Below are 55,114 nucleotides of genomic sequence, written 5' to 3'. Positions count from 1 at the left end.
TCGCCGCAGCAGGGGCAAGAAGCCTTGATCGTGGTCATGGTTCGCACCTTCCGTTCGTGGTGTGGGCGGCTGTCCCGCCGTCCGACACCACTGCTTCGGCACGGACCTGGAAATCCTTGAACGCCCTTCTCGCGCCAGATTGGCACACTCCGTGAGCAGGCGTGCACGAAAGGCAGGGGTGGCGGGGTCAGGCCCCCGGGCCCGGCCCCGGCTCCCCCGCTGGCCCCCCGGCGCTGCCCGCGTCCAGCAGCTCGTAGCGGGCCAGGGCCGCCAGGGCGGCCTCGCGCACCTCGACCGCCAGTTCCGGCGGGTCCACCGCGCGGGCACCGGCGCCCAGCCGCAGCAGCAGCCGGCGCACCCACCGGGTGTCCGCCGCGCGCAGCCGCACCCGCAGCGAGGCGCGCTCCCACGCGTCTTCGGGGGCCGGCTGCACCGACTCCACCGGGTAGTAGTCGACCACCCACGCCGCCTGCGGGGCCAGGTCGAGGGTGACGACGAGGTCGTCCGGGCTGGGGCGGAACAGGTCCGAGTGCACGTCGCGCGAGACCGCGCCGGCCGGCGGGGTGCCGTCGGCGTCGAGGACCCGCGCGGCCTCGATGCGGTCCAGGCGGAACAGCCGCACCCCCTCCACACGGTGGCACCACGCCTCCAGGTACCAGCGGCCGGCGACGGTGACCAGGCGCATGGGGTCCACGTCGCGCTCGGTGCGCTCGTCGCGACTGGGCACCAGGTACGCCAGGTGCAGGCGGCGGTGCCCGGCCAGGCCCCGCCGGCACGTGGCCAGGACGTCCGCGAGCGCCGCGTCGTCGCCGGTGCGCACGTCCACGCGCACGGCGCCGGCGGCCTCGGCGGCGCGGCCGGCGGCTTCCCCGGCGGCCTCGGTGAGCTTGGCGGTGGCGCCGGCGAGGGCGTCGCGGTCGTGCAGGCCGGGGACCTCGGCGAGGGTGCGCAGGCCCACCAGGAGGGCGACGGCCTCGTCGACGGCGAGGCGGGCGGGCCGGGCGATGGGGTCGGCGTTGGAGAGGTAGACGCGGCCGGAGTCCCAGCGGGCGTCGATGAGGTCGTCGGGCAGGTGGCCGGGGGTGCCGCAGACGAAGAGGAGCTCGAGGTCGTGCACGAGGTCGTCGGTGGTGATGCCGAAGTGCTCGGCGGCCTCCTCCAGCGGCAGGCCCTGGTGGCGCAGGAGGTAGGGCACCATCGCGAGCAGGCGGGAGAGGCGTTCGGTGGAGGCGCTGCCGCTCACGGGGCGGCTCCCGCGGGGGCGGGGTCGGGGCTGGTGCCGGCGGCTCCGCGCAGGCGTCGCAGGACGGCGTCGCGCAGCGGTGCGGGGTCGAGGACGAGCACGGCGTCGCCGTAGGCGGCCAGCTCGTCGGCGGCGACCTCCACGTCGGCGACGTCGACCTCGACGAGGTCCGCGCCCGGGGCGTCGTCCCCGGGCGGGTCGGCTGCCGGGGCCGGTGCGGGGGTGACGGAGACGGCGCGGCGGCGCACGGCCAGGGCGCTGCCGGTGCGCACGAGGAGCCGGGCGCGGCGGGTGGCGCGCTCGCCGACGGTGCCGGCGACGACCTCGCGGGGGTCGACGTCGGTGGGCACGTCGTAGGAGCCGGGGCGGCCGATGCGCTTGACGGCGGAGGAGACGCGCGAGAGGCGGAAGACGCGGGTGGCGTCGCGGTCGCGGTCGTGGCCGACGAGGTACCAGCGGCCGTGCCAGCTGACGATGGCCCAGGGCTCGACGTGGCGGGTGGAGGGTTCGGCGCCGGCGCGGCGGTAGGCGAAGGAGACGGGGGCGCGGTCGCGGGTGGCGGCGTAGAGGGGGTCGAAGGCGGGTTCGCTGGTGCGCACGCGCGGTTCGAGGCCGACGAGGGAGGACTCGTCGGGTTCGACGCCGAGGCTGCGCAGCTTCACGAGGGCGCGGGTGGCGGGGCCGGCGAGGCTGGCCTGCTGCCACACGCGGCTGGCCAGGGAGAGCACGGCCAGCTCGGCGGGGGTGAAGTCGATCTCGGGGAGCGCGTAGGCGTCGCGGTCGATGCGGTAGCCGGCCTCGTCGCCGAAGAGGGGGTCCTCGCCGCCGGCCTCCAGGGGCACGCCGAGCTCGCGCAGGTCCTCCTTGTCGCGCTCGAACATGCGCTCGAAGGCGACGGTGGTGGCGCAGTCGGCGTACTGCGGGACGGCGGCGCGGATCTGCTCCTTGGTGAGCCACCGGCGGGTGGCGGACAGGGCGATGACGAGGTTGAGCAGGCGCTCGGTGCGCCGTGCGCCGCGGGCGGCGGCGGCCGCGCCGCTGCTGGTTCCGGAGCTGGCCATGGTGGACTGGACGCTACCGGACCCCGGGGTCGGCGCACCCGGCGGCGGCCGCGCGTTCCGGCGCGCGTCCCGCCGCGCCTGCTCCGCCGTGCGGCCCGTCCCAGCTCGTCCCGTCTCGTCCCCTGCCACCGGGAGGCCGTCCGCCGTGCGTCCCCCTCCCCTGCGCGCGGGGCCCGCCGGGCGGCTGCCCGCCCTGGACGTGGCGCGCGGCGTGGCGATCGCGCTGGTGGTGCTGCACCACGCCGTGCTGCACCTGGACGCGGCGGGGCTGCTGCCGGCGTGGTGGCGGGCGGTGAACGGTGAGCTGGTGCTGCTGCGGATGCCGTTGTTCTTCTGCGTGTCCGGGGTGCTGGCCTCGTCGGCGGCCGGCCGGTCGTGGGGTGCGCTGGTGCGCGGGCGGCTGGTGACGCTGCTGTGGGTGTTCGTGCTGTGGTCGCTGGTGCGCTTTGCGGTGTTCAGCGCGGTGACGCCGCGGTTCCAGCCGTGGGAGACGGACAGCCTGGTGCCGCTGCTGCTGGCACCGGTGCGGCCGACGACGGGCCTGTGGTACCTGTACGCGCTCGCGGTGTTCACGGTGGCGGCGCGGGCGCTGGGGCGGCGTGCGCCGTGGCTGCTGGTGCCGGCGGCGCTGCTGTCGGTGGCTGCCAGTGAGCTGTGGGTGCGCGCGCCGTACTACGTGTGGCACCAGATGGCGCGGTGCTTCGTGTTCTTCCTGCTGGGCTGGTGCCTGAGGGGTCTGCTGCTGCGGCTGCTGACGTCGCTGGGGACGGTGCCGGCGGCGGTGCTGAGCGCGGTGGGGGCCGCTGCGCTGGTGGCGCACGGGGCCGGGGGGCTGCGGGCGCCGGGGGCGGCCAGCGCCCTGAGCGTGCTGGCGGTGGTGTGCGGGCTGGCGTTCGCGGTGCTGCTGGCGCGGGCGCCGGGGGTGGTCGGTGCTGGCGCGGGGTGGCTGGGGCGGCGGACCCTGCCGGTGTACCTGGCGCACGAGCTGGTGGTGGGGGTGGCCACGAGCGCCGTGGTGGCCGCCGCAGCGGCGACGGGCGTGGCGCCGGGCGTGGCGACGGGGGTGGCGGTGGGTGCGGCCGGTGGTGCTCGCCCGTGGTGGGCGCCGCTGCTGTGGACGGTGCTGGGCGTGGTGGTGCCCCTGGTGCTGCACGCGCTGGCGCTGCGGGTGGGGGCGCGCTGGCTGTACGAGGCTCCGTCCGCGGTGCGCGGTGCGGGCGCGTCCGCACGTCGGGGCGCGGGTGGGGCCGGGTGGGAGCCGCGGGGTGCGCCGGGCGCGCCGGGCCCGTCGGGCAGGGGTACCCCCTAGCCTCGTCGGCGTGCTGCGGTGGCGAGCGGGGACGGTGACGGGGGTGCGCCGGCGGTGGCCCGGTGCGGTGGAGTGCGAGGTGCGGGTGGACACCGCGCCGCGGGGGTCTGCCGGGCCCGAGGCGGACGGCGGTGCCGCGGACGCGCCGGGGGCGGTGGTGCGGGCGCTGGCGTACGTGGAGCTGGTGGGGTGCCCGGTCGCCGGGGACCGGGTGCTGCTGAACACCGCGGCGCTGGCGCGCGGGCTGGGCACGGGCGGGTACGCGATGGTGGTGGCGCTGCCCGAGGCGCTGCCGGCGGACCCGCCGGCGGGTCCGGGGCACCTGGTGAAGGCGCGGTACACGCCGCTGCAGGCGATGGTGCTGGGGGTGGACGAGCAGGAGTCCGAGCACCACGACGCGCTGGCCGGGGCGGACGACCTGGGCGGCGCCCCGGTGGTGGTGGCGGACCTGCACTCGGCGCTGCCGGCGGTGCTGGCCGGGGTGCGCTCGCACGAGCCGGGGGCGCGGGTGGTGTACGTGCTCACCGACGGCGGCGCGCTGCCGGCGGCGTTCTCGCGGGCGGTGGCGGGGCTGCGGGAGGCGGGGTGGCTGGCGGCGTGCGTGAGCACGGGGCAGAGCTTCGGCGGTGACCTGGAGGCGGCCACCGTGCACACCGGGATGCTGGCGGCGCGGCTGGTGGCCGGTGCGGACGTGCTCGTGGTGGCGCAGGGTCCGGGGAACCTGGGCACCGGTTCGCGGTGGGGGTTCTCGGGCGTGGCGGCCGGGGAGGCGCTGAACGCGGCGACGGTGCTGGGCGGGCGGGCGGTGGCGGCGCTGCGGGTCTCGCAGGCGGACGCGCGCGAGCGGCACCGGGGGCTGTCGCACCACTCGGCGACCGCGGTGGGGCGGGTGGCGCTGGCGCCGGTGGACGTGGCGGTGCCCGCCGCGGGTGACGAGGCGGGCGGGTTCTGGGACGGGGTGCGCGAGCAGGCGCGGGCGTTGTGCGCGCCGGTGGGCCGGCACCGCCTGGTCGAGGTGGGCACCGCGGGGCTGGACGAGGCGCTGGGGGCGTGCCCGGTGCCGCTGTCGACGATGGGGCGCGGGCCGCAGCAGGACCGGGCGGCGTTCGTGGCGGCCGCGGTCGCCGGCCGGCACGCCGCCGCGCTGCTCGGCTGAGCGGGCCGTCCGCGGGGTGCGCGGGTCGGGCGGGAGGACGGGGCGGACGCGCGACGCCCCGGACCGCCGGTGGGCGCCCCGGACCGCCGGTGGGCGGCCCGGGGCGTCGCGGGCGGGGTGGGGCAGGTCAGCTGACGCCGACGAGGTCCACCACGAAGATCAGCGTCTCGCCGGGCTTGATGACCGCACCGGCGCCGCGGTCGCCGTAACCCAGGTGCGGCGGGATGACGAGGGTGCGGCGCCCGCCCACCCGCATGCCGGCGATGCCCTGGTCCCAGCCGGCGATGACCATGCCGCGCCCCAGGGGGAAGTCCAGCGGCTGACCGCGGTTCCAGGAGGCGTCGAACTCCTCGCCGGTGCTGAAGGCCACACCGACGTAGTGGGCGCTGACGGTGCTGCCGGGGACGGCCTCGGGGCCGTCGCCGACGATGTCGTCGGTGATCTGCAGCTCCGTGGGCGGCTCGCCGCCGGGGAAGTCGACCTCGGGCTTGGTGCGCTCGGTCAAGGGTGCAGCTCCTGTCGGTGGGGGTGGGCCTCAGTACGCGTCGAGGATGTCCACGACGAACACCAGCGCGCCCGCGGGCTGGCCGCCGGTGGGGTTCTCACCGTACGCGTCGGCCGCGGGGATCACGAGCAGCACCCGGCTGCCGACGGTCTGCCCGACGATGCCCTCGTCCCAGCCGGCGATGACCTGGCCGGTGCCGATGGTGGTCTCGAACGCCTGGCCGGCGTCCCAGGAGCTCTCGAAGACCTCCCCGTCGGCCAGGGTGGCGCCCACGTACTGCATCTTCACGCGCATGCCGCTGGTGACCTCGGGGCCGGTGCCCCTGATGAGGGTCTGCGCGACGGTGTCGGCGGGCGGGGTGGAGTCGGAGACGGTGACGCCGGTGGGCACGCCCTGCTCGTCGACGTCCACGGAGGGCAGGTTCGCCGGCGCGTCCACGCGCTCGCCGGTGGCCTGGTCGGGGATCAGGCGCACGACGTCGGCGACGAGCACGAAGGTGGTCTCGGCGTCCACGCCCTCCTTGCCGAACTGGGTGGCGGCCTCGCCGAAGCCGTCCTCGGGGGCGATGGCGATGGCCAGGCGGTCGCCGACGTGGGCGCCGACCAGGCCACGGGCGATGCCCTTGGTGACGTCGGCCAGCTCGAAGCGGGCGTCGGTGCCGCCGTAGCTGGAGTCCAGCAGCTCACCGGTGGAGCCGGCGTACAGGGCGTAGGCGAACTGGACCTCGTCCTGGGCGGTGACCTCCTCGCCGTTGCCCTGCACGACGACTTCGCGGGTGGTCTCCTCCACCGTCAGCGGCGTGGTGATCTGCACCTCGGGGGCGACGGCGGGGTTCGCCTCGCCGGTGACCGTGACCGGCAGGTCGGCGACGGCGGCCGGCTCGACGGTGGTGGCCTGCTCGGTGGCCGAGGCGCTCTGCTCCGCGGGCGTAGGCGCTTCCGGCTCCGAGGCGCAGCCGCCCAGGACGACGGCGAGCGCCACGGCGGCGGTGGGCAGGGCGGCGATGCGGCGGGGCACGGCGGGGGTCCTCACGGTCGTGGGATCGGTCTTCAGCACCCTAGCCGCGGTCCCTGGGCGGTGGCTGACAGGTCGCTCGGTGCCGGCTGACGGGGCGTGAGGGGGTGCCGCGGGTGTGCCTGGGTCGTGCGGTGGGGTCACATGCTGGCGATGAGGCGCTCGACGCGGTCGTCGACGGAGCGGAAGGGGTCCTTGCACAGCACGGTGCGCTGGGCCTGGTCGTTGAGCTTCAGGTGCACCCAGTCGACGGTGAAGTCGCGGCGCTTGTCCTGGGCTGCGCGCACGAAGTCGCCGCGCAGCTTGGCGCGGGTGGTCTGCGGGGGCACGGAGAGGGCTTCGAAGACCTCGATGTCGGAGCAGACGCGCTCGGCCATGCCGCGGGCGGCGAGCAGGTAGTGCAGGCCGCGGCCGCGGTGGATGTCGTGGTAGGCCAGGTCCAGGCGGGCGATGCGCGGGCTGGTCAGGTCCAGGTCGTGCTTGGCCATGTAGCGGTCCAGCAGCTTCTTCTTGATGACCCAGTCGACCTCGCGGTCGACGAGGCCGAGGTCGCCGGTGGCCACGGCGCGCAGGGCGCGCTCCCACAGGTCCAGGACGCGCTTGATCGTGGGGGTGTGCAGGCCGCGGGACTCGACGAAGTCCTTGGCCTTGGTGAGGTACTCCTCCTGGATCTGCAGGGCGCTGGCCTCGCGGCCGTTGGCCAGGCGCACGGGGCGGCGGCCGGTGGGGTCGTGGCTGATCTCGCGGATGGCGCGGATGGGGTTCTCCAGCGTCATCTCCCGCAGCGGCACGCCCTCCTCGACCATGCGCAGCACCAGGTCGGTGGAGCCGAGCTTGAGCATGGTGGTGGTCTCGGACATGTTGGAGTCGCCGACGATGACGTGCAGGCGACGGTACTTCTCGGCGTCGGCGTGGGGTTCGTCGCGGGTGTTGATGATGGGGCGGGAGCGGGTGGTGGCGCTGGAGACGCCTTCCCAGATGTGGTCGGCGCGCTGGGACAGGGAGTAGGTGGCCCCGCGGGGGGTCTGCACGACCTTGCCGGCGCCGACGACGAGCTGGCGGGAGACCAGGAACGGGATGAGGACGTCGGACAGGCGCCCGAACTCGCCGTGGCGGGAGACGAGGTAGTTCTCGTGGCAGCCGTAGGAGTTGCCGGCGGAGTCGGTGTTGTTCTTGAAGAGGAACACCTCCCCGGCGATGCCCTCCTCCTCCAGGCGGCGCTCGGCGTCGACGAGCAGGCCCTCGAGGGTGCGTTCGCCGGCGCGGTCGTGCACGACGAGCTGGCGCACGTCGTCGCACTCCGGTGAGGCGTACTCGGGGTGCGAGCCGACGTCGAGGTACAGGCGGGCGCCGTTGCGCAGGAAGACGTTGCTCGAGCGTCCCCACGAGACGACCTTGCGGAACAAGTACCGGGCCACCTCGTCCGGGGACAGCTTGCGCTGGCCCTCGAAGGCACAGGTGACGCCGAACTCGGTCTCCAACCCGAAGATCCGGCGGTCCATCTGCCCACCATAGGTGCGGAACGGCCCGGTAGCGCTGTGAAACGCGCTACCGGGCCGACGGGGTGCCGGTGGGTGTTCCGGCGGCTGGTGCGCCGGCCCCTCAGGCGGGGGTTCAGGCGGGGGGTTCGGGCGGGGTGTCGGGGCCGGGCACGGCGGTGCCGCCGTCGGGTGCGCCGGTGCTCTCCCCCGCCCCGGGCTCCGTGCCGGAGCCGGTCCCGGCGTCCGTGCCGCCGGTGCCCAGCAGGTCCGCCAGCGCGGGCGCGCCCAGGCGGCGGAAGGTGCGGCGGGTGCGGGCGCGTTCGAGGACGGCGACCTCGAGCTGGTCGGTGGCGATGGCGCGCGGACCGGAGCCGGCGGCGGCCGCGGCGGCGTCGGAGCCGAGGGCCCGCACGGCCAGGCGCAGGGCGGCGGGCAGGTCCATGCCCGGCTGCCAGCGCTCGGCGAGGTGAGCGGTGATCTGCTCGGCGGAACCGCCCATGGCGACGTAGCCGTGCTCGTCGGCCACGGAGCCGTCGTAGGTGAGCCGGTACACCTGGTCCTGGTCGGCGGTGGCGCCGACCTCGGCGACGACGAGCTCGACCTCGTACGGCTTGGACTCGGTGGTGAAGATGGTGCCCAGGGTCTGCGCGTAGGCGTTGGCCAGACCGCGGGCGGTGACGTCGCTGCGGTCGTAGGAGTAGCCGCGCAGGTCGGCGTAGCGCACCCCGGCCACGCGCAGGTTCTCGAACTCGTTGTACTTGCCGACGGCGGCGAAGGCGACGCGGTCGTAGACCTCGGAGATCTTGTGCAGGGCCCTGGAGGCGTTCTCGGAGGCGAAGACGATGCCGTCGGCGCAGGCGACGACGACGACCGCCCGCCCGCGGGCGATGCCCTTGCGCGCGAAGTCGGCCTTGTCCTTCATCACCTGCTCGGGCGAGACGTAGAACGGCACGCTCATGCGGTGGCACCTCCCTGCTGCGCGGACGTCCGTGTCGTGCCGGCCAGCGGGTTGCCGCCGGGGTTGCCGGTGCGGCCGGCCACGACGTCCTGGACGACCTCGGCGAGCTCGTCCTCGCCCAGGCGGCGGAAACCGTCGGCGGTGACCTGGGCCACGACGGGCCAGATGCGGCGCAGCAGGTCCGGGCCGCCGGTGGCGGAGTCGTCGTCGGCGGCGTCCCACAGCGCCTCCACGGCCACCCGCACGGCCTCGTCACCGCTCATGCCGGGGCGGAACAGCTTCTTCAGCGCGCCGCGGGCGAAGACGGAGCCGGAGCCGACGGCGTGGTGGTCGACCTCCTCGTAGCGGCCGCCGGTGACGTCGTAGCTGACGATGCGCCCGCGGCCCTCGGCCAGGTCGTAGCCGGCGAACACCGGGACCACGGCCAGGCCCTGCATCGCCAGGCCGAGGTTCCCGCGGATCATCGCGGAGAGGCGGTTCGCCTTGCCCTCGAAGGACATCAGGGCGCCCTCGAGCTTCTCGAAGTGCTCGAGCTCGACCTGGAACAGGCGCACCATCTCGATCGCGAGCCCGGCGGTGCCGGCGATGCCCACGCAGGAGTGGTCGTCGGCGGGGAAGACCTTCTCGATGTCGCGCTGGGCGATGACGTTGCCGGCGGTGGCGCGCCGGTCGCCGGCCACGACGACGCCGTCGGCGGACACGATCGCCACAATGGTGGTGGCGTGCGGCGGCTGGCCCGCGCCGGGGCCGCCGGTCAGCGCACCGGTGCCGGCGGCGGGCAGGCGCCGGGCGCCGGGCAGCACCTCGGGGGCGTGGTCTCGCACGAAGTCGGTGAAGGACGAGGAGCCCGGCACGAGGAACGCCGCCGGGAGCCGTCCGCTGGGGTCCTGGCTCACCCGCTCGACCCTACCCGGCGGCTCCCGGGCGCGCCGGGGAGCCGCCGGCGGGGCGGCGCGCCCGCCCCGCCGGCCGTCCGGTCCGACTCCCCGGTCCGGCCTACTGGCCGCCCTTCTGCACGAAGCCGCGCACGAACTCCTCGGAGTTGGACTCCAGGACGTCGTCGATCTCGTCCAGGAGGGCGTCGACCTCGGCGTCGCTCTCCTTGACCTGGGCCGTGGCCTGCGCGGGCACGGCGGGGGTCTCCTCCGGCTCGTCCTCGCGGCGGCTCGGGCGCTGCTGCTCTTGTCCAGGCATCGGCTGGCTCCCCCTGACGTCTCGGTCAGCACCGGCCGCACGGCCGGAGTGCTGACGACACTAACCCGGCCGGGCCGCGCGCGCCCCGGTGTCCGGGCGGCGGGTCGGGCCGTGGCCGGGCCGTGGTCGGGCCGTGGTCGGGCCGTGGTCGGATCGCGGTCGGGTCGTGGTCAGGAGCCGGTGAGGGCGGCGACGAGCTCCTCGGCCGTGGCGCAGCGGTCCAGCAGAGCCCCGACGTGCTCGCGGGTGCCGCGCAGCGGCTCCAGGGTGGGCACCCGCTGCAGGGCACCGCGACCGGGCACGTCGAAGATCACCGAGTCCCAGCTGGCCGCGGCCACCCGGGCGCCGTAGCGGGCCAGGCACTCGCCGCGGAAGTACGCGCGGGTGTCCTCCGGGGGGTGGGCCACGGCGTGCTCGACGGCCTCGTCGGTGACGAGGCGGTCGACCTGACCGCGCGCGGCCAGGCGGTGGTACAGGCCCTTCTCGGGTCGCACGTCGGACCACTGCAGGTCCACCGCCTGCAGCCGGTGGCTGTCCCAGCCCAGCCCGTCGCGGGAGCGGTAGCCCTCCAGCAGGCGCAGCTTGGCGACCCAGTCGACCTGGCGGGCGGCGGAGAAGACGTCGCGCTCGAGCTTGCCGAGCACGTCGTCCCACAGCGCGAGGACCTCGCGGGTGTCGGCGTCGGTGTCGGGGCCGGAGCGGTCCTCCACGAAGGCGGCGGCGGCCTCGAAGTAGGCGCGCTGCAGCTGCAGGGCGCTCATGCGCCGGCCGTCGCGCAGGCGCACCAGGTGCGTCAGGCCCGGGTCGTGGGAGACCTCGTGCAGGGCGCGCACCGGCTCGCTCAGCTGCAGGTCGCCGGCCGGGCCGCCCGCGAGCGCCCCGGCCTCCAGCATCTCCAGCACCAGGGAGGTGGTGCCGACCTTCAGCAGGGTGGCGACCTCGCACATGGTGGCGTCGCCGACGATGACGTGCAGGCGCCGGTACTTCTCGGCGGTGGCGTGCGGTTCGTCGCGGGTGTTGATGATGGGCCGCTTCATCGTGGTCTCCAGGCCGACCTCGACCTCGAAGAAGTCCGCGCGCTGGCTGATCTGGAAGCCGGGCCGGGCGGAGTCCTGCCCGATGCCGACGCGTCCGGCGCCGGCGATCACCTGCCGGGAGACGAAGAACGGGACGAGGTGGCGCACCACGTCGGTGAAGGGGGTGGTGCGGTCCATCAGGTAGTTCTCGTGGGTGCCGTAGGAGGCGCCCTTGCCGTCGGTGTTGTTCTTGTAGATCGTCACCGGTGTCAGGCCCGGGGTGGCTGCCACGCGGCGCAGCGCCTCCAGCAGGACCCGTTCGCCGGCGCGGTCGTAGCGCACCGCGTCGCGGGGGGTGAGCACCTCCGGGGAGGAGTACTCCGGGTGGGCGTGGTCGACGTAGAAGCGCGCGCCGTTGGTGAGGACGACGTTGGCCGTCGTGGGGTCCTCGGCCTCGGCGCCGGCCACGTCGGGGGTGCTGGGCGCGGTGCGGCGCTCGCCCCGCTCCCCCGCGCCGCCGCGCCGGCGGCCGTGGGCGTCGCCGCGGGCGGGGGCGTCGGTCAGCTGGGAGGGGTGCGCGGCGGTGCGCTGCAGCTCGAAGCCGCGCGCGTCGCGCAGCGGTGCCTCGTCCTCGTAGTCCCAGCGGGTGCGCAGCGCCGCGCCCATCGAGCCGGTGGCGGGCGCCGCGTAGGCGTTGACGACCTGCGCCGACAGCAGCATCGGGTTGGCGCCGGGGTCCCCGGGCACCGAGATGCCGTACTCGGTCTCCAGGCCGGTCACCCTGCGCACGCTCACTCCTCGACCCTACGGGGCGGGTGCGCGCGCCGCCGGTCCGGTCACCACCGGCCGCCTCGGGGCCGGTGCTGGTGCGGGGTTCCGCGGCTCAGTCGGCGCGCAGGGCGACCACCGGGTCCAGCCGGCCGGCGCGGCGGGCGGGGAAGACGCCGAAGAAGACGCCGACGGCGGCGGAGACGGCGAACGCGACCACCGGGCTCCACCACTCCACGCTGGCCGGCAACGGGGAGAAGCGGTCCACCAGCAGGGAGCCGGACAGGCCGATGACGATGCCGATGACGCCGCCGACGCTGGTCAGCAGCACCGCCTCGACGAGGAACTGCACGAGCACGTCGCGCTGGCGCGCGCCCAGGGCCTTGCGCAGGCCGATCTCGCGGGTCCGCTCGCGCACCGAGACGAGCATGATGTTGGACACCCCGACGCCGCCGACGAGCAGGGAGATGGCGGCGATCGCGGCGAGCACGGCGGTGAGCAGGCCGAGGATCTCGCCGACGACGCCGAGGACCTGCGTCTGGGTGACGGCGCTGAAGGCCTGGTCGGGGTACTCGGCCTCCAGCGCGGCCCGCAGGTCGCGCGCCAGTTCCGGCACGGCGTCCGCGCCGGGGGCCTTCACCGCGAAGGCGTCCACCCGCTGCAGGCCCAGCAGGCGCTGGGCCACCGTGAGGGGCACGTGGACCTCGTTGTCCTGGGAGACGCCGAAGGACTCGCCCTGCTCGGCGAGCACGCCGACGACGCGGAAGCGGGTGCCGGACACGGTGATCTGCCGCCCCACCGCCTCGGCGCCGGGGAAGAGGTCCTCGGCGGCGCGCGAGCCGAGCACGGCCACCCGGCGGCGGGCGTCGACGTCGGTGCCGGTGAAGTACTGCCCGGAGGCGACCGGGCGGGTGAACACCTCGGGCAGGTTCTCGTCGGTGCCCTGGACGGTGACGAACCGCTCGACGCCGCCGGCGCGCACCTGGGCACCGGAGGTGAGGCGGGCGGTGACGGCGCCCGGGTCGCCGGTGACCTCGGCGAGGACCTCAGCGTCCTCGCGCTGCAGGGTGGAGGCGGCCGCGGCGCCGGCGGCGAGGTTGTTCGGGTCGAACTCGCCGGGCACGACGAGCACGAGGTTGGAACCCAGGCCCTCGACCTGGGACTCGATGCGCTCGCGGGCGCCGGCGCCGATGGAGACGACGACGATGACCGCGGCGATGCCGATGACGATGCCAAGGGTGGTCAGCAGGCTGCGCAGGCGGTTGCCGCGCAGGGCGTCCAGCGCGACGCGGAACGCCTCCACGCCGTTCACGCGGCGCTCCCGCGGGCGGGTGCGCCGGTGGCGCTGTCGGACTCCACGAGGCCGTCGCGCACCCGCACCTGGCGGCGGGCGCGGGCGGCGACCTCGTCGTCGTGGGTGACGAGCACGACGGCCACGCCGCGCTCGGAGTTGAGGTCCTCCAGGATGCGCATGACCTCGGCGCCGTTGCGGGTGTCGAGGTTGCCGGTGGGTTCGTCGGCCAGGAGGATGCGCGGCTCGCCGACCAGGGCGCGGGCGATGGCCACGCGCTGCTGCTCGCCGCCGGACATCTGGGTGGGGCGGTGGGTCAGGCGGTGCCCGAGGTTCACCGCGCGCAGCGCCGCGGCGGCGCGCTCGCGGCGCTCGGCGACCTTCACGCCCCGGTACAGCAGCGGCAGGGCGACGTTGTCCAGGGCGCTGGAGCGCGGCAGCAGCTGGAAGGACTGGAAGACGAACCCGATCTGGCGGTTGCGCAGCTCGGCCAGCTCGGCGTCGGACAGCTCGCGCAGGTCGCGCCCGCCGACGCGCAGGGTGCCGGAGGTCGGCCGGTCCAGGCAGCCCAGCAGGTGCATGAGGGTGGACTTGCCCGAGCCGCTGGGGCCGACGATCGCGGCGTACTCGCCGTCGGCGACGGTGAAGCTGACGCCGCGCAGCGCCTGCACGGCGCCGCCGCCGAAGGAGTAGCTGCGGGTGACGTCGACGGCCTCGATCGCCGCGGAGGCGTGCTCCCCGGTGGGCTCCCCGGTGGGCTCCCCGGTGGGCTCCCCGGTGGGCTCCCCGGTGCGTTCCGCCGTGTGCCGGCCGGCGGGTCCGACGGGTGCCGGGTGCGGGGCGCGGGTCACGGCAGCTGCTGACCGGCGCGCACGTCGGCGGCGCCCTCGGTGACGATGCGCTCCCCCGCCCGCAGACCCTCGGTGATCTGCACGGCCCGCTGACCGCGCACCCCGACGGTGACGTCGCGGCGCTCGGCGACGCCGTCGCGCACCACCCACACCGCGTCGGCGGTCGCGGCCCCGCCGGCGCCGGCCGCGTCGGGGGCCTCCCCGGGGACTTCGTCGGGGGCTTCGTCGGGAGTGCCGCGCACGACGGCGGCGGCGGGCACGCGCACCGCGTCGTCCGCCTCGGCGACCACGAGCGAGACGACCGCGGACATGCCCGGCAGCGGGGTGGGTGCCTGGCCGCCGCCGGTGGCGCTGCCGCCGTCGTAGCTCAGGCGCACCGTGTAGGTGACGGCGCCGCCGGAACCGGTGGCGCTGGGGTCCACGCCGGTGACGGTGCCGCGGTAGGTGGCGCCCTCGACGGCGTCGACGACGACCTCGGCGACCTGGCCGGGCTGCACGCGCAGCACGTCGGACTCGTCGACGTCGGCGGTCAGGGTGAGCACGGAGGCGTCGATGACGCTGAGCAGCGGGGCACCGGCGTTCACGGCCGCCCCGGCGGCCAGCACCGGGGAACCGGGTGCGCCGGCGGCGCCGAGGTCCTGCCCGTTGGTGGCGCCGGCCAGGGCGCCCTCGGGCAGCGCACCGGCGCCGCCCTGCAGGAGCGCGGCGGCTCCGGCGGGCAGACCGGCACCGGTCGAGCCCGTGGCGGCCAGCGAGACGGTGCCGGCGATGGGGGCGCGCACGGTCAGCGCGTCCACGGTGGCCTGCGCGGCGGCCACCGCCGCGCGGGTCTGCACCCGTTGCGCCTGCCCGAGGGCCGCGACGGCGGCGTCGACGTCGCCGAGGCCGGCGGCGACCTGCTCCACCAGGGCCTGCGTCTGGCCGGCCAGCAGCTCGTACTGGGTGCGCGAGGAGCGGACCGCCGCCAGCGCGGCCTCGCGGGCCACCGCGTCGGGCAGGGCCGCGGCCTGCTCCTCGGCCTGCGCGAAGCGCGCCTGCGCGTCGGCGCGGGCACGGCGCTGCTGGGCCGCGATCTCGTCGGGGTCGGACGAGGACGAGGACGAGGAGCCGGCGGCGGCCGCGCGGCGGTCCGCCTCGCGGGCCTGCTCCAGCGCGTCGTGCGCCTGCGGGGAGTCGATGGTGGCCAGCACCTGACCGGCCTGGACCTGCTGGCCGTCGGTGACCTCCAGGGTGGCCACCGTGCCGGTCGCGGGCGCCGCCACGGTGGAGGACGCGCGCGGCTGCACGGTGCCGGAGGCCTCCACGACCTCCCGCACCGCGCCGGTCTGCACGGCGGCGGTGCTCACGGCCGCCTCCTCATCCTCGCCGCACCCGGCCAGCAGCAGGGCCGCGACGGCGGCGGTGGCCGTGGCCGGCAGCAGCCGGCGCGCGGCGCGCGGGTGGGCGGGGCGCAGCAGGGGGGATCGCACGCGCGTCACCCTAGGCCGTTCGCCCGGGGGTCGTGCGTCGGTCGTGGGGAGTTCCCCGGCCCGTCGGCATCCCCCGATCGGCGGACCCGCCGGTCGACGTCGGGACCCCGCGCAGCGCAGCGGGCACGATCGGTCACGCCGCGTGGGTGCGCCGGTAGCGTCGGGGCGCGTGCACGAGGTGAGCGACCAGCCGGGTGACGAGCAGGGCGGGGAGCCGGCCCCGGGACGGGGCGGGGAGCCGGGCGGGCTGGACACCGGCGGGGAGCGGGTGGCGCTGTACGACCCGTCCGAGCCCGCCGGGCGGGTCACCGGCAGCGCACCGCGCCGGCGGGTGCGCTCGCGGAACCTCCCGCACGCGGCCACCGGGGTGCTGCTGCGCGACGGGCACGGGCGGGTGTTCGTGCACCGGCGCACCGGCACCAAGGACGTCCACCCCGGGGCGCACGACTGCCTGGCCGGTGGCGTGGTCGGCGCCGGCGAGGACGTCGAGGAGGCCGCTCGCCGCGAACTGGCCGAGGAGCTGGGGGTGGGGTCGGTCGCGCTGCGGCCGGTGCTGCGGCGCTGGTACCGCGACGAGGTGACCCACTACCTGGCGCACGTGTACGAGGCGTGGTGGGACGGGCGACCGCTGGTGCTGCAGGCCAGCGAGGTCGCCGCGGGGTGGTGGGAGCCGGCGCGGTCCCTGCGCGAGCGCCTGGCCGACCCGTCCTGGCCGTTCGTGCCGGACTCGCGGGCCCTGCTGGCGGCGTGGCCGCGCTGGTGGGAGGACCCCGGTGCGCCGCCCGGGCCGTGACGCACCGCGGGCCCGCACCCGGTCCGGGTGCGGGCCCGCGGTGACCCGGGGCGCCGGGGTGACCCGGTCACCGCCGGTGGGCGCTACAGGTACTGGCCGGTGTTGGCGACCGTGTCGATGGAGCGGCCCGCCTCGGTGCCCTTCTTGCCCTGCATCAGGGTGCGGATGAAGACGATCCGCTCGCCCTTCTTGCCGGAGATGCGGGCCCAGTCGTCGGGGTTGGTGGTGTTGGGCAGGTCCTCGTTCTCCTTGAACTCGTCCACGCACGCGCTCATCAGGTGCTCCACCCTCAGACCCCGCTGCCCGGAGGTCAGCAGGTCCTTGATGGCCATCTTCTTGGCGCGGTCGACGATGTTCTGGATCATCGCGCCGGAGTTGAAGTCCTTGAAGTACAGGACCTCCTTGTCACCACCGGCGTACGTGACCTCCAGGAACTCGTTCTCCGGGCCCTCGGTGTACATGCGCTCCACCGTGGCGCGGATCATCGCCTCCACCGCCGCGCGGGCGTCGCCGCCGTTGGCCGCGACGTCCTCGGGGTGCAGCGGGAGCTCCGGCGTCAGGTACTTGCCGAAGATCTCGCCGGCGCTCTCGGCGTCCGGGCGCTCGATCTTGATCTTCACGTCGAGGCGACCGGGCCGCAGGATGGCGGGGTCGATCATGTCCTCGCGGTTGGAGGCGCCGATGACGATGACGTTCTCCAGGCGCTCCACGCCGTCCAGCTCGCTGAGCAGCTGCGGCACGATCGTGGTCTCCACGTCGGAGGAGACGCCGGAGCCGCGGGTGCGGAACAGCGACTCCATCTCGTCGAAGAACACCACCACGGGCGTGCCCTGGCTCGCCTTCTCCCGGGCGCGGGCGAAGATGAGCCGGATGTGCCGCTCGGTCTCGCCGACGTACTTGTTGAGCAGCTCCGGGCCCTTGATGTTCAGGAAGTAGCTCTTGGCCTGGGTCTCGCCGCGCAGCTCGGCGGCCTTCCTCGCCAGCGAGTTCGCGACCGCCTTGGCGATGAGGGTCTTGCCGCAGCCGGGCGGGCCGTACAGCAGGATGCCCTTGGGCGGGCGCAGGCCGTGCTCGCGGAAGAGGTCCGCGTGCAGGAACGGCAGCTCGACCGCGTCGCGGATCGCCTCGATCTGCGAGCCCAGTCCCCCGATGTCCTCGTAGTGGATGTCGGGGACCTCCTCGAGGACCAGCTCCTCGACCTCGGCCTTGGGGATGCGCTCGAAGGCGAAGCCGGAGCGGGTGTCGATGGTCAGGGAGTCGCCGACCCGCAGCGGGCCGTCCACCAGCGGACCCGCCAGGCGCACCACGCGCTCCTCGTCGGCGCGCGCCAGCACCAGCGCGCGCCCGTCGTCGAGGACCTCCTTGACGGTGGCCAGCTCACCGGTGCGCTCGTAGTCGCAGGCGGCGACCACGTTCATCGCCTCGTTGACCATGACGTCCTGGCCGGGGCGCAGCGCCGACAGCTCCACGGCGGGGCTGACGGCCACCCGCAGGCGCCGGCCGGCGCTGACCACGTCGGCGGTGCCGTCCCCGACGGCGGCGAGGAAGGTGGCGAACTGCGCGGGCGGCTGGCCGAGGCGGTCGACCTCGGCCTTGAGCGAGACGATCTGGTCGCGCGCGTCGCGCAGGGTCGCCGCGAGGCGGTCGTTCTGGGCGCTGACCTGGGCCAGGCGCGAGCGCGCTGCTCCGAGCTGCTCCTCCAGCAGCGCGGTGTGGCGGGCGTCCCGCTCACCTCCGCCGCCGAAGCGGCGCTGGGGTTCCGTCATGGCGCGTCCTCCCCCTCGTGGCCCTCCCGGTTCCCCGGGCGGGCGGTGGATGCGCTCGACCCTAACCCGCTCCGGCGCGGTGCGCGCCGTGTCGGAACCCCCACCCGGCGCGACTGACGGTAACGAACTAGTCACGTTCCGGTCTCGACCGTGAGGGTCGGGGCGCCGGACCTGCGGGCGCGGGCGGCTGCCCCCAGGATGTGCGCGTGCCCGACGCACCCGTGCCCGAGATCGAGCGGCGCAGCGGTGCCGTGCACCGGCTGGACGTCTTCCAGCGCCGGCACCCGGCCGTCGGCTACCCGCTGGCGGTGGTCTACAAGTTCTTCGAGGACCAGGGCGCCTACCTGGCCGCGCTGATCGCCTACTACGGCCTGCTGGCGCTGGTGCCGCTGCTGCTGCTGCTGTCCACGATCCTCGGCTACGTGCTCTCCGGGGACCCGGACGCGCAGCAGGCGGTGCTGAACTCCGCGGTGGCGCAGGTGCCCGTCATCGGCGACGAGCTGGGCAGCCCCGAGCGCCTCGGCGGTGGCGCGGTCGGCCTCGTCATCGGTGTCGCCGGTGCCCTGTACGGGGCGACCGGGCTGGGCCTGGCGCTGCAGAACGCGGTCAACGTGGCGTGGGCGGTGCCGCGCAACGAGCGCCCCAACCCGTTCCTGGCGCGGGGACGGGCGCTGCTGCTGCTGGTCACGGCCGGGATGTTCGTGGTGGGCACCGCGGTGCTCAGCGCGGTCATCAGCGCCCACGTGCCGCCGGGCCTGGCCGAGTGGGCCTCGCACGCCGGGGCTGCGGCGCTGGCCGCGGTCGGTTTCGGCGTGGCGTTCCGGCTGGCGGCCGCGCACCGGCCGGACGTGCGGACGGTCCTGCCGGGCGCCGTGGCCATGGGGGTGCTGTGGCAGGTGCTGCAGCACTTCGGCCGCGGGATCGTCTCCTCGGTGGCCGAGCGTTCCAGCGTGTCCAACCAGGTCTTCACGGTGGTCCTGGGTGGCATCGTGTTCCTCTTCGTCGCCGCCTGCTGCGTGGTGCTGTGCGTGGAGGCCGACGTGGTGCGGGTGCGGCGGCTGTACCCGCGGGCGCTGCTGACCCCGCTGACCGACGCCGTGGTGCTGACCGACGCCGATCAGCGCGCCTACACCCGCCTGGCGCAGGCGCAGCGGCACAAGGGTTTCGAGCAGGTGCACGTGCGCTTCGGCCGCTCCCCGCTGGAGCGGGACGGCGAGCGCCGGGGCTCACAGGAGGGGCAGCAGCAGGTGCCGGGCGAGCAGGACCGCGGTGAGCGCGACCGCGAGCGCGGCGATGGCGTGCTCGACGCGCGCCCCGGTGCGGAACAGCCCTAGGGCGGTGCGCCGGCGCCGCCCGCCCAGCAGCGCGAGCGGCACGGCCAGCGGGCGCGGCACGCCGCCGACGGTCAGCCAGTCGCCGACCACGTGGACGAGCACGCCGCCGGCCACCGCCCACGGCAGCCACGGCACCCCGGCGGGGTGGCGATCGAGCACCCACCAGGCCAGCCCGAAGGACAGGGCGAGGTTGCCGAGCACGGTGGTCTCCACCTGGCCGGGGATGACGAAGTGGCACCCGCGCAGGGCGGCGCCGGTGACGAACGCGAGCACCGCCAGGGAGGTGACCGGGTGCAGCGCCGCCGCCCACGCGAGGGCGCCGAAGAGGACCGGTGCCAGCAGCGGGTCGTGGGTGCCCCAGCGGTGCCCGCCGGCCAGGCGGCCGACGAGGGAGGCGGCGGTGGTGGTCAGCGGGCCCCACATCTGCGCCACGGTGGAGCCGGTGGGTCGCGGCAGGGCCCGCTTCCAGGAGATGCCGCCCTGGTCGAAGTCGGGCAGCAGCGCGGCGCCGCCCCAGGCCGCCACCCACGCGGCGGTGGCCACCGGGCCGTGCACGGGGGCCAGCGGGAGGGTGGCGGCGCCGGCGGCCAGGCCGGTGCAGGCGTGGCTGTGGGCCATCACGGGTGCGCGGCCACCTCAGCCCTCGTCCGGGGCACCGGCGGTGCCCACGTCGGCGGGGTCCTCGCCGGTGGTGCTCACGTCGGCGGGGGTGGCGCCGTGGGTGGCCTCGTGCGAGGCGGTGGCCCCGGCGGCGGCCTCCCGGGCCGCCTTGCGGGCCTTGCGGTCGGAGACGGGGCGCTCGCCGTAGCCCTCGCCGTCGGAGAGGGCGTCGGGGCCGGCGCCGGTGTCCGCGCCGGTGTCCTCGCTGTACGCGCCGGGGGCGGGGCGGCGCTTGCGCAGCGGCGGGGTGACGCCGTCGGCCAAGCGGCGGGTCGTGATCAGGAAGCCGGTGTGCCCGACCATGCGGTGCTGCGGGCGCACCGCCAGGCCCTCCAGGTGCCAGCCGCGCACCATGGACTCCCACGCCTCCGGCTCGGTCCAGCGGCCGGAGGCGCGGGCGGCCTCGGCCACGCGGGAGAGCTGGGTGGCGGTGGCGACGTAGCAGATGAGGACCCCGCCGGGGGCCATCGCGTCGGCGACGGCGTCCAGGCACTCCCAAGGGGCCAGCATGTCCAGCACCGCGCGGTCGGCGCCGGTGCCGGCGGCGGAGTCCAGCCCGGAGGCGGGCAGGGACTCCACGAGGTCGCCGACGGTCAGCCGCCAGGCGGGGTGGGAGCCGCCGAAGAAGGTCTCCACGTTGCCGCGGGCGATGTCGGCGAAGTCGGCGCGCCGCTCGAAGGAGTGCACGCGGCCGGCGTCGCCGACGGCGCGCAGCAGCGACATCGTCAGCGCCCCGGAGCCCACGCCGGCCTCGATGACGGTGGCGCCGGGGAAGACGTCGGCCATCTGCACGACCTGCCCGGCGTCCTTGGGGTAGACCACCGCGGCGCCGCGCGGCATGGACAGCACGAAGTCGGCCAGCAGGGGCCGCAGCACGAGGTACTCCACGCCCGCGGAGTTGGTGATCGTGGTGCCGTCGGGGCGGCCGATGAGCTCGTCGTGCCGGAAGCGGCCGCGGTGGGTGTGGAACTCCTTGCCGGCGGTCAGGGTGATGGTGTGCAGGCGCCCGCGCGGGTCGGTCAGCTGCACCCGCTCCCCCTCCCGCAGCGGCCCGCGGCGGGTGGCGGCGCCGGTGGGCCCGCCGTCGGGCCCGTGGGCGGGCCCACCGGCGGGGTCCGCGGGCGGGTTCGCGGGCTGGCTGGTGGGGGCGTCGTTCAACGCGGGGTCCTTCCCTGGTGGTGCGTGCTCGTGCGGGGTGGTCGTGCGGGGTGGTCGTGCGGGGGTGGTCGTGCGGGGTGGTCGTGCGGGGGTGGTCGTGCGGGGGTGCTCGTGCGGGGGTGCTCGTGCGGGGGTGCTCGTGCGGGGGTGCTCGTGCGGGGGTGCTCGTGCGGGGGTGCTCGTGCGGGTGGTGGGGCGCGCGGTTCAGCGCGCGGTGACGGCGGCGACGACGTCGCCGGTGTGCAGCAGGCCCTCCACGCGCCCGCCGGCGCCGAGGACGACGTGCTCGCCGGGGCGGGCGGCGACCGCGTCCAGCAGCGCCTCGCCGGTCAGGTCGCCCGGCAGCCAGCAGCGGGGCGGCAGCGCGCGGGCGGTGGCCCCGGCGCCGAGCGCGCCGCGCCGCTCCAGCGGCACCCGGCTCAGGGCGGCGGTGTCCACGACGGCCACCGGCACGCCGTCGTCGGTGACGAGCACGACCTCCAGGTCGCGGGTGCTGCCGGCGGTGGCGCCGGCGTCGATGGCGGCGCGGGCCGCGCGCACCACCTCCTCGACGGTGGCGCGGGAGCTGACGGCGATGGCCGGGCGCTGCAGGGCGCGCGCGGACAGCAGCGGCACCCGGCGACGCTGGGCGGCGAACTGCAGCGCCTGGGAGGCGCCCTGCCACAGCAGGGCGCTGACGAGCCCGGCCCACACCACCTGCGTCAGCGTCGCCTGCCACCCCAGCAGGCGGGGCACGGCGACGGCGGCCACCAGGGTGAGCGCGGCGAGCACCCTGCCGGCCCAGGCGGCGGCGACGGTGCCGGCCAGGCGGTCGCCGCGCACCTTCCACACCACCGCCTCCAGGGCGTGACCGCCGTCCAGGGGCAGGCCCGGCAGCAGGTTGAAGGCGGCCAGCAGCACGTTGGAGACGGTCAGGGCGCCCAGCAGCAGCTCACCGACCCCGACCGGGCCGGGCTGGGCGCGCACCACCTCCCCGGCCTGGTGGGCGGCCAGCGCGAGCGCGCCGTTGGCGACCGGCCCGACCACGGCGATGAGCAGGCTGCGGCCCGGGCCGACGTCGCCGTCCTGGAAGGTGGTGTGCCCGCCCCAGACGTTCAGGACGATGCCGGACACGCGCAGGCCCGACCAGCGGGCGGCCAGGGCGTGGGCGACCTCGTGCACGAGCACGGACAGCAGCAGCAGCACCGCGTAGGAGAAGGCCACCAGGTAGGACGCCGGGCCGGGCACCCGCACCGAGACCACGGGGGCGAAGACCCACACGATGACGGCGGCGAAGAGGAACCACGAGGGCGCGAGCAGCAGCGGGACGCCGAAGGGGCGCCCCAGGCGGATGCCGGCGCCGTTCACCGGGCCTCGCCGGCGGGGCGGTCGGTGACTCGGGGGCTGCGCACCCGCCGATCCTAGGCGGCCGTGAGCGACCGTCCGCCCCGCCCCGCCGTGCCCCGCCCCGCCCCGCCGCGCCCCGCCGTGCCCCGCCCCGCCGCGCCCCGGCCCGGCGGACGCCCGCGCCGCCGGGGTGGTCCTGCGGGCGGTGCGTGCGAGCACCCGTGTCGGGGGCGGCACCTAGCCTGCCGGCGTGTCCAGCACCACCACCGACGTGCCCGGCTCCCCCGAGCGGCCCGGCGAGCCCGTGGCCGACGGCGGTCCCCCGCCCGGCACGGCTGCGGGGACGGCTGCGGGTCGCGCGCGGGGTCTGTCGCCGTCCCGGGCGGCGGACTTCCTGCGGTGCCCGCTGCTGTACCGCTTCCGCACGATCGACAGGCTGGAGGAGGCGCCTTCGCCGGCGGCGGCGCGCGGAACCCTCGTGCACGCGGTGCTGGAGCGGCTCTTCGACCTGCCGGCCGCCGAGCGCACCCCCGAGGCGGCGTGCGGGATGGTCGAGGAGCGCTGGCGGGAGCTGCTGGCCGGCGATGAGCGCCTGGGCGCGCTGTTCGGCGACGACGAGGACGGCCGCGCTGCGCTGCAGCGCTGGCTGGCGCAGGCGCGCTCGCTGCTGCGGCGCTACTTCGACCTGGAGGACCCCACCCGGCTGGAGCCGGCCGGGCGGGAGGTGCGGGTGGAGGTGCCGCTGGAGGGCGGCCCGGTGCTGCGCGGGGTGGTGGACCGCCTGGACGTGGCCCCGGACGGCCGGCTGCGGGTCGTCGACTACAAGACGGGCCGGGCGCCGTCCGACCGCTTCGCCGCGGCCGCCCTGTTCCAGATCCGCTTCTACGCCCTGGTGCTGTGGCGGCTGCGCGGGGTGGTGCCGCGCTCGCTGCGGCTGGTGTACCTCGGTTCGGGCGAGGTGCTGGGCCACTGCCCCGACGAGGACGACCTGCGCGCCACCGAGCGCGAGGTGCGGGCCGTGTGGGAGGCCATCGAGCGCAACCGCGCCAGCGGCGAGTGGCCGGCCACCCCGGGGAGGCTGTGCTCGTGGTGCGACCACAAGGCGCTGTGCCCGGCGTTCGGCGGCACCCCACCGCCCCTGCCCGGCGGGGACGTCGCCCAGGACCCGCCCCGCGGAGCGTGACGGTGCTCGACCGGGCGCTGGCCCTGGCGCTGGCCCTGACGGCGACGGTGTTCGCGTGAGGCAGCTCCGGCGCCGGCTCCGGTCGAGGGGCTGAGGAGGCGCCCGGGACCGGCGTCGGCGGGGGACCTCGGTGCGCCCCGGGTGGTCCGCGTGCGGCGCGGGCGCGCTTGACGGCGGGTGGTGCGCCGCTAGCGTCGTCGGGGTGCTCGATGCGTCGTCCACCCCGCTGCCGCCGGTGCGTGCGCCGTGGCGCGGGTGGGCCGGGGTGCGTGCCGCCCTGCTGGCCGTGACGCTCGTGGTGCTTCTGGTGACGCTCGTGTTCGGGGAGCGCGCCGCCGACGTGCAGGACCTGCGGGTCGCCGCTCGAGCCGGGCGCGTCGCCGGCGTGCAGGTGGTCGGCGGCCTGCCGGCGGGGGCCACGGGTGAGGTCGTGCAGCGGGTGCGCTGGCGCGCCGACTGGCGCGGGGCGTGGCAGGTGCGGAGCGCCGAGGTCCGCCTGGTCAGCGACGAGCACCTCGTCGGCGCGCTCTCCGACGCGGTCGGCGAGGCGTCGGCGCTGCCGGTGACCACCCGCGACGTCGGGCAGGCGGTGCGGGCGTGGGATCCGGGCGTGCGCGTCGAGCGCGTCGAGCACGCCCGGGGCTTCGTCCTGTCCGCCCGCGTGCTGGGCGCCACCGTGCGCGGCTGGGTGGTCGTGCTGCTGGTGGTGCAGTCGCTGGGCGCCCTGCTGGTGCTGATCGGCGCCGCGGAGCCGTGGTGGGCGACGCGGTGGGCGTGGTTCTGGCTGTTCTCGCTGCCCCTGGGCACCACGGCGTTCCTGCTGCTGTCCGGTCCGCTGCCCGGCCGCCGGCAGCACGCGCCCGGCTCGCGGCGCCTGCGGGGCGGGTGGGCGTTCGTCCTGGCGGTGCTGGTGGGTGGGTCGGGGGCGCTGTGAGCGCGCGGGCGGCGGCGGGGTGCGCTCCAGGTGCGGTTCAGGTGCGGTCGGTGAGCCAGGCCCGCAGGGCGGTGGCCAGGTGCACGGGCTGGTCGAGGTGGACCAGGTGCCCGGCGTCGGGGACCACGGTGAGACCGGCACCGGGGATCAGTGCGGCCAGGCGGTGCGCGCGCTCGACCGGGACCCAGGTGTCCTCGGCACCCCAGACGACGTGCACCGGCAGGTCCAGCGACGGGTAGAGCGGTTCGATGACGTCGGTGAACGCCTCGTCGGCCTGGGCGACCTGGCGGTAGAACGCCTCCTGCCCCTGCGGGGTGACCCACGGCGCCAGGAGCGCGTCGAGCTGGGCGTCGGTGAGGCCGCGGTGGCTGGCTCCGGCGACGTAGGCGCGCAACGCCCCGGCGTGCACGGCCGGCGGCAGGGCGGCGAAGACGGCGGCGTGCTCGCGCACGAGGCGGAAGAACGGCGAGCCCCACGGCGCCAGGGCGACGGCGTCGACCAGGGCCAGGGACGCGCAGCGGGCACCGTGCAGCAGGTGGGCGCGCAGGGCGACGGCGCCGCCGACGTCGTGGGCGACCACGTGCGGCGCGTCGAGGTCCCAGTGCCGCAGCAGGTCGGTGAGCAGTTCCCCCTGGACGTCGAGGGAGACGGCGTGCTCGGGGTCCTTGGAGGAGGCGCCGTAGCCGGGCATGTCCCACAGGTGGACCGTGAAGTCGGCTGCCAGGGCCTGCGCGTAGGGGGCCCACAGCCACGACGACCAGGGGGTGCCGTGGCAGAGGACCACCGCGGGCCCGGTGCCGAGACGCGTCCAGCGGACCCGCCGGCCGCGCCAGTCGAGGACCTGGTCGAGGTGCACGCCGCGCAGCCTCCCAGACCGCCCAGGGCCCGCGGGAGGGCCTCAGGCGCCGGCGAGCGAGTCGATGACCCCGCCGGCGGCCACGCGCCCCAGGGCGTCGGCGTCCAGCTCGGCGAGGGAGGCCACGCGGCTGCGCCCCGGGGCGGCGGGGATGGGCACCATGTGCGGGCAGGCGACGACGCGGCAGCCGGCGGCCTCGCCGGAGGCCACGCCGGGGGCGGAGTCCTCCAGCACCACGCAGTCACCCGGGTCCACGCCCAGCAGCGCGGCGGCGCGCAGGTACGGGTCGGGGTGCGGCTTGCCGCGCTCCACCTCGTCACCGGCGACGACGACGGCGAAGGCGCCGGGCACGAGGGCGGCCACGGTGCCGGCCAGGGAGCGGTACGACATCGTCACCAGCGCGCACGGCACGCCGCGCTCCCCCAGCTCGCGCAGCAGCCGCAGCGCGCCGGGGCGCCACACCACGCTCGCCGACACCTGGTGCACCACCTCGGCGATCAGCTCGGCGACGATGGCGCCGGGGTCCAGGTGCACCCCGGCCTCGGCAGCCAGGTGCGCAGCCAGCAGGCGCCCGGAGTCGGGCAGGGCGCTGCCGACGAGCTGCAGGGCCTGCTCGTGCGACCAGCTCGCGCCGTGCCGGGCCATCAGGGCGTGCTCGGCGGCGATCCAGTGCGGTTCGGTGTCGACGAGCGTGCCGTCCATGTCCCACAGCACGGCGGCGGGCAACGCCCGCGGCGGCTGGGGGGTCGGCGCGTCGGGGGTCGGTGTGTCGGTGGGCATCGACCGGTGAGTCTAGGGTTGGAAGGTGCTTGAGCAGCCTGACGACGTGAGGCCGGCGGCGCCGGTGCTGCGCGACCCCGTGGTGATCGCGGCCTTCGAGGGCTGGAACGACGCCGGGGAGGCGGCCAGCCAGGCGGTCGCGCACCTGCACGAGGTGTGGGGGGGCGTCGAGCTCGCCGAGTTCGACCCGGAGGAGTACCACGACTTCCAGGTCAACCGGCCCACCGTGCACTTCGACGACGACGGCCGGCGCCGGCTGACGTGGCCGACCACGCGCGTGTCGTACGCGCGCCTGCCCGACTCCTCGCGCGACGTGCTGCTGGTGCGCGGCATCGAGCCGTCGATGCGCTGGCGCACCTACGCCGCCGAGGTCGTCGCCCACGCGCGCGCCGTGGGGGCCAGCATGGTGCTGACGCTGGGGGCGCTGCTGGCGGACGTGCCGCACACGCGGCCGCTGCCGGTGACCAGCAGCAGCGAGGACCCGGACCTGGTGGAGAAGCTGGACATCGAGCCGTCGCGCTACGAGGGGCCCACCGGCATCGTCGGCGTGGTGCAGGACGCGGTGGCCAACGCCGGCATCGCGTCGGTGTCGCTGTGGGCGGCGGTGCCGCACTACGTGGGGCAGCCGCCGTCGCCGAAGGGCACGCTGGCGCTGCTGCACCGGGTGGAGGAGCTGCTGGGCGTGCCGGTGCCGCTGGGTGAGCTGCCGGAGGACGCGCGCGCCTGGGAGCGCGGGGTGGACGAGCTGGCCGGTGAGGACAGCGAGATCGCCGAGTACGTGCAGCAGCTGGAGGAGGCGAAGGACACCGCGGAGCTGCCCGAGGCCAGCGGTGAGGCGATCGCGCGGGAGTTCGAGCGGTACCTGCGCCGGCGCGACGACCCGCCGCGGCGCGACGACGGCCCCCGCCGGGGCTGACCCCGCGCGGCGGGGCGGTCCCGGCGGCGCACGGGCGGGTTCCCCGGCGATCACCGGCACGCCATGATGGGGCGGTGAGGAGCCCGGCCGCCGGCCGGGCCCGTGCGGGGAGGGTGGTCGGGTGAGCTGGCGGCTGGGGACGCCGCGGGTCCTGGTGGTGGACCTGGACGGCAGCGCGGCGAGCGCGGTGCGGGCGCGCACCGGCTCGATGGTCGCCTACGAGGGCGAGGTGACCTTCAAGCACGCCGGTTCCGGGGGCGGCGGTGGCCTGCGGGCGGCGTTCAAGCAGCGCCTGACCGGTGAGTCGCTGCCGCTGGTGGAGGTCAGCGGCCGCGGCAGCGTGCACTTCGCGGTGGACGCCGGGAACGTGCTGCTGCTGGACCTGGCCGGCCAGGTGCTCAAGGCGGAGTCGGAGAGCCTGCTGTGCCTGTCGGAGGGGTTGCGCACCGACGTGGTGTTCAGCGGGTTGCAGGGCGCCTCCAGCGGTCAGGGGCTGTTCACCACGAGCGTCACCGGGCACGGCCGGGTGGCGCTGATCTCGATGGGCGGGCCGCCGATCGCGCTGCGGGTGGCCCCGGGCACGCCGCTGGTGGTGGACCCGGACGCCTACGTCGGCGCCCTGGGGGACGTGCGGCAGTCGTTCGTCACCGACGTGTCGTGGCGCAACCTGCTCGGGGAGTCCTCCGGGGAGGCGTTCTCGCTGCGCTTCGAGGGGCAGGGCACCGTGTTCATCCAGCCGGAGGAGCGCCGATGACGTTCACGACCGTCACCTCAAAGGTGGTGCTGGCGCAGGTCGCCCCCGGCCGGGAGGTGCTGGCGCGGCGCGGCGCGATGCTCGCCGTCACGGGCCGGGTCACCTTCTCCCCCGTGGCCGGCGGTCCCGGCGGCGGCGCCTACGGCGGCGGGCTGGCCGCGTCGCTGGCGCGCGGGGTGCAGGGTGAGGCGGTGGCGCTGATGGTCGCCGAGGGCAGCGGGGCGGTGCACTACGGCTTCCACGGCCACCACGTGACCGTCATCGAGCTGGACGGCTCGCGGCCGCTGTCGGTGGAGGCGGACCGACTGCTGGCGCACGACGCGTCGCTGTCCAGCTCGGTGGTGTTCCTCGGTCAGCAGGGGGGCCTGCGCGGGGCGGTGCGCGGCGCCGTCACGGGGCAGGGGATGTTCACCACCCAGCTGTCCGGGCGCGGCTCGGTGGCGGTGCTCTCGCACGGCGGCACGTTCGCGCTGCCGGTCAGCGGCGGCCGCCAGGTGGTGGTGGACCCGCAGGCGTACGTCGCGCACGAGGGCGACCTGCGCGTGGACGTCGCCGCGGCCGTGTCGTGGCGCGACGCGGTCGGGCGCGGTTCGGGGGAAGCGGTGCAGCTGAGGGTGTCCGGGGAGGGCACCGTGCACGTGCAGGCCAGCGAGGAGAAGCTGTGAGCGCTGCTGGAGGAGCCGTGGGCGTGGAAGCGCTGGACCCGGCCACGCTGCCGGAGCACGACAACCTGCCGGGCAACGCGTACGCGTACTGCGTGCGGCTGACGGGGCCGCTGTTCGTGCAGACCGGCCGGATGATCGCCTACTACCCGGCCGGTGGCGGCACGATCCGCTTCGAGCCGCTGACGGCGACGTCGCTGGGGTCGATGGTCGCCGAGCGGTTCTCCTCGCCGCTGTACAGCCGCGACTGGGTGGTGGCCAACGGCCAGGGGCACGTGATCCTGGGCGACCGCGGGTACGACATCAACTCCTACGACCTCGACGACGGCAACCTGACGGTGCGGGCGTCGAACCTGCTGGCCTTCGACGCGGGGCTGGAGCTGAAGGAGTCGATCATCCCGGGGTTCCTGACCCTGCTGGGCACGGGGAAGTTCCTCGCCAGCTCCTCCGGGCCGGTGATCTTCGTCGAGCCGCCGGTGCGGGTGGACCCGGAGGCGCTGGTGGGGTGGGCCGACTGCCCTGCCCCGGCGCAGCACTTCGACGCCGGCTGGATGGGGCACTTCCTCGGCGCAGCGCGCGGGGCGCTGTTCGGCACCCGTTCCGGCGAGGAGCGCCAGTACGACTTCACCGGCGCCGGCACGGTGCTGCTGCAGAGCTCCGAGCGCGTCCTGGAGGACCCGCACGTGCTGCAGCGCCTGGAGGGCGAGGTGCGCCAGCTGGGCACCGGGCAGCTGCAGCGCCTCGGCTCCGTGGTGCAGCAGGAGATCGCCCAGCGCCAGCAGGGCTGAACCCGAGGGTGCGGGGGGGCGGGCCCGGGGCCCGCCCCCCGTCAGGCGCTCGCGGGCGCGGCGCCGGAGGGCACCTGGCCGTTCCCGGGCGCACCGGCGGGTGCTCCCCCACCGCCGGGCCCACCGCCCGTGCCGGTGCTCTCCTGCTGGGTGACGCTGCCGGCGTAGTCCTCGCCCGGGTCGCGGTAGATGGTGTGCACGTGCCCCCACCCGGAGGTGGTGACGCCGTCGACGTCGGCGCCGGCGGAACCCTGCTGGGCGGCGAACTCGACGTACACGTCGGGGCCGGAGACCTGGAAGTAGATCCCGTCTCCCTGGGTCGTGTCGTAGACGGTCGCGCCGGACCAGTTGACGTACGTCTCGTCGAGGGTGGCCTCGATCTCGGCGAGCGCCTCGGCGGTCGTCTCCTCGTCGGCCAGGCCCACCCAGTTGGCGACGACGTCGAGCAGCAGCTGCTCCTGCTCGTCGGTCAGGTCCGCGCCGGACAGGCCGGTGCCGGTGGGGTACTCGCAGGTGCTGCCCGGGGCGCAGACCATGGCGGAGACCTCCTCGCCCTGGTAGAGCGCGGCGAGCTGCTCCTCGGTGAGGCTGTCGTAGAAGGCGAAGGCGGTCTCGTACATCCCGGCCAGCGGCTGGACCTCCTCGCCGTCGGCGTTCGTGTAGACCGCGGGCTGGGTGCCCAGGTGGGTGGGGGCGAAGGTGATCGAGCCGGCGGCGCCGTCCAGGGTGGCGTTGATGCCGAGGTGGTGGCCACCGAACTGGACCTCCCAGGCGCTGGTGTCGGAGGGGTCGCCGAAGAAGGCGATGTAGTACTGCCCGAGCGAGTCCTCGGTGGAGCTGCTGCTGTCGGCGAGGTACTGGTCGCCGCCGATGATGCCGGTGACGGTGGCGTAGCCCTCCTCGGACAGCAGCGCCTCGAGGACGGCCGTGGCGGCGTCCTGCTGCTCGGCGGTGAGGTCGGCGAGGTTCAGCCCGGCGCGCTCGACGAAGGTGACGGGGAAGTTCGACCACGAGGTGGTCTTCGTCTCGTCGTCGTAGGCGTAGAGCACCGCCTCGCGCTGCTCCTCGGACAGGGTCGCCAGGAACGCCTCGGCCGCCGCGGCGGTGTCGGTGGTGGTCCGGCTGGTGGTGGTCGCGTCGGCGCTGCCGGAGGAGGAGGTGTCGATCGCTGTGGTCGACGCGGTGCTGCTCGTGGTGGTGCTGGTCGTCGTCCCGGCCGCCGCGGTGCCGGTGGTGGTGGCCGAGCAGCCGGCGAGCGCCAGGCTGCCGGCGAGCAGCAGCGCGGCGCCGGAGGCCGCGCGTCGGCGCAGCGCCGCGGTGGTCAGCGGGGCGAGGGGGTTCCACGTCATGCGGAGAGGATCGGCACGGCTCCTGTGGTGGTCCTGTGCCTGCTCTGGGCGCCGGCCACGGGATCGCGTCTCAGCCCGGGCCGGTGCGGCGCGCGCGCTGGTAGTCCGTCCACGCGCGCGTGCACGCCGGGCAGCGGCAGCCGAGGTTGCGGTACCCGTTGGCCGAGCCGTGCCGCGGGTCGGTGGGGTCCTCGCGGAAGGCTGCCGCCGCCTGCGGCCCGGAGCGTCGCGCGCTCACCCCCAGGCCCAGCTCGGTGCGCCAGGTGCGCACCGTGGGGTGGCTGACGCCCAGGGCCCGGCCGGCCTCCTGCTGGCTCAGGTGCGCGGTGGCCTCGACGGCCTCGCGCCAGGTGGCGTGCCCGGCCCGGCGGGCCACCTCCTCGCGGTCGTGGCGGGGCATCAGGGCAGCCGCACGCCCAGCAGCGCGGTGACGGTGCGGCGCACCAGCTCCGGTGCGCCGTCCTGGCCGCCCGCACCGGTGCCGGCGAGCGCCGCGTCGGCCCAGGCGTCGACGGCGGCCACGGCCCCGGGAGCGTCGAGGTCGTCGGCGAGGCGTTCGCGCACGCGCGCCAGGACGGGTGCGGCGTCCGGCCCGGCGGGCAGGGCGACGGCGCGGGCCCAGCGGGCGTGGCGCTCGCGGGCCTCGGCGAGCACGGCGGGGGTCCACTCCCAGTCACTGCGCCAGTGGTGGGCGACGATCGCCAGGCGCACGGCGGCGGGGTCCTCGCCGGCGGCGCGCAACCGGGAGACGAGTTCGAGGTTGCCCCTGGACTTGCTCATCTTCTCGCCGTCGAGGGCGACCATGCCGGAGTGCGCGTACAGGTGCGCGAAGGGGGTGGCGTGCGGGCGCAGCACGTGGGCGTGGGAGGCGCCCATCTCGTGGTGCGGGAAGAGCAGGTCGCTGCCGCCGGCCTGCACGTCGACGGGGGTGCCGAGGTGCTGCAGGGCGATGGCGGTGCACTCCACGTGCCAGCCGGGGCGGCCGCGGCCGAGCTCGCCGGCGTCCCAGCCGGGCTCACCGTCGCGCTGCACCCGCCACAGCAGCGGGTCCAGCGGGTCGCGCTTGCCGGGGCGGTCCGGGTCGCCGCCGCGCTCGGCGGACAGGGCGAGCATCTGCTGCCGGTCCAGGTGGGAGACGTCGCCGAAGGCGGGGTCGGCGGCGACGGGGAAGTAGACGTCGCCGTCGGGGGCGCCGTCGGTTCCGGGCACCCGGTAGGCGGCGCCGGCGGCGAGGAGGTCGCGCACGGCCGCCGAGACGAGGTCGACGGCCTCGACGACGCCGAGGTACTGCTGCGGGGGGATCACGGACAGGGCGGCCATGTCCTCGCGGAACAGTTCCACCTGGGAGGCGGCCAGCTCGGTCCAGTCCACGCCGGTGGCCGTCGCGCGCTCGAGCAGCGGGTCGTCGACGTCGGTGACGTTCTGCACGTAGGCGACGGCCAGGCCGGCGTCTCGCCAGGCGCGCTGCAGCAGGTCGAAGGCGACGTAGGTGTTGGCGTGACCCAGGTGGGTGGCGTCGTAGGGGGTGATGCCGCACACGTACAACGTCGCGGTGCCCTCGGAGGGGCCGGCGGGCTGGAGGCGGCCGGTGCTGGAGTCGTGCAGGTGGACCCGCGGACCGCGCCCGGGCAGCGCAGCGGTGCCCGGGCCGTCGCCGGGCAGGGTGGTGGGGTCGGGGGCGGGCCAGGAGCGCACGGGCCGAACCTACCCGCGCCGCCGCGTCCCGCCGCGCCTGGGGGCGGGGGCGCGGGCGGGGGCGCGGGCGGGGGCGCGGGCGGGGGTCAGAACGGCGGCCAGGGGATGGTGCGCTGCCCGCGCGGGCGGGGCAGGCGGCCGGTGCGCAGCAGCCGCTCCACGCGTTCGAGGGTGGCCACGGCCTCCTCGACGCTCAGCAGGTCGGTGAGGACCTCCCCGAGCCGCTCGCCGAGGTCGCCGCGCAGCCGTTCCAGCACGTCTCGCTCGTGCTCGTCCAGCGCCTCGCCGCCCCAGCCCCACAGCACGGTGCGCAGCTTCGGCTCGGCGTGGAAGGTCAGGCCGTGGTCCACGCCGTGCACGGCGCCGCCCCAGCCGGGCAGCACGTGCCCGCCCTTGCGGTCGGCGTTGTTGAGCACCGCGTCCAGGACGGCGATGCGGCGCAGGCGCGGGTCGTCGGCGTGCGCGAGGACGACGGGGCGCCCGGAGTAGTCCTCCGCGTGCAGCACCGGCAGCCAGCCGGGGGGGAGCTCGCGGGGGGTGGTGATGTCCACCAGGCCGGCGCCGGGCTGCGGCAGGACCACCACGTGGTCGTCGCGGTCGTCGCGGTCGTCGTGGTCGGCGTCCTGGTCGTCGTCGGCGCCCTCGTCCGCGGCGTCCAGGGCCCCGTCGTCGGCGGCACCGTCGAACCCGTCGACCTCGACGAGCTCCTCCAGCTCCGCCGGGCCGGCCGCCTCCTCGGGCGGGGCCTGCAGCCACAGCTGCACGCTGCCCGGGCCCAGGGGGCCGTCGCGCAGGACGGTGGGGGGCACCACGTCCCAGCCGGTGGCGGCCGAGACCGCGTAGGAGGCGACCTCGCGGCGGGCGAGGGTGTCGTCGGGGAAGTCCCACAGCGGGCGCTCGCCGGCCACCGGCTTGTACACGCACGCCAGCTCCGCGCCGCCGGAGGCGACCACGGAGTACAGGGTGGCGTTGGAGGCGTCGGCGAGGCGGCCGCGGACCCGCAGCTCGCCGGCGGCCAGGTGCACCAGCGCGTCGGCCTCGGGGACGCCGGCGAACACGCCCGGGGTGGGGCCGCTCAGCGCCGGTAGCCGTTCGCGCGCGGGCACACGTGGCCGGCCGGGTCCAGCGGCCCGGCGCAGAACGGGCACGGCGGCCGGCCGGCCGCGACCAGGGCGGTGGCGCGCTGGGAGAAGGCGCGGGCGCTGGCGCCGTCGAGGGAGACGCGCAGCAGGTTGCGGGCCGGGTCGGGAGCCAGCGCCGCCTCGGCGTCCTCGAGGGCCTCGACGTCGTCGTCGTCGACCTCGAAGCACTCGATGACGACGACCTGACGGTCGGAGTCCCACGCCAGGCTCATCGTGCCGACCCGGAACTCCTCCTCGATCGGCACCTCCAGCGGTCCGGTGTCCTCCGTGCCGGAGGGCGGCAGCGCCGGCACGGGCGCCTGGCCGCCGGAGCGGCGCACGATCTCGTCGAGCAGCTCACCGACGCGCTCGGCCAGGGCGGCCACCTGGGCCTTCTCCAGCGCCACCGACGTCAGGCGCCCACCGGCGCGCGCCTGCAGGAAGAAGGTGCGCGACCCGGGTTCGCCGACGGTGCCGGCGACGAACCGCTCGGGCGGGTCGTAGTCGAAGACGGGCATGCTGCGACCCTAGCGCCGCGCGCGGGACGTGCCCGGTGGGGCGCCGCCGGGCCGGTGGGACCCGGGCCGGCGAGGGCCCCGGCCGGGTGGTGGGCCGGGGTGGGGCGGGAACGTCCTCAGGTGCCGGTGGCGCCGCCGACGACGGCGTCGGAGGAGGCCGCACCGCGCGCCCCCGCCGCCCGGCGCCGCCCCTTGCGACGCGGGGCGAGGGCGGCCAGGTCGCCGCCGGAGTCGTTGGTGCGCAGCACGAACGGCCGCAGCGGCGCGTAGCGCACGACGGAGACGGAGCAGGGGTCGGCGCTGAGGCGCTGGAAGAGGTCCAGGTGCATGCCCAGGGCGTCGGCCAGCAGCGCCTTGACGACGTCGCCGTGGGTGACGGCCATCCACACGGCGTCCTCGCCGTGCTCGGCGGCGACGCGGGCGTCGTGCTCGCGCACGGCGGCCACCGCGCGGTGCTGCATGTGCGCCAGCCCCTCGCCGTCGGCGCCGGGGAAGACGGCCGCGGAGGGGTGCGCCTGCACCGTCTTCCACAGCGGTTCCCTCGCCAGGGTCTTCAGCTCCCGGCCGGTCCAGTCGCCGTAGCGCACCTCGCCCAGGCGTTCCTCCACGAGCGCGCCGGGCCGTTCGCCGTCGGGCCCGGGCACGGCCCGCAGCAGCTCGGCGGTCTGCCGGCAGCGCTCCAGCGGGGAGGTGACGACCGCGGCCAGCGGCAGCGGCGCCAGGCGCTGCGCGAGGGCGGTGGCCTGCTGCTCGCCGTGCTCGTCCAGGCGGACCCCGGGCGTCCAGCCGGCCAGCACGCCGGCGGTGTTGGCCGTGGTGCGGCCGTGGCGGACGAGCAGCAGGGTCGGCACGGGCGCCAGCGTAGGCGCTGCTCCCCCGCGACCCGCGGGCACCGCCCCGCGCGGGCACCGCCCCGCGAGCGCCGTCCCGGCGCGGACGGCACGATGGCGCCGTGATCGTGGACGTGGCGACCTACGTGGACGGACGGCGCGGGGAGGTGCAGGACCTCTCCGGGGCGCTGCAGCACTGCCGCCGGCAGTTGGAGGGCTTCCTGTGGCTGGGGCTGGAGGACCCGGGCGAGGACGAGTTCGCGCGGGTGGCCGAGGCGCTCGGGCTGCACCCGCTGGCGGTGGAGGACGCCGTCGAGGGCCACCAGCGCCCCAAGGTGGAGCGCTACGGCGACACGCTGTTCGTGGTGCTGAAGGCGCTGTCGTACTTCGACGAGCGGTCGGCGGTGGAGACGGCCGAGGTGATGCTGTTCGTCGACGACCGGTTCGTGGTCAGCGTGCGCCGCGGCCGGTCGCAGTCGCTGGCGGCGGTGCGCGAGGCGCTGCAGGAGGACCCGGAGCGGTTGCGGCGGGGGCCGCACGCGGTGCTGCACGGGGTGCTGGAGCGGCTCGTCGACGAGTACGAGGCCATCGACCTGGAGCTGGAGCGCGACGTGGCGCAGATGGAGGAGCAGGTCTTCTCCCCCGAGCGCAGCTCCGACGCCGAGCGCATCTACAACCTCAAGCGGGAGGTGCTGGAGGTGCGGCGGGCGGTGGCGCCGCTGGTGACGCCGCTGAAGCAGCTGCTGGCCGGCGGCGGTGACGTCGGCCGTGACGTCGGCCGTGACGTCGGCCGTGACGTCGGCCGTGACGTCGGCCGTGACGGTGACGCCGGCCGTGACGGTGACACCGGCCTCGACGGTGACACCGGCCTCGACGGCGTCGAGGGGCTCGGTGGGATCGACGGGATCGACGGGGTCGACGACACGGACGGTGGTGAGCAGGCGCTGCTGGAGCTGCGCGACGTGCTCGACGGCCTGGTGCGCACGGTGGAGCACGTGGAGGGTTACGACCGCCTGCTCACGGACGTGCTCAACGCGCACCTGGCCCAGGTGTCGGTGCGCCAGAACGACGACATGCGCAAGATCTCGGCGGTCGCGGCGATGTTCGCGGTGCCCACGCTCGTCGCGGGGATCTACGGCATGAACTTCGAGCACATGCCGGAGCTGGACTGGTGGTGGGGGTACCCGGCGTGCCTGCTGCTGATGCTGGGGATCTGCCTGGGGATGTTCCGGGCGTTCAAGCGTTCCGGCTGGCTGTAGGGGCCCGCGCCGCCTCCGGTGCGGCTCGCGCCCGCGCGCCCCGGTCCGGGGCGCACGGGCGCGGTGCGCGGGCGGGCGATCAGCCGACGGCGGCGTCGTTCCAGGCGGGCAGGACACCGGCGACGACCAGGGCGTACACGAGCACGGCCAGCACGATGCGGTACACGACGAACACGGTGTAGCTGTGCGTGGTGATGAAGCGCATCAGCCAGGCGATGACGGCGTAGCCGACGACGAACGCGACGACGGTGGCGACCGCCGTGGGGCCCCAGGACACGCTCGCCCCCGCGCTGAGCTCGTCGTAGAGCTGGAAGAAGCCGGAGGCCACCACGGCGGGGATGGCCAGCAGGAAGGAGTACCGGGCCGCCGCCTCACGGGTGTAGCCCAGCAGCAGGCCCATCGTGATGGTGCCGCCCGAGCGCGAGACGCCGGGGACCAGCGCCAGGGCCTGCGCCAGGCCGAACAGCAGGCCGTGCTTCCAGGTGAGGCGGTCCAGGGTGCGTTCCTTGCGGCCGAAGCGGTCCGCGGCACCCAGCAGCAGCGCGAACACCCACAGGGTGGTGCCGATCAGGACGAAGCCGCGCAGCACCGTCTCGATCTGGTCCTTGAAGGCCAGGCCCAGCACGCCGATGGGGATCGAGCCGAGGATGACCAGCCAGCCCATGCGCGCGTCCGGGTCCGAGCGCGGCACCCGCCCGGCTAGCGACAGCGCCCAGCGGCTGACGATGCGGGCGATGTCGCGGCGGAAGTACAGGACCACCGCCGCCTCGGTGCCCAGCTGGCTGATGGCGGTGAACGCCGCGCCGGGGTCGTCGGCCCCGATGAGGGTGCCGGCGATGGCCAGGTGGGCGCTGGAGGAGATCGGCAGGAACTCCGTCAGGCCCTGCACCAGGCCGAGGAGGACCCCCTCGCCCAGACCCATGCTCACGCGGCGGCTCCCGCGGGCCGCCGGCCGGTGCCGGGTGCGAGGGGCCGTTCCGGCGGGCAGGGGGCGGTCAGGTCGGGAGGGGCTGTGAGCACGGTCGGACACTACCGAGGAGCACGCCGGCGCCCGTGCGGCGTGCGGGGGCGCCACGACAGCCGCTGGGAGCGATCACCGAACCCTCACACCGGCCGGTGCAGCGCCCCGGGCTCAGCGGCGGGGCGCCGAGCCCGGCCGGGCGTCGTCCTCGTCCTCGTCGTCCTCGTCGTCCTCGTCGTCCTCGTCGTCCTCGTCGTCCTCGTCGTCCTCGTCGTCGCCGAGGGCGTCGTCCTCGTCGTCGTCGAGGGCGTCGTCGTCGCCGTCCTCCCGCTCGTCCTCCACGTCGTCGTAGAGGACGAAGGGGGTGACCTCGTCGTAGGCGTCGTAGATGGCCTCCTCGTACACCTCGAAGGCGTCGGCGAGGCGCTGGTAGGCGTCGGCGACGGCGGGGTCGGCCTCCCCCCGCCGGTTCGCCGCGGCGGCCAGGTGGTTCTCGAGGGATTCGACGAGACGCGCGAGGGCGGCGCGCGGATCGGGCGTCATGTGCCGACCGTATCGGAGAGCACGCCTCCGTGACGCGGTGCGGGATCACCGGTGCGGGATCACCGGTGCGGGATCGCCGCTGCGGGGACGCGCCGGCGCGCACGCGGGTGGACAATGGGTGCGATGTCCGCCGACACCTCCTCCACCGGGCGCCGCCCCGGCGACCAGTACGAGTACCGGGTCCTGACCCTGTCCCGGGAGACCACGCGCGCCGAGGCGCGCCAGCTGCTGACCGAGCAGGCCGAGTACGGCCACTGGGAGCTGGCGCGGGTGCGGCTGTACCTGGGCGGGGCGCGGCGCGTGTGGTTGCGCCGGAAGATCATCCGCGTCGCCCGCACCGGCTGACTCCTCGCCCGCCGTCCCTCCCCCGTGGTGCTCGTGCGCGGCCGGGCCCTGGCCCACCCGTGGCCGTCGGGGAACGCGAGGGCGCTCCGCCGCGTTGCGGCAGGTACATGCAGATGCATGGACTACACGAGGAGCGGTCACCATGCAGTTCGGGATCTTCACCGTCGGCGACGTCACGCCCGACCCCACCACGGGCCGGACCCCGACCGAGGCCGAGCGCATCCGTGCGATGACGACCGTCGCCGAGCACGCCGAGCAGGCCGGCCTCGACGTCTTCGCCACCGGTGAGCACCACAACCGCCCCTTCGTGCCGTCCTCGCCGACCACCCTGCTCGGCTACGTCGCCGGCCGCACCAGCCGCATCACCCTGTCGACGTCCACGACGCTCATCACCACCAACGACCCGGTGAAGATCGCCGAGGACTACGCGATGCTGCAGCACCTGTCGGGCGGGCGCACCGACCTGATGCTCGGCCGCGGCAACACCGCCCCCGTCTACCCCTGGTTCGGTCAGGACATCACCAAGAGCGTCGAGCTGACGGTGGAGAACTACCAGCTGCTGCGCCGGCTGTGGGACGAGGACGTCGTCACCTGGTCGGGGCGCTTCCGCACCCCGCTGGAGTCCTTCACCTCCACGCCCCGGCCGCTGGACGGCGTGCCGCCGTTCGTCTGGCACGGCTCCATCCGCACCCCGGAGGTCGCCGAGATCGCCGCGTACTTCGGCGACGGCTACTTCGCGAACAACATCTTCTGGCCCAAGGAGCACTACGTCCGGCTGATCACCCTCTACCGCGAGCGCTACGCCCACTACGGCCACGGCGCCCCGGAGCAGGCGATCGTCGGGCTGGGCGGGCAGGTGTTCATGGCGAGGAACAGCCAGGACGCGGTGCGCGAGTTCCGCCCCTACTTCGACAACGCCCCCGTGTACGGGCACGGCCCCTCGCTGGAGGAGTTCACCGCGCAGACCCCGCTGACCGTCGGCACGCCGGAGCAGGTGGTGGAGAAGACGCTGACGTTCCAGGAGTTCTTCGGCGACTACCAGCGCCAGCTGTTCCTCGTCGACCACGCCGGCCTGCCGCTGAAGACGGTGCTGGAGCAGATCGACCTGCTCGGCGAGCAGGTCGTGCCGGTGCTGCGCCGCGAGCTCGAGGCGCGCCGCCCCGCGCACGTGCCCAGCGACCCGCCCACCCACGCGAGCCGGGTCGCCGCCCGGGACGCCGCGAAGAACACCACCGGTGACGCCGGGAGCGCTGCGGCGGGCAGCGGGGTCGCCGGTGCCTGAGGAAGCCGGCGCCCCCGCGCGGGCCGACGCCGGCCGCGGCCCGGGGCGCACCCGGACCGCGGTCGAGGCGTGGGAGGCGGTCTTCCGCCTGCAGGCCACCCTGCTGCGCCGCTTCGCCGACGACGACGTGTGGGGCGGGCTGAGCGTGCGCGAGTACGACGTGCTCCACACCCTGTCGCGGTGCGCCGGGCACCGGGCCCGGCTGGGCGAGCTCAGCGAGCGGGTGTACCTGCCGCAGCCGTCGCTGAGCCGGCTGGTGGACCGCCTGCAGCGGCAGGGGCTGCTCGCGCGCGAGGCCGACCCGGCCGACCGGCGCGGCGTCGTCGTCACCCTCACCGACGCCGGCGCCCAGCGGCAGCGGGAGGTCGGCGGCCGGCACGCAGCCTCCATCGCCCGCCACCTGGGGCACGTCGACGCCGGCGACCTGCGCGAGCTGACCCGCCTGGCCGCGCGAGCCCTCCCGCCGGACGCGGTCCCCCCTCCCTCCCCCACCCCTCGGTGATCTCGCGCGGTTGAACGTTCACCCGTGCAAGATCACCGCGGGGTGGTGGGGCGGCGGGGTTCCGCGGGAGGCGGTCACCAGCGGTAGTCGAGGAACTTGCCGTCGAAGGTGACGACGACGCGGTCGCCGTCGGGATCCGGCCGGCGGGCGATGTCGACCTTGAAGTTGATGGCGCTCATGATGCCGTCGCCGAACTCCTCGTGGATCAGCTCCTTCAGCGCCGGGCCGTACACGGACAGCGCCTCGTGGAAGCGGTAGATCGTCGGGTCCGACGCCAGCGCCGGGTCGCTGCCGCGGTACGGCTGGTCCTGCAGCGCGGTGACGACCGACTCGTCCAGACCGAGCAGCTCGCCGGCGAGCCGTGCCTGCTCGGCGGTCATCGGGTGCTGCCCCAGCAGCGCCGCGGTCGTCCACACCAGCGGGGCGCCGAGTCGGTCGGCGATCTCGGCCCAGCCCAGGCCGGTGCGCGTGCGGGCGGCGCGCACGAGGGCGGCGGCCTCGGCCTTCGTCACCGGCGGCGTCGTCGTGGCGGGCGCGCTCGCGGGCGTCGTCGTCAGGGTCACGGTGTTCCTCCGTCGTCTGCGGGTGCGGCGGGTGCCGTCAGCGGGTGGGGGCCGGGACCTCGTCGCGCACGCCGACCTGGACGGGCACGGTGCGCGGGCGCCCGGTGCGCACGTGCGTGGTGTAGAGGGCCAGGCCGACGAACGTCAGACCGCCGACGAGGTTGCCGAGGACGGTGGGGATCTCGTTCCACACCAGGTAGTCGCCCAGCGAGTACGAACCACCCAGCAGCAGGCCCGTCGGGAACAGGAACATGTTGACGACCGAGTGCTCGAAGCCCATGTAGAAGAACACGATGATGGGCATCCACATCGCGATGACCTTGCCGGAGACGCTGGTGGACATCAGCGCCCCGACGACGCCGGTGGAGACCATCCAGTTGCACAGCACGCCGCGCACGAACAGCGTGAGCATGCCGGCGGCCCCGTACTCGGCGTACCCGACGGTGCGGTCCTCCCCGATCTCACCCAGGCGCTGACCGACCTCGTTGGGGTCCACCGCGAAGCCGAAGGTGACGACGATCGACATCATCAGCGCCACGGTCAGCGCCCCGGCGAGGTTGCCGGTGAAGACCAGGCCCCAGTTGCGCAGCATCGAGCGCCACGTCACCCCGGGGCGGCGGTCGATCAGGGCCAGCGGCACGAGCGTGAACACGCCCGTCAGCAGGTCGAAGCCGAGCAGGTAGAGGATGCAGAAGCCGACGGGGAACAGCAGCGCCCCGACCAGGGCGTCGCCGGTCTGCACCGTGACGGTGACGGCGAACGCGGCCGCCAGTGCGAGGATCGCCCCGGCCATGTAGGCGCGCACCAGGGTGTCGCGCGTCGACATCAGGACCTTGGACTGCCCGGCGTCGATCATCTTTGTGACGAAGTCGGGGGGGCTCACGTAGGACACGGCGCTCGCTCCGGGGGTCGGCGGGCCGCGGACGGGCGGTCCGCGGCGGTGGGCTCGGGCGCCAGCGTGGGGCGTGCGTGTTTCACCGCGGTCAGCCCGGCGTGTCGGACGCGTCACATCTCGCTCACGGCGGCCGGGCGGGGTGTGAGGGCTCAGCCGGTGACCGCGCCGACGGCGCCGGCCAGGGCCAGCAGCGCTCCGGTCAGGCGCACCTCGTCGGCGCGCCGCGCCGGTGGGGTGCGCGCCGGTGGGGTGCGCGCCGGTGGGGTGCGCGGCACGGTCACGGCAGCGCGAACTGGGTGGCGTGCAGGTGCGCGTAGCGCCCGCCCAGGGCGACCAGCTCGGCGTGGGTGCCGCGCTCGACGACCCGGCCGTGCTCGAGCACGAGGATCTGGTCGGCGCCGCGGACGGTGGAGAGCCGGTGGGCGATGACCAGGGCGGTCCGGCCGGCCAGCGCCTCGTCGAGGGCGGCCTGCACGGCGGCCTCGGAGGCGGAGTCCAGGGAGGCGGTGGCCTCGTCGAGGACGACGACGCGCGGTTGCGCCAGCAGCAGCCGGGCGATGGTCAGGCGCTGGCGCTCCCCGCCGGAGAAGCGGTAGCCGCGCTCGCCGACCACGGTGTCCAGGCCCTCCGGCAGCGACGCGACCAGCTCGCCGAGGCGGGCGCGCTCCAGCGCCTCCAGCAGCTCGGCGTCGGGCGCACCGGGCCGGGCCAGCTGCAGGTTCGCGCGCAGCGTCTCGTGGAACAGGTGCCCGTCCTGGGTGACCACGCCCACGGCCTGCCGGAGCGAGGCGGCGCTGACCTCGCGCACGTCCACACCGCCCAGGCGGACCGCGCCGCCGGTGACGTCGTACAGGCGCGCCAGCAGCTGCGCGAGCGTGGACTTGCCCGCCCCGGAGGAGCCGACGAGGGCGACGACCTGGCCGGGCTCGATGCGGAAGGACACGTCGTGCACGACGGGGACACCGCCGCGCGCGTCGAGGACGGCGACGTCCTCCAGGGAGGCCAGGGAGACCTCGGAGGCGGCCGGGTAGGCGAAGTCGACGTGGTCGAACTCCACGGTCAGCGGCCCCGCCGGCACCGGTCGCGGGCGCTCCGGCTCGCGCACCAGCGGCACCAGGTCCAGCACCTCGAAGACCCGCTCGAAGCTGACGAGGGCGCTCATCACGTCCACCCGTGCACCGGCGAGCGCGGTCAGCGGTGCGTACAGGCGCGTCAGCAGCAGGGCCAGGGTGACGATGCTGCCGGCGTCCAGGCCCCCGCCGACGGCGATGAGACCACCGACGCCGTAGACGAGGGCCAGCGCGAGCGCCGAGGCGAGGGTGAGGGCGGTGATGAACACGGCGTTCAGCACGGCGGTGCGCACCCCGATGTCGCGCACGCGCCGGGCGGCCAGCGCGAAGGCGCGCGACTCGTCCTCGGGGCGGCCGAACAGCTTCACCAGGGTGGCGCCGGGGGCGGAGAAGCGTTCCGTGGACTGGTTGGTCATGGCGGCGTTCAACTGCGCGGCGTCGCGCGACAGGGCCGCCAGCCGCCGGCCCATGCGCTGGGCGGGCACCAGGAACACCGGCAGCAGCAGCAGGGCGAGCACCGTCACGCGCCAGGAGGTGCTGAGCATCACCCCGGCCGTGAGCACCACCGCCACGGCGTTGCCCACGACGCCGGACAGGGTGCCGGAGAACGCCCGCTGCGCGCCGAGCACGTCGCTGTTCAGGCGGCTGACCAGGGCGCCGGTGCGGGTGCGGTTGAAGAACGCCACGGGCATGCGCTGCACGTGGTCGAACACGCGGGTGCGCAGGTCGAGGATGAGGTCCTCGCCCAGCGTGGACGAGAGCCAGCGCACCCACAGCCCCAGGCCGGCCTCGGCGACGGCGACCAGGGCGATGAGCGACGCCAGCACCACCACGAGGCGGCGGTCGCCGGCGGTGACGGCTTCCACGGCGCGCCCGGCCAGCACCGGCGAGGCCACCGCCAGCACCGCGGTGAGCACGCTGCCGACGACGAACACGGCCAGGCGGGCGCGCCGCTCCCGCGCCAGGGCCAGGACCCGGCGCACGGTGGCGCGCGAGACGGGCCGCTGCTGCTGCTCCGCGCTGGTGGCTCTCCACAGGGACTGCCTGGCGGCCGACTCCATCGACACCCCCGCAGGCTAGGCCGCTCCTGTGGACGGGGCGGGAGCGGGGACCGCTGCGGGGCCGGTGGGAGCGGGAGTCACTCCCGCACGCTGGACGGCCACCGGACCGTGATCGTGGTCGTCTCCTGCGTGGGCGAGGACTCCCAGGTGTGCGACTCCCCCGGGTACCAGACGACGTAGTCCCCCGACGTCCGCAGCACCACCTCACCGGTGCGGAACCTGATCCGCTGGGAGCCGCTGACCAGCACGCACAGCGACGTCTGCGGCTCCGGCGTCGTCCACTCGTCGTCGCGGGAGCCGGGGGCCAGGCGCGCCCACTTCACCTCCACGTCGGCGCTGGCCAGCTCCGGTGCGCGCCCGGCCTTGAAGTGCCCGAGCAGCCAGCCCCCGTCCTCGGCGCCGTCGACGTCCGCGTTCCCCGCGTGCCAGCTCACGGCCACGATCCTGCCGCCGTGCCGGTGCACCGACCAGCCGGCGCGGCGGCACGGCGAGGGGGCCGGGCGGGACGCAGCGCCCCGGGCCGGGTGTTGCACCCGGCACCATGCCTGCACCCACCCCACCTGACCGGCCCGCCCTGTCGCTGCTGGACCGCACCCGGGCCACCGCCCCACCCGGAGGGGGTGCGGGCGACGACGCCGCCGCGGTGCGTGCGACGGTCGCTCGCGCGGTGCGCGCGCAGGCGCTGGGGTACCACCGCTTCTGGGTGGCCGAGCACCACGGGGTCCCCGGTGTCGTCGGCCCGGCGCCGGCGGTGCTGCTGGCCGCCGTCGCCTCGGCGCTGGAGCCGTCCTCGGCGCTGCGGATCGGCTCCGGCGGGGTGATGCTGCCGAACCACGTCCCGCTGGTGGTCGCCGAGCAGTTCGCCGTCCTGCAGGCCCTGCGTCCGGGCCGCGTCGACCTCGGGGTGGGCCGCTCGGCCGGTTTCACGGCCCCGGTGCGGGCGGCGCTGCGCGCCCCCGGTGCCGACGCGGAGGAGTTCACCGCCCGGCTGTCCGAACTGCTGGACCTGCTGCACGGGCGCGCGGCGGTGACGGTGCGCCCGCAGGTGCCGGCGCCGCCGGTCGCGGTGCTGGCCACCGGTGCCGGCCTGGTGAGCGCCGCGCACCTGGGACTGCCCGTCGTGGTGGGCGGCCCGGTGCTGGACGACCCGGGGCGCCTTGCGCAGTACCGGGAGCGCTTCGTGGACCGAGGTCACGGCGGCCCGCGCGTGACGGTGCTGGTCGACGTGCTCGTGGCCGACGACGAGGCCGCGGCCCGGCGCGAGCTGCTGCCGCAGGCGTGGTCGCTGGCGGTCTCCCGCACCCGCGGGGAGTTCCCGCCGTTGCCGGCCCCCGGCGACGTCCGGCTGGCCGACCTCACGGCCCGCGAGCGCCGCACGGTGGACGCGGTCCTGGCGCAGACCGTCGTCGGCACCGAGGCCCAGGTGCGCCGGCGGGTCGGCGACCTGCTGGGGCGGGTCGGGGCCGGTGAGCTCATGGTCGCCACCACCGTGCACGACGCGGACCTGCAGGCGGAGTCCGACGCGCGCCTGGCGGACGCGCTGCTCGGGTGACGGACGCGCCGTGGCGAGCTGCCCCCGGCGCCGGCTCCCGGGTGGTGAGCACGCACGGCAGTCCGGTCCAGGGCGGTCCGGCCACCCGGCCGGGGCGGGGCAGCTGATCACCGGTGACCTGTGCGGCGGCAGGGGCCTGGCGGGGGTCAGTGCAGCAGGGCGGCGAGCACGGCTTCCGCGTCGGCACCGGGCAGGTAGCCCAGCAGCGCGAGGGTGGCCAGGCCGTGCGCCTGGGACCACAGCGCGGCGGCGACTGCACCGGCACGGGCCCCGGCCCCACCGACCACTCCGGCCCGCACCGCGGCGGTCACGGTGTCGTGCAGCAGAGCGGAGTGGACGCGCACCAGCTCGGCGAACTCCGGTGTCGGCGGGTTCCCGGGCCGGGCGACCGCCGGGTCGAAGATCGTCAGGAACCGGGACGGACGGGTCCTGGCGTACCGGACGTAGGCCGCTCCCAGGGCCAGCAGGTCCTGGCGCGCGTCGCCGGAACCGACCGCCGCCGACTGCTCGGCGACGAACTCGCCCATCCACCGCTCGGCCAGGACGAGGACCAGCTCGCCCCGGTCGCGGAAGTGCTTGTAGGGCGCCGCGTGGCTGACGTCGGCCTCGCGGGCGAGCTCGCGCAGGCTGAAACCCCGTGAGGCGTCGGCGTCGATCATGCGCTCCGCAGCCCGCAGCAGGGTCTCGCGCAGGTTTCCGTGGTGGTAGGGCTGCACCGATGTTGTCACCGTTCACATCTTTGGGTACGGTCGTCTCGACGACAAGTTGACAATGCCAACCCGAGGGGGTCCCCCGTGTCCCGCACCTCCCGGCTGCTCAACGCCGCCCCGTCCCTCCTGCTCGCTTCGCCGGCGCACCGGGTCGTGCGCCGGCGCTGCACCCTGCTGGAGTTCACCGGCCGGCGAACGGGCCGGCACCACCGCACCCCCGTCGCCTACGTGCGCCACGGTTCCCGCGTCCTGGTCTCCACCGATTCCCCGTGGTGGCGCAACCTCCGCGAACAGCCGGCCGTCCGGGTTCGCCTGCGCGGCGACGACCGCACCGGCTCCGCGCGCCTCGTCGAGGACGCCGGCGAAGCCGCCGACGCACTGGCGACCCTGGTGCGCGCCGTCCCGGGCCGCGCGCGCCCCGCGGGCCTGTCCAGGCGCGGCGGGGTGGTGCCCCGCGAGGAGCTGCTGCGCGCGGTCACCAGCGGCGGAAGCCGCAGCATCGTCATCACCCTGGGTCCCCGGTGGTGAGCGGCGCTCAGCTGCTCGCGTTCACCGCTGTGGCCGTCACGGGGTTCACCGCCTGCGCGGAGTTCGGTTCCTACGCCTTCGTCCACCCGGTCCTGCGGCGCCTGGAGGTCCGCGCCCACATCACCGTCGAGCAGGGACTGATCCGCACCTTCGGACGCGTGATGCCGGTGCTCATGACCGTCTCACTGCTGCTGGTGATCGCGTGGGCCACCACCGCGGGGGCCGCGCCCACCGCCCTGCGTGCCGGCGCGGTCGGCGCCTGGGCGTTCGGACTGGCCACCACCGTCGCCGTCAACGTGGGGATCAACAGCCGCACCGCCGGCTGGGACCCCGCCGCGTCCCCGGACCACTGGCGCGCCGTGCGCCGACGCTGGGAGGCCTACCAGGGCATCCGCTCGTGGGCCTTCCTCATCTCCTCCCTGCTCCTCACCGCCGGCACCACCGGCCAGGTCCGGTGAGTTCCTGCCGGCCCTCGACAGGCACGAGCCGCTTCGACCCGGGCGGCACCCGCCCGGGGCCGTGCCCCTGCTCCCCGCCGGCTGTCCCGCTAGCCGACCTCACCGGCCGGAGCAGCCAGGTTCTCGCCGACCAGGACCCAGTCCTCCTCCGGCTCGGCGTCGGCGAGGTCGAAGCCGGTGGGCAGGACGAGCCCCGTGGCCGATGCGCTCGGAGTGCTGGTCCGCGCCCACACACCGGCCTCGGCGAAGCGCTCCACCGGTGCGCAGGACGCCCCCACCGCCGGGGGGGTCCTCGGCGTCCGCTCGCAGCGCCTGGACGATGCAGACCTGCTCGTGCTCGTCGAGCGCCACCCAGTACCGGGCCGTGTCCGTCTGCCCGAGGTAGCGGGCCGAGTCGGCGACCGCCCCCTCGAACAGCACCTCGCCCTCGATGGTGGGCAGCGCGTCCCGCGTGCTCGGCGGGGCGTCGAGGGCGGGGACCAGCTCCTGCGGCGAAGGGGCGGCGCACCCGCTCGCGACCAGGGCCGCGGGCACGACCAGCAGACCCCGCAGCCCTCGCTGTGGTCGCTGTCGTCGCGCCATCGCCGTCGCCCCCTCAGCCACCCCGGTCCCCGGCGACACTACCGATCCCGGCGGCGGGCCCGCCCCGGCTCACCGCCGGGGCCGCCGCCCCCGGTCGGGGGCGCACGTGCAGGCGCGCGGGGCCGTCCCGGGTCGGCGCCGAGCCCGGTGCGGCCCTCAGCCCTCCCCCGCCCGGTCCAGCGTCAGCCGCGCCGCGCCGCGCAGCATCGACGGCACACCGCCGGCGGCGACGGCGGCGCGCTGCCAGCGCGCACCGGTGCCGCGCTGGAGGACCGCGGCAGCGCCCGCGCGGACCGCGTCCTCGTCGCCGTTGCGGGCCAGGGCGGGCGCGACGTGCTCGAGCAGGTCGGCGACGACCTGCCCGGCCGGCCGCGGCGTGCCCGTCAGCGGGTGCACCAGCTCGCCGTCCACGCCGTCGCGCGCGGCGCGCCACGACGCCAGCCGCAGCACCTCCACGCCCACGTCCGGGACCGGCCGGCCGGCGCGGTGCTCGGCGACCGCCGTGTCCGCCAGGGCGCGCACCAGGGCGGCCAGGAGCACGGCGTCGTCCACGCGCAGGCACACGTCGGCCACCCGCACCTCCACCGTGGGGTAGCGCGCCGAGAGGCGGACGTCGAAGTAGACCATCCCCGGGTCCAGCGGCACCCCGGTGGCGAGCACCCGGCGCACCAGGGCGTCGTAGCCGGCGGCGTCGCCGACCGCGGAACCGGGGCCGGCGGTGGGCCAGCGGTCCCAGACCCGGGAGCGGTAGCTGGCGTGGCCGGTGTCCACGCCCTGCCAGTACGGGGAGTTGCCGCTCAGGGCCAGCAGCACCGGCGCCCACGGCCGCAGCCGGTCCAGCACCACCGCACCCTCGTCGCGGTCGGTGACGCCCACGTGCACGTGGCAGCCGCAGGTCAGCTGCTCGCGGGAGAGGAGCCCGAAGCGCTCGCGCAGCCGCTCGTAGCGGGGCCCGGGCGACAGGGTCGGCTCACCGCCGACCGGGTGGGTGCCCAGCGCCAGCAGCGCGCTGCCGCTGTCGCGGGCCGCGGCGGCCAGTTCGCGGCGCCGCCCCAGCAGGTCGGTGCGCAGCGCCGCCAGCGAGGTGTGCGGTGTGCTGCCGGTCTCGACCTGCTCGCGGTGCAGCTCGCTCTCGCCGTGCCCGGGAGCCAGCACCTGCAGCACCCGCGGGGCGTCCGGGCGCGCCGTGCCGTCGACGGGGTCGGCCAGCAGGTACTCCTCCTCCACCCCGACGGTGCGCACCCGGTCCCTCCCCACGTCGATCACGGTCCGGCGGCCAGTGCACCACGGCGGCCCGCCGCGCACCCGCTGAGCGTCCCCGGGCACGTGGACGCGGGCGCGGCGGTGGACGCGGGCGCGACGGGCGGTAGCGTGCGACACGTGCCCGCCACCGTCGCCACCACCACCCGCGTCGACCGCGACGGCCTGCTGGAGTTCGCCCGCGGTCGCCACCACGTCGTGCTGCTCACCCACCGCGCCGACGGCTCGCCGCAGATGTCGCCGGTGACCGCCGGTGTCGACGACGCGGGCCGGTTCGTGATCTCCACGTACCCCGAGCGCGCCAAGGCGGCCAACGCCCGCCGCGACGCGCGCGCCAGCGTGCTGGTGCTCTCCGACGACTTCGGCGGCGCGTGGGTGCAGGTCGACGGCACCGCGGAGGTGCTGGACCTGCCCGAGGCCCTGGAGCCGCTGGTGGAGTACTTCCGCTGCATCTCCGGCGAGCACCCCGACTGGGACGAGTACCGGGCGGCGATGACGCGGCAGGGCAAGTGCCTGCTGCGCATCACGCCCGAGCGGTGGGGGCCAGTAGCCACCGGCGGCTTCCCGGCACGCCTGGCGGACTGACCCGGCGGGCTGACCCGACGGGCTGACCCGGCGGGCTGACCCGGCGGGCCGGCACCGGGCCGGCGCCGGGCGCTCAGGCGTCGCGGATCCGCTCCTGCACCGCGCGCACCAGGTCCTCGTCCGGCTCCACGCCGTGGTCGCGGCGCGCGTGCTCCCCTACCTGCGCCCGCACCGCCTCGCGGTCCTGGCCGAGGAACTCGCGGTGGCAGCCGGGCACCACGTCCCCGCAGCGGAACGCCTTCACGCCGGCACCCCCCGCCCGGCGACCGCTCCGGTGCCCCGGACGGCACCGCCGTCCCCGTGCGCCGCGACCAGGTCCAGCACCACGTCCTCCACACCCACCACCCCCACGTAGCGGCCGGTGGCGTCGGTGCACACCAGCGGGTCGAAGCGCACCGCGGCGGGCCGGGAGACCGCCCGGGCCGCGGCCTCGGGCGCGGGGTCCTCGCTCGCCGCGCGCACGGCGCCGACGACCGTGCGGCACGTCGTGGTGCGCCGCACCAGCCGCCCGCTGGCCGCCGGGGCCCCTGCGCCCCGGGCGGGGCTGCCGAGCCCGCGCGGAGCAGCCGGCGGGCCTCCAGCGACAGCGGGACGAACCGGTCCGCGGGGCGGGCCAGCAGGTGGCCCTGCACGAGCGGGACGCCCATGGCGCGCAGCACGTCCAGCTCGGCGGGCGTCTCCACCCCCTCGGCGACCACCCAGGCGTCCAGGCGGTCGGCGCACTCGCCGAGGAAGCGCACCACCGAGCGATTGACGAGGTCGCCGTCCAGGCCGCGCACGAGCTGCGGGTCGACCTCGAGCACCTCCGGGCGCACCACCGCCATGCGCAGCAGGCCGGAGTGCCCCGTGCCCACGTCGTCGAGGGCGATGCGCGCCCCGCGCGAGCGGGGCACGGCCAGCGGGCCGGCGAGCGCGGCGACGTCGCAGTCGGTGTGCTCGGTGATCTCCAGGACCAGCGACGTGAGGTCCTGCGCGGCCAGCAGCTCCAGCACGCGGTCCTCGCCCAGCGAGGAGGGGGCGACGTTGACGGTGAGGAACGTGCCGTGCGGCAGCTGCCGGCGCAGGGGCAGCGCTGCGCGCAGCACGAGCGCGTCCAGCTCCGCGGCGCGCCCCAGCGCGCCGGCGGCCGCGAACCACTCCTCGGGCCCGTGCGCCTCCCCTCGCCCGGGGGCGAAGCGGGAGAGCACCTCGTAACCGGCCACGCGCCCGGCCGCGACGTCCACGACGGGGTGCATGACCAGGCGCAACCGCTCGGGGTGGGCGGCGAGGTCGTCCAGCCGCCGCTGCCAGCGCTCGAGGTGGCGCGGGAGGCGGCCGGTGCCGTCCGGTGCGTCCGCTGGTGCCACGTCCGCCTCCTCCCGTCGTTCCCGTGCGGGCGTCGAGACCACCCACCGGCAGGCGCTTCGGGCGAGCACAGTGTCGTGACCACATGGTCACAGCTCGTGCTGGCCCTGCGGCGGGCTCAAGGACCGGGGCCGCGGTGCCGACCCGGTGGGGGTGACAGGCACGGCGCACCGGCCCGCGGCCCCCGCGGGCGGCCCTGCCGCGAGGCGCGTCCCGCGCCGCCGCTCCCCCGTGAGCACCGCGCTGGGAGCGGCCCTGGCCGGCGCGCTCCTGGCCGGCCCGCTGCCGGCACCCACCGCCCACGCCGCTCCCGCCCTCGCCCCGGGTGCGGCGAGCAGCGCGGCCGCGACGCGCGCGGCCGAGCAGGCCCGCGCCGCCACCGAGCGGGCCGCGACCCAGGCGCAGCTCGTGGAGCAGGCCCTGCGCGAGCAGCGCAGCGCCGTGCAGCGCGCGGCGTCGGCGGCCGTCGGCGCCGAGGTGACGGCCCAGCGCGAGCGGTCCGCGGCGGTGCGAGCCCGCGACGAGGGCGCCCGCCGGGCGCGCACCCTCTACATGGGCCCGGCCCTCGGCCCGGCGGGCACCGGTGCGTACGCGCTGGTGCGCTCCCTGCTGACCGGCGCCGACCCGGCCGCGGTGCTGCGCGCGCGGGAGCTGCGCGACGAGCGTGCCCTGGCGGCCGGTGGGCGCGCCGCCGGGGACGCGGCCGGCCGCGCGTCCGCACGCGCCGCGAGCGCCGAGGCGGCGTCGGCTGCCGCGGACGCGGCCGCGGTGGACGGCGTGGGCGCCCTGCGCGAGCTCGCCGCCCGCTCCGGTGAGCTGCAGCGCGCGCTGCGCGAGGCCGAGGAGCGCGTCGGTGCCCTGGACGCGCGGGCCGCGCAGCTGCGGGCCGCCGAGGAGGCCGAGCGGGCGCTGGCCGCCGCGCGGGAGGCTGCGCGCGCGAGCGCGACCGCGGCCGCCGGCGCCACCGCCACCGTGCGAGCCGGCGGTGTGCCCGCCGACTACGCGGACCTGTACGCGCGCGCGGCGACCACCTGCCCGGGCGTGCGCCCGGCGCTGCTGCAGGCCGTCGGGCAGGTCGAGAGCGGGCACGGGCGGAACGTCGGGCCGTCCTCGGCCGGCGCGATCGGCCCGATGCAGTTCATGCCCGCCACGTTCGCCGCCTACGGGGTGGACGGGGACGGCGACGGCGACACCGACGCGTGGGACCCGGCCGACGCCGTCTTCAGCGCCGCCCGGTACCTGTGCGCCAACGGCGCCGGTGCCGGGCGCGCCGGGGAGGCGGGCGCGCTGTTCCGCTACAACCGCGCCGACTGGTACGTGGCGATGGTGCAGCGGATCGCCGACGAGCTGGACGCCGGGTCCTGAGGGCACCGCACCGCGCCCGCGCGAGCACGCGTCACCGCGTCCGCAGCACCGCCGTGCCCTGCAGGGTCTGCACCTCCACCGCGGCGATCCGCTCCAGGGTCAGCGCCGTGGCGCCGCTCAGGCGGGCGTCGCGGCCCGGCTGCGCGGTCCAGGTCCCGATCCGCTGGGCGTTGCCGTCGGTGTCGGCGACCACGAGGGCGTACGGGCGGGCGTGCCCGGCGTCGTCGGCGGCGTAGGCGCACACCAGGTCCACCTGCGTCCCCCACGCCTCCTCGGTGAGCTGCACTGTGGCCGTCAGCGGCACCGGCACCAGCTCCTGCATCCGCTGCCCGGCCTCCTCGGACGGGGCGGCGGGAGCGGAGGGACCGGCCGGCACGGGGGTGGCCGCGGGCGGGGCGGCGGGCTCCGGCAGCAGCGCCACGGCCCCGGCGGCCGCGGCCAGGCACGCGGCGGCGGCGCCGGCGGACAGGGCCAGGCGGCGACGCCGGCGGTGGGCGCGGGCGGCGCGCAGCAGCCGCGGCAGCAGGGTCCGCGGTGCGAGCGGCGGCTCGGGCGGCGCGTCGTCGGCGAGGGCGGCGACCGCAGCGGCCGGTGCGTGCGCGAGCAGGCCCGGCAGCCCCGCCAGCTCCTCCACGGCGGCGCGGCAGGACGCGCACCCGGTCAGGTGCTCCTCGAAGTCGGCGCGCTCGGCGGGCGCGAGCGCTCCCAGCACGTACGCGCCGGCGTCGACGGCGTACGGGTCCTCGGTCCCGGTGGCCATCAGCGGCTCACCCCCATCTCCTGCAGGGCCAGTCTGAGGTTCAGCAGCGCGTAGTGGGTGCGCGACTTCACGGTGCCCGCCGGCACGCCCAGGACGCGGGCGGCCTCGGCGACGGACCGGCCCCGGAAGTAGCACTCGCGCAGCACGGCGCGGTGCTCGGGCGAGAGCCGCTCCAGGGCCTGCTGCACCACCCACTGCTGCAGCACCTGCTCGGACTCGTCGAGCACGGACGTCTCCGGCACCTGCGCGTGCGCGCTCTCGCGCCGGGCGCGCGCCGAGCGGCGCTGGTCGATGACCAGCCGGCGCGCCACCGTGAACAGCCACGCCCGGTTCGAGCCGGTGGCCGGGTCCAGGGCGGCGGGGTTGCGCCACGCCCGCAGCAGCGTCTCCTGGACCACGTCCTGCGCCTCGGTGCGGTCGCCGGTCAGCGACAGGACGTAGCCGTACAGGGCGCCGGCGTGCTCGTCGTGCAGCCCCCGCAGCAGCTGCTCGTCGGCGTCGGGCACCGCGTCCTCCCTCCCGGCGGTCCGCACCGCGCCCCCGCCCACCCGGTGGAACGGCGCAGCGGCACGTCCGGTTCGGCGCGGTCGCGCCGGGCGCCCCCTACGGTGGGTCGGGTGAGCATCCCGGACGTGCCGCTGCCGGTGCCGCCGGCGGTCCGCCGCCTCGCCGGCGCAGCGCGCCCGAGCGCGGTGTGGGTCAACCAGGTGGGCGGGACGACCTTCCGCCTCGACGACGCCGACGGCACGGCCCGCTTCTGCAAGTGGGCGCCGGCCGGTGCGCCGCTGGACCTGGCCGCGGAGGTGGAGCGGCTGGCGTGGGCGGGCGCCCGCACGGCCGTGCCGCGGGTGCTGGGGCACGGGGCCGACGAGGACGGCTCGTGGCTGCTCACCGAGGCGCTGCCCGGGGAGCCGGCCGTCGCCCCGCGGTGGCTGGCGCTGCCGGGCGTGGCGGTGCCCGCGCTGGCGCGCGGCCTGCGGGCCCTGCACGAGCGGCTGCCGGTGGCGTCCTGCCCGTTCGACTGGTCGGTGCCGCACCGGCTGGCGCGGGCGGTGGGGGACGTGGCGCGGCTGGGGCCGGCACCGCCGGTGGACCGGCTGGTGGTGTGCCACGGGGACGCCTGCGCCCCGAACACGCTGCTGGGCGCCGACGGCGAGCCGGTCGCGCACGTGGACCTGGGGGGCTTGGGCGTGGCGGACCGCTGGGCGGACCTGGCGGTGGCCACGATGAGCCTGGGCTGGAACTACGGGCCGGGGTGGGAGGACGTCTTCCTGGACGCCTACGGGGTGGAGCCGGACCCGGTGCGCACCGCCTACTACCGCGGGCTCTGGGACGCCGGCCCCTGAGGACGCGGGTACGGTCGGGGCGTGACGCGCACGGCCCGGTCCTGGTCCCCCGGCGCGGCGGACGCCCCGCCGCAGCAGCCCCCCGGCGAGCCCTCCCCCGGCCACCCCGGCGGTCCGGAGGGCGGCCCGCTGCGCGAGTGGCTGCGCGGGCTGCCGCTGCTGGCGGCCGACCCGCCGCCGTTCAGCCCCGCGGACGCCCCCGCCGAGCCGCTGGAGCTGCTGGTGTCGTGGCTGCGGGAAGCGGTGGCGGCGGGGGTGCCCGAACCGCACGCGCTGACCCTGGCCACCGTCGACGCCGCCGGGCGCCCCGACGCGCGGGTGGTGGCGCTGCGGGACGTCGCCGAGTCGGCGCTGTGGGTGGCCTCCGGCGCCGGCAGCCCCAAGGGCCGTCAGCTGGAGTCGGTGCCGGTGGCGGCGCTGGTGTTCTACTGGCCGCAGCAGGGCCGGCAGGTGCGGGTGCGCGGGCGGGTGCACCCGGGTGACGAGGAGCGCGCCGCGCGCGACTTCCTGGACCGTCCCGCGCACGGGCGCGCCGAGTCGCTGCTGGACCGGCAGAGCCGCCCGCTGGACGAGACGCACCTGTCCGACGAGTTCGCCGACGTCGACGACCTGGTGCACCTGGAACCGTCGGTGGTGGCCTCCACGTGGCGGCTGTGGGGGGTGGACGCCTCCCGGGTGGAGTTCTGGCAGTCCTCCGCCGACGGCCAGCACGTGCGGCTGCGGTACTCGCGCGCCGAGCACGGCGGCTACGACCGGCAGCTCCTGCGCCCCTGAGGCACCCGCGCGGTGCGGCGCGCCCCGTCCGTGCGGGTCGCACCGGCGGCGCTCAGACGGCCAGCGCCGTCAGCCGCCCGCCGCGCCGCTCGACCGACAGCGGCAGGCCGAACGTGCGGGTCAGCAGCTCACCGGTGAGGACGTCGTCGACCGGGCCCGCGGCCACCGCGCGCCCGGCCCGCAGCAGCAGCGCGTGCGTCGTGCCCACGGGGATCTCCTCCACGTGGTGGGTGACGGTGACGGTGGTCGGGGCGGCGGGGTCGGCGGCCAGGGCGGTCAGGCGGCGCAGCAGGTCCTCGCGCCCGCCCAGGTCCAGTCCGCCGGCGGGTTCGTCGAGCAGCAGCAGCTCCGGGTCGGTCATGAGGGCGCGCGCGATCTGGGTGCGCTTGCGCTCGCCGTCGCTGAGGGTGCCGAAGGGGCGCTCCGCCAGGTGGGCGACGCCGAGGAGGTCCAGCAGCTGCAGGGCCCGCGCGTCGTCGTCAGGGTCGTAGGCCTCCCGCCAGCGGCCGGTGACGCCGTAGGCGGCGGTGACGACGACGTCGCGGACCTTCTCCGTCCCGGGCACGGAGCGGGCCAGCGCGGTGCTGGCCAGGCCGATGCGCGGGCGCAGCTCGAAGACGTCCACGCGCC

At 76.4% G+C, this 55,114-nt stretch carries 61 protein-coding genes and 1 pseudogene (2 of these 62 cut by a window edge); 21 read left to right on the top strand and 41 right to left on the bottom strand.

The window, feature by feature from the left end:
- From MN205_RS04360 to MN205_RS04350, 3 genes are all read right to left on the bottom strand, one after another.
- Positions 1-38: the 5' portion of a hypothetical protein gene (locus MN205_RS04360; protein WP_242124649.1), read on the bottom strand. 301 nt of this gene lie to the left of the window's left edge; only the first 38 of its 339 coding nucleotides appear in the window; it begins with the start codon at positions 36-38; its stop codon lies off the left edge, out of view.
- A 149-nt stretch (positions 39-187) separates the two neighbouring features.
- A complete protein-coding gene (locus MN205_RS21505; protein ID WP_242124648.1) occupies positions 188-1,243 on the bottom strand; it encodes a YafY family protein in 1,056 nt (351 codons plus the stop codon).
- The gene (locus MN205_RS04350) at positions 1,240-2,304 is read right to left on the bottom strand and encodes a YafY family protein (protein ID WP_242124646.1); all 1,065 of its coding nucleotides are present in this window, start codon (positions 2,302-2,304) and stop codon (positions 1,240-1,242) included. The genes MN205_RS21505 and MN205_RS04350 overlap by 4 nt, the downstream gene beginning before the upstream one ends.
- 145 nt (positions 2,305-2,449) lie before the next feature.
- On the opposite strand from MN205_RS04350, the gene MN205_RS04345 reads away from it, so the two are divergent.
- Both MN205_RS04345 and MN205_RS04340 read left to right on the top strand, forming a co-directional pair.
- A complete protein-coding gene (locus MN205_RS04345) occupies positions 2,450-3,613 on the top strand; it encodes an acyltransferase family protein (RefSeq protein WP_242124644.1) in 1,164 nt (387 codons plus the stop codon).
- Between the two features lie 10 nt (positions 3,614-3,623).
- Entirely contained in the window at positions 3,624-4,769 is a 1,146-nt protein-coding gene (locus MN205_RS04340) for a DUF3866 family protein (RefSeq protein ID WP_242124642.1), read from the top strand.
- Between the two features lie 127 nt (positions 4,770-4,896).
- Here the strand turns inward: MN205_RS04340 and MN205_RS04335 are convergent, their stop codons facing one another.
- The 10 genes from MN205_RS04335 to MN205_RS04290 all read right to left on the bottom strand — a co-directional run bounded on the left by MN205_RS04335 (position 4,897) and on the right by MN205_RS04290 (position 15,316).
- The gene (locus MN205_RS04335) at positions 4,897-5,274 is read right to left on the bottom strand and encodes an FKBP-type peptidyl-prolyl cis-trans isomerase (protein WP_242124640.1); all 378 of its coding nucleotides are present in this window, start codon (positions 5,272-5,274) and stop codon (positions 4,897-4,899) included.
- Between the two features lie 30 nt (positions 5,275-5,304).
- Positions 5,305-6,306, bottom strand: coding sequence for an FKBP-type peptidyl-prolyl cis-trans isomerase (locus tag MN205_RS04330; protein ID WP_242124639.1), 1,002 nt, complete (start codon positions 6,304-6,306; stop codon positions 5,305-5,307).
- A gap of 122 nt (positions 6,307-6,428) precedes the next feature.
- Complete coding sequence (gene pafA / locus MN205_RS04325) at positions 6,429-7,790, bottom strand: Pup--protein ligase (protein WP_242124637.1); 1,362 nt, start codon at positions 7,788-7,790, stop codon at positions 6,429-6,431.
- A 112-nt stretch (positions 7,791-7,902) separates the two neighbouring features.
- The gene (gene prcA, locus MN205_RS04320; RefSeq protein WP_242124635.1) at positions 7,903-8,727 is read right to left on the bottom strand and encodes a proteasome subunit alpha; all 825 of its coding nucleotides are present in this window, start codon (positions 8,725-8,727) and stop codon (positions 7,903-7,905) included.
- Positions 8,724-9,623, bottom strand: coding sequence for a proteasome subunit beta (prcB, locus tag MN205_RS04315; protein ID WP_242124632.1), 900 nt, complete (start codon positions 9,621-9,623; stop codon positions 8,724-8,726). The genes prcA and prcB overlap by 4 nt, the downstream gene beginning before the upstream one ends.
- Before the next feature lie 100 nt (positions 9,624-9,723).
- Positions 9,724-9,921, bottom strand: a complete 198-nt coding sequence (locus tag MN205_RS04310; protein ID WP_242124630.1) for a ubiquitin-like protein Pup — start codon at positions 9,919-9,921, stop codon at positions 9,724-9,726.
- 170 nt (positions 9,922-10,091) lie between these two features.
- Positions 10,092-11,732 (bottom strand): depupylase/deamidase Dop, encoded by a 1,641-nt coding sequence (dop, locus tag MN205_RS04305; protein ID WP_308220233.1) that lies wholly within the window; start codon positions 11,730-11,732, stop codon positions 10,092-10,094.
- Between the two features lie 88 nt (positions 11,733-11,820).
- Positions 11,821-13,017 carry an ABC transporter permease gene (locus MN205_RS04300; protein WP_242124628.1) on the bottom strand — a complete coding sequence of 399 codons (1,197 nt, stop codon included), beginning with the start codon at positions 13,015-13,017 and terminating at the stop codon, positions 11,821-11,823.
- On the bottom strand, positions 13,014-13,715 hold the full coding sequence (locus tag MN205_RS04295; protein WP_374115840.1) for an ABC transporter ATP-binding protein: 702 nt from the start codon (positions 13,713-13,715) through the stop codon (positions 13,014-13,016). Before MN205_RS04295 ends, MN205_RS04300 begins: the two co-directional genes overlap by 4 nt.
- Positions 13,716-13,843: 128 nt before the next feature.
- On the bottom strand, positions 13,844-15,316 hold the full coding sequence (locus MN205_RS04290) for an efflux RND transporter periplasmic adaptor subunit (protein ID WP_242124623.1): 1,473 nt from the start codon (positions 15,314-15,316) through the stop codon (positions 13,844-13,846).
- 169 nt (positions 15,317-15,485) lie between these two features.
- Between MN205_RS04290 and MN205_RS04285 the strand changes: the two genes are divergently transcribed.
- Positions 15,486-16,109, top strand: a complete 624-nt coding sequence (locus MN205_RS04285) for an NUDIX domain-containing protein (RefSeq protein ID WP_242124621.1) — start codon at positions 15,486-15,488, stop codon at positions 16,107-16,109.
- Positions 16,110-16,192: 83 nt separating this feature from the next.
- Here MN205_RS04285 and arc read toward each other — a convergent pair whose 3' ends face one another.
- Complete coding sequence (arc, locus tag MN205_RS04280; RefSeq protein ID WP_242124620.1) at positions 16,193-17,875, bottom strand: proteasome ATPase; 1,683 nt, start codon at positions 17,873-17,875, stop codon at positions 16,193-16,195.
- A 206-nt stretch (positions 17,876-18,081) separates the two neighbouring features.
- On the opposite strand from arc, the gene MN205_RS04275 reads away from it, so the two are divergent.
- The gene (locus tag MN205_RS04275; protein ID WP_242124618.1) at positions 18,082-19,209 is read left to right on the top strand and encodes a YhjD/YihY/BrkB family envelope integrity protein; all 1,128 of its coding nucleotides are present in this window, start codon (positions 18,082-18,084) and stop codon (positions 19,207-19,209) included.
- Here MN205_RS04275 and MN205_RS04270 read toward each other — a convergent pair.
- The 3 genes from MN205_RS04270 to MN205_RS21500 all read right to left on the bottom strand — a co-directional run bounded on the left by MN205_RS04270 (position 19,102) and on the right by MN205_RS21500 (position 22,374).
- The gene (locus tag MN205_RS04270; RefSeq protein WP_242124616.1) at positions 19,102-19,827 is read right to left on the bottom strand and encodes a metal-dependent hydrolase; all 726 of its coding nucleotides are present in this window, start codon (positions 19,825-19,827) and stop codon (positions 19,102-19,104) included. The genes MN205_RS04275 and MN205_RS04270 overlap by 108 nt on opposite strands.
- Before the next feature lie 18 nt (positions 19,828-19,845).
- Positions 19,846-21,027 carry a tRNA (adenine-N1)-methyltransferase gene (locus MN205_RS04265; protein WP_305037158.1) on the bottom strand — a complete coding sequence of 394 codons (1,182 nt, stop codon included), beginning with the start codon at positions 21,025-21,027 and terminating at the stop codon, positions 19,846-19,848.
- 204 nt (positions 21,028-21,231) lie between these two features.
- Positions 21,232-22,374, bottom strand: a complete 1,143-nt coding sequence (locus tag MN205_RS21500) for a site-2 protease family protein (protein WP_242124614.1) — start codon at positions 22,372-22,374, stop codon at positions 21,232-21,234.
- Positions 22,375-22,603: 229 nt separating this feature from the next.
- Between MN205_RS21500 and MN205_RS04255 the strand changes: the two genes are divergently transcribed.
- Both MN205_RS04255 and MN205_RS04250 read left to right on the top strand, forming a co-directional pair.
- On the top strand, positions 22,604-23,536 hold the full coding sequence (locus tag MN205_RS04255; protein ID WP_242124612.1) for a PD-(D/E)XK nuclease family protein: 933 nt from the start codon (positions 22,604-22,606) through the stop codon (positions 23,534-23,536).
- Between the two features lie 202 nt (positions 23,537-23,738).
- Positions 23,739-24,470, top strand: coding sequence for a hypothetical protein (locus MN205_RS04250; protein ID WP_242124610.1), 732 nt, complete (start codon positions 23,739-23,741; stop codon positions 24,468-24,470).
- A 37-nt stretch (positions 24,471-24,507) separates the two neighbouring features.
- Here the strand turns inward: MN205_RS04250 and MN205_RS04245 are convergent, their stop codons facing one another.
- Positions 24,508-25,326, bottom strand: coding sequence for an alpha/beta fold hydrolase (locus MN205_RS04245; RefSeq protein ID WP_242124609.1), 819 nt, complete (start codon positions 25,324-25,326; stop codon positions 24,508-24,510).
- A 42-nt stretch (positions 25,327-25,368) separates the two neighbouring features.
- Positions 25,369-26,106 carry an HAD family phosphatase gene (locus MN205_RS04240; RefSeq protein WP_242124607.1) on the bottom strand — a complete coding sequence of 246 codons (738 nt, stop codon included), beginning with the start codon at positions 26,104-26,106 and terminating at the stop codon, positions 25,369-25,371.
- A 25-nt stretch (positions 26,107-26,131) separates the two neighbouring features.
- On the opposite strand from MN205_RS04240, the gene MN205_RS04235 reads away from it, so the two are divergent.
- The 4 genes from MN205_RS04235 to MN205_RS04220 all read left to right on the top strand — a co-directional run bounded on the left by MN205_RS04235 (position 26,132) and on the right by MN205_RS04220 (position 29,226).
- Positions 26,132-27,022, top strand: a complete 891-nt coding sequence (locus MN205_RS04235) for a PAC2 family protein (protein WP_308220232.1) — start codon at positions 26,132-26,134, stop codon at positions 27,020-27,022.
- Between the two features lie 121 nt (positions 27,023-27,143).
- Positions 27,144-27,776: an AIM24 family protein gene (locus MN205_RS04230; protein WP_242124605.1), complete on the top strand. Its 633-nt coding sequence runs from the start codon at positions 27,144-27,146 to the stop codon at positions 27,774-27,776.
- Positions 27,773-28,441: an AIM24 family protein gene (locus tag MN205_RS04225; protein ID WP_242124603.1), complete on the top strand. Its 669-nt coding sequence runs from the start codon at positions 27,773-27,775 to the stop codon at positions 28,439-28,441. Before MN205_RS04230 ends, MN205_RS04225 begins: the two co-directional genes overlap by 4 nt.
- A gap of 17 nt (positions 28,442-28,458) precedes the next feature.
- Positions 28,459-29,226, top strand: coding sequence for an AIM24 family protein (locus tag MN205_RS04220; protein ID WP_374115839.1), 768 nt, complete (start codon positions 28,459-28,461; stop codon positions 29,224-29,226).
- A 41-nt stretch (positions 29,227-29,267) separates the two neighbouring features.
- On the opposite strand, the gene MN205_RS04215 is transcribed toward MN205_RS04220, so the two are convergent.
- The 6 genes from MN205_RS04215 to MN205_RS04190 all read right to left on the bottom strand — a co-directional run bounded on the left by MN205_RS04215 (position 29,268) and on the right by MN205_RS04190 (position 34,760).
- Positions 29,268-30,575, bottom strand: a complete 1,308-nt coding sequence (locus MN205_RS04215; RefSeq protein ID WP_242124598.1) for a DUF3500 domain-containing protein — start codon at positions 30,573-30,575, stop codon at positions 29,268-29,270.
- Positions 30,576-30,645: 70 nt separating this feature from the next.
- Positions 30,646-30,975 (bottom strand): hypothetical protein, encoded by a 330-nt coding sequence (locus tag MN205_RS04210; RefSeq protein ID WP_242124596.1) that lies wholly within the window; start codon positions 30,973-30,975, stop codon positions 30,646-30,648.
- Positions 30,975-32,270, bottom strand: a complete 1,296-nt coding sequence (gene mshC / locus MN205_RS04205) for a cysteine--1-D-myo-inosityl 2-amino-2-deoxy-alpha-D-glucopyranoside ligase (protein ID WP_242124594.1) — start codon at positions 32,268-32,270, stop codon at positions 30,975-30,977. Before mshC ends, MN205_RS04210 begins: the two co-directional genes overlap by 1 nt.
- 86 nt (positions 32,271-32,356) lie before the next feature.
- A complete protein-coding gene (locus MN205_RS21495) occupies positions 32,357-33,328 on the bottom strand; it encodes an SCO1664 family protein (RefSeq protein WP_242124591.1) in 972 nt (323 codons plus the stop codon).
- A 17-nt stretch (positions 33,329-33,345) separates the two neighbouring features.
- A complete protein-coding gene (locus MN205_RS04195) occupies positions 33,346-33,909 on the bottom strand; it encodes a DUF3090 domain-containing protein (RefSeq protein ID WP_242124590.1) in 564 nt (187 codons plus the stop codon).
- 116 nt (positions 33,910-34,025) lie between these two features.
- Positions 34,026-34,760 (bottom strand): histidine phosphatase family protein, encoded by a 735-nt coding sequence (locus tag MN205_RS04190; RefSeq protein WP_242124588.1) that lies wholly within the window; start codon positions 34,758-34,760, stop codon positions 34,026-34,028.
- 101 nt (positions 34,761-34,861) lie between these two features.
- On the opposite strand from MN205_RS04190, the gene MN205_RS04185 reads away from it, so the two are divergent.
- Positions 34,862-35,998, top strand: coding sequence for a magnesium and cobalt transport protein CorA (locus MN205_RS04185; RefSeq protein ID WP_242124586.1), 1,137 nt, complete (start codon positions 34,862-34,864; stop codon positions 35,996-35,998).
- Between the two features lie 79 nt (positions 35,999-36,077).
- Here the strand turns inward: MN205_RS04185 and MN205_RS04180 are convergent, their stop codons facing one another.
- Complete coding sequence (locus MN205_RS04180; protein WP_242124806.1) at positions 36,078-36,920, bottom strand: undecaprenyl-diphosphate phosphatase; 843 nt, start codon at positions 36,918-36,920, stop codon at positions 36,078-36,080.
- Positions 36,921-37,130: 210 nt separating this feature from the next.
- A complete protein-coding gene (locus MN205_RS04175) occupies positions 37,131-37,502 on the bottom strand; it encodes a primosomal protein (protein WP_242124584.1) in 372 nt (123 codons plus the stop codon).
- A 123-nt stretch (positions 37,503-37,625) separates the two neighbouring features.
- Here MN205_RS04175 and MN205_RS04170 point away from each other — a divergent pair, with 123 nt between their 5' ends.
- The 3 genes from MN205_RS04170 to MN205_RS04160 all read left to right on the top strand — a co-directional run bounded on the left by MN205_RS04170 (position 37,626) and on the right by MN205_RS04160 (position 39,631).
- Entirely contained in the window at positions 37,626-37,847 is a 222-nt protein-coding gene (locus tag MN205_RS04170; protein ID WP_242124582.1) for a DUF5703 family protein, read from the top strand.
- 142 nt (positions 37,848-37,989) lie between these two features.
- On the top strand, positions 37,990-39,129 hold the full coding sequence (locus MN205_RS04165; protein WP_242124580.1) for an LLM class flavin-dependent oxidoreductase: 1,140 nt from the start codon (positions 37,990-37,992) through the stop codon (positions 39,127-39,129).
- The gene (locus MN205_RS04160) at positions 39,122-39,631 is read left to right on the top strand and encodes a MarR family winged helix-turn-helix transcriptional regulator (protein WP_242124579.1); all 510 of its coding nucleotides are present in this window, start codon (positions 39,122-39,124) and stop codon (positions 39,629-39,631) included. Before MN205_RS04165 ends, MN205_RS04160 begins: the two co-directional genes overlap by 8 nt.
- 74 nt (positions 39,632-39,705) lie before the next feature.
- Here the strand turns inward: MN205_RS04160 and cynS are convergent, their stop codons facing one another.
- From cynS to MN205_RS04140, 5 genes are all read right to left on the bottom strand, one after another.
- Positions 39,706-40,194, bottom strand: a complete 489-nt coding sequence (cynS, locus tag MN205_RS04155) for a cyanase (protein ID WP_242124577.1) — start codon at positions 40,192-40,194, stop codon at positions 39,706-39,708.
- Between the two features lie 37 nt (positions 40,195-40,231).
- Positions 40,232-41,086, bottom strand: a complete 855-nt coding sequence (locus MN205_RS04150) for a formate/nitrite transporter family protein (RefSeq protein ID WP_374115833.1) — start codon at positions 41,084-41,086, stop codon at positions 40,232-40,234.
- Positions 41,087-41,238: 152 nt separating this feature from the next.
- Entirely contained in the window at positions 41,239-41,364 is a 126-nt protein-coding gene (locus MN205_RS20245) for a hypothetical protein (protein WP_255817879.1), read from the bottom strand.
- Positions 41,365-41,366: 2 nt separating this feature from the next.
- The gene (locus MN205_RS04145) at positions 41,367-43,226 is read right to left on the bottom strand and encodes an ABC transporter ATP-binding protein (RefSeq protein WP_374115832.1); all 1,860 of its coding nucleotides are present in this window, start codon (positions 43,224-43,226) and stop codon (positions 41,367-41,369) included.
- 71 nt (positions 43,227-43,297) lie between these two features.
- Positions 43,298-43,654, bottom strand: a complete 357-nt coding sequence (locus tag MN205_RS04140; protein WP_242124573.1) for a hypothetical protein — start codon at positions 43,652-43,654, stop codon at positions 43,298-43,300.
- A 107-nt stretch (positions 43,655-43,761) separates the two neighbouring features.
- Here MN205_RS04140 and MN205_RS04135 point away from each other — a divergent pair, with 107 nt between their 5' ends.
- On the top strand, positions 43,762-44,772 hold the full coding sequence (locus MN205_RS04135) for an MsnO8 family LLM class oxidoreductase (RefSeq protein ID WP_242124571.1): 1,011 nt from the start codon (positions 43,762-43,764) through the stop codon (positions 44,770-44,772).
- Positions 44,773-44,918: 146 nt separating this feature from the next.
- Here MN205_RS04135 and MN205_RS04130 read toward each other — a convergent pair whose 3' ends face one another.
- The gene (locus tag MN205_RS04130; protein WP_242124569.1) at positions 44,919-45,500 is read right to left on the bottom strand and encodes a TetR/AcrR family transcriptional regulator; all 582 of its coding nucleotides are present in this window, start codon (positions 45,498-45,500) and stop codon (positions 44,919-44,921) included.
- 66 nt (positions 45,501-45,566) lie between these two features.
- Between MN205_RS04130 and MN205_RS04125 the strand changes: the two genes are divergently transcribed.
- Complete coding sequence (locus tag MN205_RS04125; RefSeq protein WP_242124567.1) at positions 45,567-46,010, top strand: nitroreductase family deazaflavin-dependent oxidoreductase; 444 nt, start codon at positions 45,567-45,569, stop codon at positions 46,008-46,010.
- Entirely contained in the window at positions 46,007-46,468 is a 462-nt protein-coding gene (locus MN205_RS04120; RefSeq protein WP_242124565.1) for a DUF1772 domain-containing protein, read from the top strand. The genes MN205_RS04125 and MN205_RS04120 overlap by 4 nt, the downstream gene beginning before the upstream one ends.
- 89 nt (positions 46,469-46,557) lie before the next feature.
- On the opposite strand, the gene MN205_RS04115 is transcribed toward MN205_RS04120, so the two are convergent.
- Together MN205_RS04115 and MN205_RS04110 are read right to left on the bottom strand one after the other, a co-directional pair.
- A complete protein-coding gene (locus MN205_RS04115; protein ID WP_242124563.1) occupies positions 46,558-46,746 on the bottom strand; it encodes a hypothetical protein in 189 nt (62 codons plus the stop codon).
- Between the two features lie 460 nt (positions 46,747-47,206).
- A complete protein-coding gene (locus tag MN205_RS04110) occupies positions 47,207-48,307 on the bottom strand; it encodes a glutamate--cysteine ligase (protein ID WP_242124561.1) in 1,101 nt (366 codons plus the stop codon).
- A 123-nt stretch (positions 48,308-48,430) separates the two neighbouring features.
- On the opposite strand from MN205_RS04110, the gene MN205_RS04105 reads away from it, so the two are divergent.
- The gene (locus tag MN205_RS04105; protein WP_242124559.1) at positions 48,431-48,895 is read left to right on the top strand and encodes a PPOX class F420-dependent oxidoreductase; all 465 of its coding nucleotides are present in this window, start codon (positions 48,431-48,433) and stop codon (positions 48,893-48,895) included.
- Between the two features lie 73 nt (positions 48,896-48,968).
- Here MN205_RS04105 and MN205_RS21490 read toward each other — a convergent pair whose 3' ends face one another.
- The 3 genes and pseudogenes from MN205_RS21490 to MN205_RS22255 all read right to left on the bottom strand — a co-directional run.
- On the bottom strand, positions 48,969-49,139 hold the full coding sequence (locus MN205_RS21490; protein ID WP_242124557.1) for a DUF1059 domain-containing protein: 171 nt from the start codon (positions 49,137-49,139) through the stop codon (positions 48,969-48,971).
- A complete protein-coding gene (locus MN205_RS21485; RefSeq protein ID WP_242124555.1) occupies positions 49,136-49,396 on the bottom strand; it encodes a hypothetical protein in 261 nt (86 codons plus the stop codon). Before MN205_RS21485 ends, MN205_RS21490 begins: the two co-directional genes overlap by 4 nt.
- 164 nt (positions 49,397-49,560) lie before the next feature.
- A pseudogene (locus tag MN205_RS22255) lies at positions 49,561-50,130 on the bottom strand (EAL domain-containing protein); the annotation flags it as partial.
- Positions 50,131-50,470: 340 nt separating this feature from the next.
- On the opposite strand from MN205_RS22255, the gene MN205_RS04090 reads away from it, so the two are divergent.
- Entirely contained in the window at positions 50,471-51,604 is a 1,134-nt protein-coding gene (locus MN205_RS04090) for a lytic transglycosylase domain-containing protein (RefSeq protein WP_308220231.1), read from the top strand.
- A gap of 31 nt (positions 51,605-51,635) precedes the next feature.
- Here MN205_RS04090 and MN205_RS04085 read toward each other — a convergent pair whose 3' ends face one another.
- A complete protein-coding gene (locus tag MN205_RS04085) occupies positions 51,636-52,364 on the bottom strand; it encodes a zf-HC2 domain-containing protein (RefSeq protein WP_242124553.1) in 729 nt (242 codons plus the stop codon).
- Complete coding sequence (locus MN205_RS04080) at positions 52,364-52,870, bottom strand: sigma-70 family RNA polymerase sigma factor (RefSeq protein ID WP_242124551.1); 507 nt, start codon at positions 52,868-52,870, stop codon at positions 52,364-52,366. The genes MN205_RS04085 and MN205_RS04080 overlap by 1 nt, the downstream gene beginning before the upstream one ends.
- A 111-nt stretch (positions 52,871-52,981) precedes the next feature.
- On the opposite strand from MN205_RS04080, the gene MN205_RS04075 reads away from it, so the two are divergent.
- A complete protein-coding gene (locus tag MN205_RS04075; protein WP_242124549.1) occupies positions 52,982-53,710 on the top strand; it encodes an aminoglycoside 3'-phosphotransferase in 729 nt (242 codons plus the stop codon).
- A 21-nt stretch (positions 53,711-53,731) separates the two neighbouring features.
- Positions 53,732-54,484, top strand: a complete 753-nt coding sequence (locus MN205_RS04070; protein WP_242124547.1) for a pyridoxal 5'-phosphate synthase — start codon at positions 53,732-53,734, stop codon at positions 54,482-54,484.
- 52 nt (positions 54,485-54,536) lie between these two features.
- Here the strand turns inward: MN205_RS04070 and MN205_RS04065 are convergent, their stop codons facing one another.
- A protein-coding gene (locus MN205_RS04065) for an ABC transporter ATP-binding protein (protein WP_242124545.1) crosses the window boundary here: on the bottom strand, positions 54,537-55,114 show its 3' portion. Its footprint extends 244 nt past the window's final position; the window shows 578 of its 822 coding nt (coding positions 245-822); its start codon lies off the right edge, out of view; it ends in the stop codon at positions 54,537-54,539.

The sequence above is a fragment of the Kineococcus sp. TRM81007 genome (genome assembly GCF_022669155.1).
Classification (GTDB): domain Bacteria; phylum Actinomycetota; class Actinomycetes; order Actinomycetales; family Kineococcaceae; genus Kineococcus.
Note: the sequence above shows the minus strand (reverse complement) of the source record. Positions and strands in the feature narration are given on the sequence as shown.

What these genes read in the sequence shown, in the direction of transcription:
- MN205_RS04350 (WP_242124646.1), bottom strand. Translation starts at nt 2,304, where the DNA reads ATGGCCAGCTCCGGAACCAGCAGCGGCGCGGCCGCCGCCGCCCGCGGC.
- pafA (WP_242124637.1), bottom strand. Translation starts at nt 7,790, where the DNA reads ATGGACCGCCGGATCTTCGGGTTGGAGACCGAGTTCGGCGTCACCTGT.
- prcA (WP_242124635.1), bottom strand. Translation starts at nt 8,727, where the DNA reads ATGAGCGTGCCGTTCTACGTCTCGCCCGAGCAGGTGATGAAGGACAAG.
- MN205_RS04310 (WP_242124630.1), bottom strand. Translation starts at nt 9,921, where the DNA reads ATGCCTGGACAAGAGCAGCAGCGCCCGAGCCGCCGCGAGGACGAGCCG.
- arc (WP_242124620.1), bottom strand. Translation starts at nt 17,875, where the DNA reads ATGACGGAACCCCAGCGCCGCTTCGGCGGCGGAGGTGAGCGGGACGCC.
- MN205_RS04270 (WP_242124616.1), bottom strand. Translation starts at nt 19,827, where the DNA reads ATGGCCCACAGCCACGCCTGCACCGGCCTGGCCGCCGGCGCCGCCACC.
- MN205_RS04240 (WP_242124607.1), bottom strand. Translation starts at nt 26,106, where the DNA reads ATGCCCACCGACACACCGACCCCCGACGCGCCGACCCCCCAGCCGCCG.
- MN205_RS04225 (WP_242124603.1), top strand. Translation starts at nt 27,773, where the DNA reads ATGACGTTCACGACCGTCACCTCAAAGGTGGTGCTGGCGCAGGTCGCC.
- MN205_RS04215 (WP_242124598.1), bottom strand. Translation starts at nt 30,575, where the DNA reads ATGACGTGGAACCCCCTCGCCCCGCTGACCACCGCGGCGCTGCGCCGA.
- MN205_RS04210 (WP_242124596.1), bottom strand. Translation starts at nt 30,975, where the DNA reads ATGCCCCGCCACGACCGCGAGGAGGTGGCCCGCCGGGCCGGGCACGCC.
- MN205_RS04195 (WP_242124590.1), bottom strand. Translation starts at nt 33,909, where the DNA reads ATGCCCGTCTTCGACTACGACCCGCCCGAGCGGTTCGTCGCCGGCACC.
- MN205_RS04180 (WP_242124806.1), bottom strand. Translation starts at nt 36,920, where the DNA reads ATGGGTCTGGGCGAGGGGGTCCTCCTCGGCCTGGTGCAGGGCCTGACG.
- MN205_RS04175 (WP_242124584.1), bottom strand. Translation starts at nt 37,502, where the DNA reads ATGACGCCCGATCCGCGCGCCGCCCTCGCGCGTCTCGTCGAATCCCTC.
- MN205_RS04170 (WP_242124582.1), top strand. Translation starts at nt 37,626, where the DNA reads ATGTCCGCCGACACCTCCTCCACCGGGCGCCGCCCCGGCGACCAGTAC.
- MN205_RS04165 (WP_242124580.1), top strand. Translation starts at nt 37,990, where the DNA reads ATGCAGTTCGGGATCTTCACCGTCGGCGACGTCACGCCCGACCCCACC.
- MN205_RS04135 (WP_242124571.1), top strand. Translation starts at nt 43,762, where the DNA reads ATGCCTGCACCCACCCCACCTGACCGGCCCGCCCTGTCGCTGCTGGAC.
- MN205_RS04085 (WP_242124553.1), bottom strand. Translation starts at nt 52,364, where the DNA reads ATGGCCACCGGGACCGAGGACCCGTACGCCGTCGACGCCGGCGCGTAC.